We start from the raw sequence: 55,577 nt of genomic DNA on the forward strand, positions 1-55,577 counted from the left end.
GCCGGGGCGCCGATGGGCCTGCGCCTGATCGATCTGGTGCGGGCCGCTGCGCCGGGGCTGGGCTGCGCGATCCTGATGGCGGGCGTCGTGCTGGCGGTCGATCGCATCCTGCCGCCGCTGGCTGCGCCGGTGCGGCTTGCCGTGCTGGTGCCGACCGGGGGCATAGCCTTCCTCGCCGCGCTGATGCTGTGCGCGCGGGGCACGCTGATGGAACTGGTCGCGCTGGTGATTCGCCGCGCGTCGCCGGTTCAGGCGCCCGCCTGAGAATGTGGCCCGACAGGCGCGCAAAAGCGCGTGTCGAGCCCGTCTTTCAGGCGGTCTGGATATAGTCGCGCAGAGCGGCCGCTTCCGCCTCGATCCGGTCGATGCGGAACTTGACGAGATCGCCGATCGAAATCAGCCCGATCAATTCGCCGCCGACGACGACCGGCAGGTGGCGGATGCGCCGCTTGGTCATCAGCGACAGGCCCGCCATGACCGGCGTGTCGTCGTCAATGGTGATGGCAGGGGCGGTCATCACTTCCGCAACGGGACGCTCCAGCGCCGCCGCGCCTTCGGTCGCGACGCGATAGACCAGGTCGCGCTCGGAAAATATCCCGACTACCTGCCCGTCATCCACCACCGGCACGCAACCGATCCGCTGTTCCGCCAGCAGCGTCACGACGGACAGCACGCTGTCGGTCGATCGCACCTGGATGACGTCACGCCCCTTGCCCTCCAATATCGCCGCGATGGTCATGACCGCTCTCCTTTCCTGGACATTATGTCTCAATGCTTGATGATCACATTTTCGTAAGCCAAAGAAAAGAGATGACACGCAAACAAGCCCTCGACGATCCACAAATTGCCGCAGCCGCATGGACGCGGTTTCGCCGCATCATGCTGTGGATGGCCGCGGGGGGCGCGGCCTGCGTGGCGGCTTCGCTCATCTTCCTGCGGCTATGGGCCGGGCCGATGCCGATCCACATGGTCATCGCCACGATTTTGGGCGTATGGTTGACCTTCATGCTGGGAACCGGCCTGATGGCGCTGGTTTTCCTGTCCAGCGGCACCGGGCATGATGAACAGGTAATCGACCGGATCAAGGATGAGGTGCCAGAGCATGACCAAGACGCGCGGTGATGTCGTGTTGCGCGTGATGCCGCGGCTGGCGGACATCAACGCCAATGGCCATATTTTCGGCGGCTGGGTACTCAGCCAGATGGACATTGCGGGCGGCATCATCGCCCATCGGATCGCGCAGGGCGCGGTTGCGACCGTCGCGATCGAAAGCATGAAGTTCATCACCCCCATATTGCTGGGGGATGTCGTGTCGGTCTACGCCCATGAAGAGCGGCGGGGCCGCACGTCGGTCGCCATCCGCATCGACGTGGTGGCGGTTCGCGGACCGCAGGAGGAGCAGGTGGACCTGACCAGCGGGCTGTTCACCTTCGTCGCGCTGGACGAAAATCACCGGCCCCGGCCCCTGCCCGACGCCTGAAAGCTCAGCGCGGCAAACGCCGCGTATAGGTAAGGTCGGCCTTGCCATTGGCGGGGACTGTGACTCGCCAGATCCATGCATTGCCGCGCCGCTCCATGTCCTTCGGGCGGGGCTCTATGTCGTGCGGGATGGTGACTTCGGCGATCACGTCGAATGGCCGGGCGTTGCTGAGCGCGATCGTCCAGTCCGGGCGCTCGCGCGTCGACCCCATTGGCCGCACCGCAATGCGGACGTCCGCGCTTTCAGCGAGGTCATAGTCGATCCGTTCACCTTCCGCCTTGTCGCCAATGTCCGCCTCCCCGGCCAGCAGGCGCATATCGCCCACCTGCTCGAAAACCGCGACGCGCCCTGACGGCATGGGCAGGCCAAGACCATCATCCTTGCGATTCTGTAGCCGCAACCGCAGCGTCATCGGCCGGGATTCGCCCGCGCCCGATGCCCCGCTGACCGTCGCGGCGTAAAGGCGCTCGACCTTGACGCCGGGCTGGCGCAGCAGCGCGACCTGCTTCTGGCTGCTGGCGGCGACCGTCACGGACACGGGCACGCGGTAGAATTTCAGATCGCCCAGATCCTCCTGTTCCGCCACGACCGGCGCGGGCGGCGGCGGAGCGGCAACAGCCATCGGCGAAAGGACCGCTCCGGTCGCGCGCTGCGCCGTCACCATGATCTCCTGCGCGCCGTCCGCCATCATTGCCGGGGGCATCTCGACAGGAAACAGGTTCCAGCGCGGATGGGTGCTGGTAATGTCCATCGGCCAGCAGGTCAGGCGCAGCGGGCCGCCGGTGGGCCGTGGCTGATCCCCGCGTGGCTGGCGATGGGGCTGTCCGGCGATGACGTTGAGCTGGGCGTCGGCAAAGCCGGTGACGCCGCCATTGGCGACCGTCAACCAAGCCATCAGGTCCAGCCTGCTGCCATCCCCCTGCATGTCGGCGACATAGGAAGCGGACCAGTCGAACCCCTCGGCCAGATAGGTGAGTTGCAACGTCGCGCGGGTCGCCCGATCACTGGTCGCAATCACCGACAGCGTCGGACGCGGCGACAGATCCTTGGGTGCCTGTGGGTAGAGCATCCTTTCGGGCAGGCCGCTGCACCCCAGCGCTTCATAGCCCTGCTCTGTGTGGACGATCACACCGCCGGTCGGCCCGGCGCTCAGTATCGCGTCCTGCTCGGTCACCTTGCCGGTGGCGCGGTCGGTGCGGCGCAGCGTGACGCGGCGCTTGAGATAGGCGTCGACCAACCCTGCGGGCGACAGCAGCCGCGCATCGCGATTCTTCTCCCGCACGCCGCGCGGCATGCCGGTCAGGATGGCGGTTTCGGGCATCAGCCCTTCGGCCACCCCTTCGAACCGGACGACCGATTCGCCCTGCGGCAGATCGACCGTGCGGGTTTCGGTGACCAGTGCATAGCCGCCCGGCCAGTCACGATCGATCGCGCCAGCCGCGCGGTCCGGCGCGCGATAGACGGTGACCGACACGGCATCGATCCGGGTGGAAATGACGGTATCGGCCTGCACCGATGGAGCAATGGCACAAAGAGACAGCGTCAAAAGCCAACCCGCGAAGGCGGGAACAGGCGCCCAATATCGCAAAAGCCGCACTACGACCCGCTTCAGTAGCGCGATTCGAACGTGACGGTCAGGTCGATCGACCCGTTGGCTGGGACAGGCACGCTCCATTCCATCCGGTCGGCCGACACGCGCCGCCCTTCCACGCTCTGCGCGGTGACGCGGGTGTCGCCCCACAGCCCGTCCTGCGCCAGATCGATCGTGATTGCTTCGGGCCGGGCGTTGGTCAGCGTATAGCGCATCCGTGTTTCCCAGCGCGATCCGCCCTTTTTCATGCGCTGTTCGACCGTTGGCCGGACCTTGACGTCGAACGCCTCGCCCGTGCGCAGCGCCATCGACGATCCCATCGGCGTATGGTCGATGCTGTTTTCGCCGATGAATTGCGGATCGCCGCGCGCGTCGCGCATATAGACGCGGATCGTGCCCGCGGGCAGTTGATCGCCAAGCCCGCCCTGTTTGGATGTCGAGAATTTCAGCACGCTCGACGCACTCCGCGGTTCGGCTGAACTGCCGAGCCAGGGGTTGAGATATTCATAGGTCGCCCGCGCCGGTGCGCCCTTCACGTCCAGAAAACTCACCTGTTTCTGCTGCGCATTGGCGATCGTCGTGCGGCGCTCCAGCGGATAGAGATAATAGTCGCCCAGCCGCTCGCGCGGGCCGCTTTCCGTTCCCGCCTGGTCGATCGCGCCGCTGCCCGATTGCCACCAGTTGCGGCGACCGCCTCCATTGGCGGGATTGCCCGCGACCAGGATGGTCCGCGCATTGTTGAAGGTCGTGCCGGTATTGTTGGTCAGCGTGACCCAGCCCTGCATGTCCATCGCGCCCTTGGCGGCGTCGAACAGCGCGACATAGTCGGCGGTCCAGCCCATATTGGGGGTCAGGTAGGACAAGCGGGTCGGCACCGTGCCACCGCGCGCCGCATCGACCGTGACCGACAGGGTCGGCTTGGCGCGCAAATTGGGCGGCACCCGATCGAATATCACCCGCACCGGCAGGCCATCGTCACGCAGCACCTCGATCCGCGCGCCGATCTGCAGGACGATGCCGCCATTAGCCGCGAGTATCTTGGCCCGCTCGCGCGTTTCCGCGCCGGTCGCCGGATTGGTGCGCACCAGCGTCACCTCCTGCCCGACGGCCTTGTCCATCAGCTTGTCGGGCGACAGCAGATCATAGTCGAAATTCTGTTCGACGATCGCGATGCCCGGCCCAGACAGGGTGACGGTCTCAGGCCGGATGCGCGCGGACACATCGGGAAATTCGATGCGGTTGCGCCCCTGCGTCATCGCCAGTTGCCGGTCATCCTGCACCAGCGACTGGCCGCCATTATAGATGGTGACCGCAACATCACCCTGGGCCGAAGCCCCGGTCGGATCGGCGGCGTCCTGCGCCAGCGCAGCAATGGGGAGGGCACATAAAAGCGGCACGAACAGGCGAAGGGCGGTCATGGGGCCAGGTCTCTCCCAACAATGTCGTTGCCTTGTGCCGCAAGCGGCCCGACTTGGGAAGCGGGCATGAAAAAGGGGACGGCGCGCTTGGCGTCGTCCCCTTTTTCATGCCGGATGCGGCGATGCGGCTTATTCGGCCGCCTGCGTCGTCGTGGCGCGGGGGCGGCGGGTGCGCTTCTTGGGCGCCTCCTCGCTGGCTTCGCTGTCATTGTCGGCCCGCGCGATCGAGGGCGGCAGGATCGCCATGTCCAGACCCTCGGTCGCTTCGGCGGCTGCCGGTTCGACGACCTTGCGCGGACGGCCACGGCGCGGACGGGGCGCTTCTTCGCTCTGCGGCGCGGGTGCCTGCTGGACGGGTGCAGCCTCTACGACCGGCGCTGCGACAGGAGCAGGCGCGGGCTGTTCGACCTGCGGCTGCGCTTCGGCAAAGACGGGACGGTCGCGACGCGGACGGTCACGGCGCGGGCCGCGATCTTCACGGCCACGATCGTCGCGACCACGATCCTCGCGACTATCGCGTGATTCGTCCTGACGGCGATTCTGGTCGCGCTGCGGACGATCGCCCTGATCGCGCGCGGCGCGGTCATTGTCGCGCGGGGCACGGTCCTGATCGCGCGACGCGCGGTCATTATAGTCCCGCTGGCCCCGGTCGGGCTGTTCGCGCGGGGTGCGATCATAGGAGGCAGAATCGGTGCGGAATTCGTCGACACCGTCAGCGACGCCGTCGAAATCGTCGCCATCCTCGTCGAAATTCTCGTCCGGGCGGCGGTGACGCTGCGGCTGATTGGCCTGCTGCTCTTCCTGCCGGGCGCGATTGTCGGCCAGGACGCGGAAATAATGGTCGGCAAATTGCAGATAATATTCCGCATTCACCCGGTCGCCCGCCATCTGGGCATCGCGCGCCATATTCTTGTATTTCTCAAGAAGCTGGGCCGCATTGCCCCGCGCGCGGTTGTCGATGCGGTTACCGCTATCGCCCCCGCCGCGATTGCCACCATTATTGGGACGTCCATTGTTATTATTGTTCCGGCCGCGATTGCGGCGACCGGCCTGCCGGTTGTTGATCAAGACATGATCCTTGCGTTCGCTGTCATCATATTGGCTGAAAACTCTGTTCCGTCGCCATCCCCAAGCACGGCCCGCACATCAGGCCGGATACGGCTCCGCAGGGCATGGCCGGTTCAAAGGGCCAGTGCCTCAAGATGCCAGCGGCGCCGGGCAGCAGCGCCGTCATGACTGTCAGGAGCGTAGAAAATGGCTTTTTCTATCAATGGCCTAAACTAACCATATCACGATATAGTGCCATCCCTGCTGTCGATGTAGAGACTTTCGCTGAAGAAACCAAGCAATTTCCGCTTGTCACGGCGTTAATTGCATTGCGCCTGTCCCTTTGGACATGGTTGCGACCAGACAACGATCATGCCCGGCAAGGTCTTGCAGCGCCCGGACGGCCAGCCCCGCATCGCCCAGCAGCGCGGAAACCGCATCCTTCTGATCATAGCCGATCTCGATCGCGGCCATGCCGTCCGGCGCGATCAGGCGGGGCAGGTCGGGCACGATCCGGCGATAGTCGTCCAGCCCCTCAACCCCCGCGAACAGCGCGCTGTCCGGCTCATGCAGCACATCGCCCGCCAGCGCGACGCTGCGCGCGATATAGGGCGGGTTGATCAGGATCAGGTCGAAGCGCCCGTCAATGCCCTGCGCCCAGTCGCCGGGGCGGAAGGTCGCGCGGCCCGCCAGCCCCAGCCGTTCCGCATTGCCTTGCGCCACCGCCAGCGCGCCGGGCGAAGCGTCGACGCCCAGCCCGTGAGCATCGGGCCATTCGCTTAGCGCCGCCAGCAGCAACGCGCCGGAGCCTGTGCCAAGGTCGAGGATGGATCGCGGCGCGCGCGCCGTGAAATGGGCGACCGCCGCCTCGATCAGCGTTTCGCTGTCCGGGCGCGGGATAAGGACGTCGGGGGTGACGGCCAGGCTGATCGTCCAGAAATCGCGAAAGCCCGTAATATAGGCGACCGGCTCCCCCGCGACGCGGCGATCCGTCAGCGCCGCAAAGCCGGGCGGGACGCGCAGGTCGCGCTGGCGCAGCAGCAACGCGTTGCGGGAAAGCCCCAGCGCATGGGCCATCAGCAATTCCGCGTCCAGGCGCGGGGTATCGCTGGCGGCGCTGATCCGGGCAGTGGCGGCGCGCAGGGCGTCGGCCATGCCCCCGTCCCCTGCGATGCCGCTCAACCGATCCCATCCAGTTGCGCCAGCCGGGCGGCTTCATCCTCCGCAATCAGCGCGTCGATCACTTCGGCCAGCCCCGGCCCTTCCAATATCTCCGGCAGGCGATGCAGCGTCAGGTTGATGCGATGGTCGGTGACGCGCCCTTGCGGGAAATTATAGGTGCGGATGCGTTCGGAACGGTCGCCCGATCCCACCATCGCCTTGCGCGCCCCGGCCTGCTCGCTCTGGGTGCGTTCGCGTTCGGCTTCGTAGAGGCGCGCGCGCAGCACCTGCATCGCCTTGGCCTTATTCTTGTGCTGGGACCGTTCGTCCTGCTGGATCACGACCAGACCGCTGGGCAAATGGGTGATGCGGACCGCCGAATCGGTGGTGTTGACGTGCTGGCCGCCAGCGCCCGACGCGCGATATATGTCGATCTTCAGGTCGCTGTCGGCGATCTGGACGTCGACCTCCTCCGGCTCCGGCAGCACCGCAACGGTCGCCGCCGATGTGTGGATGCGCCCGCCGCTTTCGGTGACGGGCACGCGCTGGACGCGGTGGACGCCGCTTTCAAACTTCAGTTTCGCAAACACGCCGGTGCCGGTGACGGACGCGACGACTTCCTTATACCCGCCCGCTTCGGAGGGGTTGGCGGACATCAGCTCCATCTTCCAGCCGACCGAATCGGCATAGCGCTGATACATGCGGAACAGGTCGCCCGCGAACAACGCCGCCTCGTCCCCGCCAGTCCCGGCGCGGATTTCCAGCATGGCCGGGCGCGCATCGGCCGAATCGCGGGGCAGCAATTGCAGCGCCAGCGCCCGTTCGGCGGCGGGCAGCTGGCTCTTGAGGATCTGCATCTCCTCCTGCGCCATTTCGCGCATCAGCGGGTCCGCGTCCGCATCCGCGCCCCCCGTCATATAATCGAGCGCAGCCAGTTCCTGCCGCAAACGCCGCACTTCATGCGCGGCGCGGGCCACCGGCTCGATCTCGGCATATTCCTTGGACAGGCGCACAAACGCGTCGGCGGGCAGATCGGCCCGCGTCATCGACGCCTGCACCTCATCCCGGCGCGCCTCGATCTGCGCAATGCGTTCGGCGGAGATGTGCATTAGGCACCCACCCCCAAACCGTTCGGGCTGAGCCTGTCGAAGCCCTGCCCTGCCCTGCGCGCGGCAGAACGACGGCCCTTCGACAGGCTCAGGGCGAACGGGAATGGAGTGGCGCGATGGGCGTGGGTCGGCATCAGTCGACCATTGCCTTTGCGCCTTCCAGCAGCGCTGGATTTCGAGCCATGCCTTCGCCAACCACCAGCATCTTCAACAAGTCATAAGGAGAAGCCAGTGGCACTTCCTGCTGTTCACCCGACCGCAGATTTTTGAGCGCCATGACCCCTTTGGCGATTTCATCATCGCCCAAAATAGCAGCAAACAGCGCGCCTGAAGCATTGGCACGCTGCATCCGCTTTTTCATATTGCCGCGAAAGCCCATGTCGCAGGCGATACCGGCGCGACGCAGATCGGCAATGATGCCGGTGGCCCTCGCTTCGGCGGCTTCGCCCATCGGGATGATGGCGACGGTCGGCTTCTCCACCTCCGGCGCATCCACCAGCATCGCCAGCCGCTCGATCCCCGCTGCCCAGCCGACCGCAGGCGTCGCCGGGCCGCCCAGATTCTCGATCAGCCCGTCATAGCGTCCGCCACCCATCACCGTGCCTTGCGCGCCCAGCCGGTCGGTGACGAACTCGAACGCGGTGTGGCGATAATAATCGAGGCCGCGGACCAGCCGGGCATTGCGTTCCCATGCGACGCCCGCCGCATCCAGGCCGCTCGTCACCTTCTCGAAAAAGCTACGCGCCTCGTCGGTCAGATAGGCGTCGATGTCGGGCGCGCTGTCGGCGACGGGGCGGTCGCGCGGGTCTTTGCTGTCGAGGATGCGCAGCGGATTCTTCGCCAGCCGATCGACGCTATCCTCCGACAAGTCCCCGCGATGCGCCTCGAAATGCGCGATCAGCGCGGCGCGCCAGGCTTCGCGGCTGGCCGCGTCGCCCAGCGTGTTGAGCGTCAGCGTCACGCCGTCGTCAATGCCCAGTTCCTTGAGCAACTGGTCCGCGAACACCAGCAATTCGACGTCCGCGCCCGGCTCGGCCGCGCCGATGATTTCAGCGTCGAGCTGGTGAAACTGGCGGAAGCGGCCCTTTTGCGGCCGTTCGTAGCGGAACAGCGGGCCATGCGTCGCCACCTTGAGCGGCGCATATTGCTGCCAGCCCTCGGTAATATAGGCGCGGCTGATCCCGGCGGTAAATTCCGGGCGCAGCGTGATGGAATCGCCGCCGCGATCCTCGAACGTGTACATTTCCTTCGACACGACATCGGTGGATTCGCCCAGCGACCGGGCGAATACGGCGGTGGATTCGAATACCGGCACCTCTACCCGCTGAAAGCCGTAAAGTTTGCGCACCCGGTCAAAGGTTGCGACCACATGCGCAAAGCGTTCCGCAAACGCTTCTGCTGTGCCGCCCAACATGTCTTGCGTGCCGCGAACCGGGCGCGGGGTTTCGATTTTCGCCATATGCCGGGCCTTTAGCTTCATTTCAGGCCGGGTGAAATGAATATTTGGGTCAGCGCAAGGGGTGGACGAGGCCAAGAGACAAGGCCATTGTGACGGCATGAGGGCCGTCCGGCCCAGCCTGTATTTTCGGAGACGTTCATGATCCGCAGCCTTGCTGCCGCCCTTTGCCTGACAACGGGCATTTCCCTGGCGATCGCCAGCCCGCTAGCCGCCCAGGAAGCGATCCGGTCCAAACCCACCGCCCTGCCGGTCAACGACGCAACCCCCGCGCCAAAGGACATTCCCTATCCCGGCGGCACCATCAAGCTGGAGGTTGACGCCAGCGACACGACCCAGCGCATCTTCCGCGTGAGGGAGACGATCCCGGTCGCGACCAGCGGGCCGATGACGCTGCTGATGCCCGAATGGTTGCCGGGCAATCACGCCCCGCGCGGCCAGCTGGAAAAGCTGAACGGCCTGACCTTCACCGCCGATGGCAAGCCGCTCAGCTGGAAGCGCGATCCGCTGAACGTCTACGGCTTCGTCATCGACGTACCGCAGGGGACGAAACAGGTCGTCGCCCAGTTCCAGTTCCTGTCCGCGACCGCGGGCAATCAGGGCCGCGTCGTCGTGACGCCCAAGATGCAGAATATCCAGTGGGAAGCGGTCTCGCTCTATCCGGCGGGCTATTATACCCGCCAGATCCCGGTGCAGGCGACCGTCACCTATCCCGCCGGCTGGCAGGCCGCGACCGCGCTGCGGGGCAAGCGGACCGGCGATACCGTCGCCTATGACGTGATCGACTATGAAGCGTTGCAGGATTCGCCCGTCTTTGCCGGCGAGCATTTCAAGGCGGTGGATCTGGGAAACAATGTCACGCTCAACATCGTGGCCGATGATGCCGACGAACTGGTCTATACCCCGGAACAGATCGCCAAGCACAAAAGGCTAGTGGACGAAGCGGGCGCGCTGTTCGGCAGCTATCATTTCGACCATTATGATTTCCTGCTCGCCATCACCGACGAAATGGGCGGCATTGGCCTGGAGCATCATCGCAGCTCGGAAAATCAGGTCGAACCGGGCTATTTCAAGAAATGGAGCGATGGCGAGGCGTTGCTGGACCGCAACCTGCTGCCCCATGAATTCACCCATAGCTGGGACGGCAAGTTCCGCCGCCCCGACCTGCTATGGACCCCCGATTTCCGCACGCCGATGCAGGACAATCTGCTGTGGGTCTATGAAGGGCAGACGCAATTCTGGGGCTATGTGCTGGGCGCGCGGTCGGGCCTGTTCACCAAGCAGGAAACGCTCGACGCCTATGCCCAGATCGCGGCCAGGCTGGACACCACGGTCGGTCGGCAATGGCGGCCGATGGAGGATACGACGCATGATCCCATCATTTCCGCCCGCCGGCCCAAGGGCTGGGTCAGCTGGCAGCGGTCGGAGGACTATTATAATGAAGGGCTGATGATCTGGCTGGAGGCCGACGCGATCATCCGCAAGCAGACCAGGGGCGCCAAGGGGCTGGACGATTTCGCCAAGGCCTTTTTCGGCGTGAAGCCGGGCGACTGGGGCGAACTTGTCTATAACCGGCAGGATGTCATCAACACGCTGAACGGCATCGCGCCCTATGACTGGGCCGGTTTCTTCCAGACCTATGTGGACAGTCCGACGCGCGAAACGCCCAAGGGCGGCTTCACCATGGGCGGGTACAAGCTGGTCTATGGCGACACCCCCAATGCCATTACCAAAGCGGCCGAAGGCGCGAACAAGATTGTCGACCAAAGCTATGGCATCGGCCTGATCGTCAAGAATGACGGCGAAATCAGCAGCGTCATCTGGGACAGCCCGGCATTCAAGGCGGGCCTGCTGGTCGGCGCCAAGATCGTGGCAGTCAATGGCGATGAATATTCGGGCGACGTGTTCAAGGCGGCGATCAAGGCCAAGGCGCCGTTCCAGATCATCCTAAAGAAGGACAAATATTACCGCACTTTGTCACTCGATTATTCGGGCGGGCTGCGCTATCCGCGCCTCGAAAAGACAGGAGAGGGTGAGGGCAGCCTCGACAAGCTGCTCAAACCGAAAACATAAACACCCCGAAGCCAAGTGCAACAAAAGGCGTATCCATGAATATCGAACTGATTCCGGTTGGCGATGATCCGCCCAACAGCCTGAATGTCATCATCGAAGTTCCGGTCGGCGGCGAACCGGTGAAATATGAGTTCGACAAGGCGTCGGGCGCGCTGTTCGTGGATCGCATCCTGCACACGCCGATGCGCTATCCGGCCAATTACGGCTTCGTGCCGCACACGCTGTCGCCCGATGGCGATCCTCTGGACGCACTCGTCATCGCGCGCTCGCCCTTCGTCCCCGGTTCGGTCGTCCGCGCACGCCCGATCGCGGTGCTGAACCTGGAAGATGAAGCGGGCGGCGACGAAAAGCTGGTCTGCGTGCCGGACAACAAGACCTTCCCTTATTATGCCGACGTGGGCGAAAAGGATGACCTGCCCGGCATCGTGATGGAACAGATCGAACATTTCTTCACCCATTACAAGGACTTGGAAAAGACCAAATGGGTGCGGATCGGCACCTGGGGCGGCGCTGAGGACGCCCGGCAGATCACGCTGGAAGCCATTGCCCGCTATCAGGCGACCAAGAAGGACTGAAACGTCCGCTTGTCCGATCGAATCGAAAAGGCCGCGCGGTGCAAACTGCGCGGCCTTTTTTGTGGCAATGCAGTCCCGCAAAATCCTCCCCTGCAAGGGGGTAGGGACCGTTCGCGAAGCGAATGGTGGAGGGGTGTCGCCTCCCGTGCAAAGGCAGGATTGTCATAAAGCGCAGTCCGCCTGCCCGCTATTGGCATCGTCAAAGGGTTGCGGCAGGCAACGCAATGCGTAGGGTAGCGGGCATGAAATTCCGCCCGCTCGGCCTGCTGGCCCCCATCGCCCTTATCGCCACCCTGCCGTTGCCCGCCATGGCGCGCGAGCCGGTATCGACCAACGCCACCGTCTCCGCCGCCGATCCGCGCGCCGCTGCCGCCGGGCAGGAGATATTGCGCAAGGGCGGCAGCGCGACGGACGCGGCCATCGCGATGATGCTGACGCTCAATGTCGTCGAACCGCATAATAGCGGCATCGGCGGCGGCGGTTTCCTGATGCATCATGACGGGCAGAGCGGCGTGCTGGAATCGATCGACGGTCGCGAAACCGCGCCCGCCGCCGCCCGGCCCGACCGCTTCATGGGCGCCGATGGCAAGCCGTTGTCCTTCCGCAACGCCTGGCCCGGCGGCTATTCCGTCGGCGTGCCGGGCAATCTGCGTCTGGCGTGGGACGCCCACAGGAAATGGGGCAAGCTGCCCTGGGCCGACCTGTTCCAGCCCGCGATCCGCGCGGCGGAGGAGGGATTTGAGGTACGCCAGCGGCTCGACACGGCGATGAAGGCGGTGGCGGGGGTCTGGGCCGACTTCCCCGAAATCCAGAAATATTTCTGGATCGACGGCAAGCCCGCGCCGATGGGCACGATCCTCAAAAATCCGCCGCTCGCCGCGCTGTTCAAACGGATCGCGGCGGAGGGGCCGGACGCCTTCTACACCGGCGACAATGCCCGGCTGATGGCGCAGGCGGTCACCAACGCCCCCAAAAACCCGGTGCCGATGACCGAAGCGGACATCGCCGCCTATCAGGCCAAGCCGCGCAAGCCGGTCTGCGGGACATATCGCGTCTATACCGTGTGCGGCATGGGACCGGCATCGGGCGGCGGCATTACCGTGCTCCAGATATTGGGCATGGTGGAGCGCTTTCCGCTTAGCGCTTGGGGCAAGGATGATCCGCGCTCCTGGCACGTCATCGGCGAAGCGATGCAACTGGCCTATGCCGATCGCGGCACCTGGCTTGGCGATCCCGATTTCGTCGCCGTGCCGATCAGCGGCCTGATCGACCCGACCTATCTCAAGCAACGCTCCGCCCGCATCCGCCTCAACAAGGCGCTCAATGACTATCAGCCTGGCACCCCGCCCGGCGCGCAGCCGCGCACCGCGTCGCTGCCCCAGCCCGAAAGCGGCACCAGCCATTTCGTCGCGGTCGACCGCAATGGCGACATCGCCGCCTGGACATCCACCATCGAAAGCTTTTTCGGCAGCCAGCTGGTCGCCAACGGCGTCATCCTCAACAATGAACTGACCGATTTCAGCTTCACGCCGGAAAAGGATGGCGCGCCGGTCGCCAACGCCGTGGGGCCGGGCAAGCGGCCCCTTTCCTCCATGTCGCCCACCATCGTCTATGATGCCAAGGGGACGCCCATCTTCACCGTCGGCGCGGCGGGCGGCAAGACCATCATCATGCAGGTGGCCAAGGCGCTGATCGCCCATTTCGACTGGGGCATGTCGGCGCAGGATTCGATCGCGATGGGCCTCATCTTCTTCAACGGCGACGGGCTGGTGCTGGAACAGGGCACCGGGCTGGAAACGATGCAGGCGCCGCTGGAGAAGCTGGGCCACCGCGTCACCGTCTCGCGCCTTGGCCTGAAAGCCAACGCCGCCGAACGCGCGCCCGATGGCCACTGGATCGGCGCAGCCGACCCGCGCAGCCCCGGCGTGTCATTGCAGGAGTGAATGGGCAACCGTCGTTGCATCACCCCTTCAAATCCAGCCCGGCGACGTTGAAGGCAAAGGGCGCGCTCTGATCCTTCGGCCCGGTCACCAGATTGACCGATACCGTCTGCGCCTTGGCGATCGCCTCATAGGCGTTTTGCGACGGCAATATCTCGATCCCGTCCTTGGCGTCGGTCATCCGCCCCTTCCAGCGCAGCGGCCGGCCGCCATCGGCCGTCGCGGTTACGGCGCAATCGGACAGGTCGCACTGGAACGGCGCGCCGACCAGCTTCACCGTCACCGACTTTTCGCCATTGTCCATCGGCTGGACCAGCATGACCGCGAACGTGTCCGCCGCCGTCATCGTCGGCACCGCATTGGCGCTGCCGATATAGGCCAGCTTGGGCTTGCCGCCCGACCCGGCCTCATATTTCCACGTCTGGCCGATCGTGTCCCGCTGGGTCGGCCCCTTGTCGCCCGACGAACAGGCCGCGAGCAGCCCAATGGCTGTAATGGCGATGAAATGGCGCATGACTGAATCTCCTTGTCGGGACATTCAACGCCGCAACTTGATGCAGGTTTCCCTTTAAGCGCTGTACCGCGCCGCTGTGTCGCGGATCAGGGCGATCATGTTGGGGATGCCCTGGGTCCGGTTGGAACTCAGCTGATTTTTGAGGTCGAACGGGGCCAGCGCCCCCTCTATGTCCGCAGCGCCGATCGTGGCGGGACTTTTGTCCTGCACGGTCAGCAGCACCAGCGCGATGATCCCCTTGGTGATCGCGGCGTTGCTGTCGGCCAGGAAATGCAGCCTCCCATCGTCCAGCACGGTGGGATAGACCCACACTGCCGCCGAACAGCCACGCACCAGCGTCGCATCGGTCTTGAGCGCGTCGGGCATGGGTTCGAGCGCCCGGCCCAGATCGATCAGCAGACGATAGCGGTCGTCCGCGTCCAGAAATTCATATTCTTCGTAAATATCGGCCAGGGCGCTTGGATCGGTCATGGCCGCCCATATAGGGGGATTTGCGCGGCGGGGAACCTGCCTTTTGGACTTTTACAAATCCACGCCCGCCGCGATCGCTTCCAGCTTGCGGATGCGTTCCTTAAGGTCGGCGACCTCGATCCGCGCGGCGGCCGACGGGGGCGCGCTCGCTTCGCCGCGATGCCCCAGTTCCGCGCGCTTCAATTCCAGCCAGCCGTTCCAGCCGCGCAAAGTGGCCATGGTCACGATGGAAAGGCCGGCCAGTCCGGCCAATGCAATCGTCAGATAGAGAGCGGGGTCCTGCATGATAGCCTCCCTGGGCTTTGGGCCGCGTTCAATCGCGGTCCCGCAATTTCTCGAATTCGCGTTCCAGTGCGCTGGTGCCATCGGTCGCCAGACGCTCCAGCACCGCGACGCGGTCTTTCAGCGCCTTCACCTCGGCACGCAGCCGTTCGGCTTCCGGGTCCGGCCCGCGGGCGATGAATTCTTCGCCCTTGTGCCGGCGCACGACGCCATATTTGGCGCGCAGGACGCTGGCGATGGCGGTGATCGCAATGATGGCGACGACCATTTCAAACGGGTTCATGATGATTTCTCCCTTTGACCGCGCGCTCAGTTGGCCGGGCTGCGCAGCCGTTCGATTTCGCGATTGAGCTGGTGGCTTTCGTCGGTGACGATCCGCTCGACCACGGCCAGCCGATCCTTCATCGATCCGATTTCGGCGCGCAGCTGGGCATTTTCCTGGCTGAGCAGCTTCACCCGCTCGACCATTTCCTCATTCTTCTGCGGATAGACCGCCTGCCCCCATGCGCCGTCGAGCGGATAGCCGTTCTTGACGCGCAGCCAGGTCGTGAACACCCAGCCGACGATCGCCAGCGATCCGACGGCAAAGACGACCGGCGCGAAATCTGCAAATGGAAACATGATCTCTACTCCCTTGCACCGCGCTCAGCGCAGCCCCTCGATTTCGCGCGCGGTGCGGATGGCCGGATCGGTGGCGATCCGTTCCAGCACGGCAATGCGTTCCTCCAGGCGGCTGATGCGGCCCATCAGCTTTTCGTTTTCACCCGACAACAGGGCGATTTTTCGACCAGCGTCGCCGTCCGTTCGATCAACGGTGCCGGTCCATTCATTTTCCACCGGATAACCGTGGCGGGCACGGACCCAGGTGGTGAACATCCAGCCCAGGGTCGACATGGCGATGATCGCCAGGACAAAGAAAGGTCCACCGAAATTCATGGGTTTAACTCCCTGTTATTCTGCCCCGGATCTGCTCAGCGCAGGCTGTCGATCTCGTCCGCCAGGCGCGTGTTGCGGCTGGTATAGTAGATTTCGATGTCAGCCAGGCGGCGGTCGATGTCGCGGAACTTGGACCGGACATCGCGGGTGGAGCGGGTCGGATTGGTCCGCACGCCCTGCCAGAATTTCTCGTCATCCCGGTCCGAATAGAGGCCCTTGGGCTTGTCATCGGCGAAATAGACGGCGGCGAAATAGGCGATCAGCGTCCAGGGGAAAGCCCCCATCAGGGTGATCAGCACCGCGCCGACACGGACCCAGACGACGTCGATCCCGCTATAGTCGGCGATGCCAGCGCACACGCCCGACCATTTGCCATTGGCCTTGTTGAGGTAGAATTTGGTGCGGCGGGCGGTCATCTCAGTTCCTCCGGTCGAAGCTGTAATCGTCGTCGCCCAGGTCGGCATCGGGTGCCGGGCGGCGCGGACGGAAATCGGGGTTGTCGGCGGCGACGATCCGTTCGACCGTCATCAGCCTTTCTTCCAGGCGGCGGGCGAGAAGGTGGAGTTCATCCAGCAGCTTCTCATCCTCGTCGGTGATCTTGGGCGCCTGCTTCCATTTGGTGACATAGTGGAAGATCAGCCACGGCATGCCGATGAACAACATGCCGCAGATCATGATGGGCAGGAATATGTCCTCCATGATATCAGGCTCCCTTGTTCATGGACGCCTTGAGCGCAGCCAGATCGGCATCCACCTTGTCGGCGGACTTCAGCTCGGCAATCTCTTCCTCCAGCGTCTTGGGCGTGCCGCCCAGCGCCATCGCATCGGCGCGGCCTTCGGCCAGATCGACCCGGCTTTCGAGCATGTCGAAGCGTGCAAACGCCTCGTTCACCTTCTCGCCGGCATAGGCTTCGCGCACCCGCAGGCGGTTTTCCGCGCTCTGCATCCGGGTGACCAGGCTGTTCTGGCGGGCGCGGGCTTCGCGCAGCTTGCCCTGCAGCTTGGAAATATCCTCTTCGGCCGCTTTCAGCGCCTCGTCCAGGGTTTCGATCTCATGGGCCAGATGCTCGGCCATGTCGGTCGCCTTCTGGCGTTCGACCAGGGCCGCCTTGGCCAGATCCTCGCGATCCTTGGACAAGGCCAGCTGCGCCTTCTCGGTCCAGCTGTCCTGCAGGGCAGTCAGCTTGGCGATGTGGCGGCGCATTTCCTTCTGGTCGGCGATCGTGCGGGCGGCGGACGCGCGCACCTCGACCAGGGTTTCCTCCATTTCGAGGATGATCATGCGGATCATCTTCGCCGGGTCTTCGGCCTTGTCGAGCAGGTCGGTGACGTTGGCGGCGATGATGTCGCGGGTGCGGGAAAAAATACCCATCTGAACTTCACTCCTTATCTTATGCTTTGGGGGCGGCGACCTTAGGCCAGATAGCACAGGGCCATGGGGGCCGCCTGACTGGCGGACGCCGGCGCTTCGCTGGCGCGGGCCGGGCCGACCGCTGACAGGATCAGGGTCGATCCGAACAGCAGCGCAGCGACGGCGACCGACATCAGCTGGCCGATTTCGCGAATGCTGTTGTTGTTCTTTTCCATGATATAACTCCCTGAACCTTGGCCTTCGTGACGTTCCGCTTGTGTCTGTGCGGATTGCCTGTAGCTTTGCAGGGGGCGTGCCAATTTCGGAAAAGCGCGGATTTGCGCCATTTTTCTGCCCTTTCCCAGGCCCGTGCCAGAATATTCCTTGCCAAAAGGTGGGAAATTTCACCATAAGTTGGGACATGGAGAAAAACACCCAATTTGTCGGCCAGTCCTTCGCCTTTCTCGACGCGGTCGAACTGGCGGGCCGCGCAGCCGAACTCAACCGCCCGGTGCTGGTGATCGGCGAGCGCGGGACCGGCAAGGAACTGATTGCCGAGCGGCTCCATCACCTCTCCCCGCGCTGGGGCGAGCCGCTGATCGTCATGAACTGCGCCGCCCTGCCCGAAACCCTTATAGAAGCCGAACTGTTCGGCCATGAACAGGGCGCGTTCACCGGCGCGAACCGCGCCCGGCCCGGCCGGTTCGAGGAAGCCGATGGCGGCACGCTGTTTCTGGACGAATTGGGTACGCTTTCAATGGCGGCGCAGGAAAGACTGCTGCGCGTGATCGAATATGGCGAAGTGACCCGGATCGGCGCGTCGAAACCGCTGCGGGTGGACGTGCGGATCGTGGCGGCGACCAATGATGATCTGCCCGCCGCCGCCGATGCCGGGCGCTTCCGCCCCGACCTGCTCGATCGGCTGAGTTTCGAAGTCATCACCCTGCCACCGCTGCGCGCACGGGAAGGCGATATTCCGGTGCTGGCCGACCATTTCGGGCGGCGCATGGCCGCCGAACTCAACTGGCCGCAATGGCCCGGCTTTTCCCCCGTCTGTGCCGCGCAACTCGAAGCCTATGGCTGGCCTGGCAATGTCCGCGAACTGCGCAATGTGGTGGAACGGGCCGTCTATCGCTGGGACGAACCGGGCAAGCCGATCGACCGCCTGACCTTCGACCCCTTCGCCTCCCCCTGGAAGCCCAAGCCACTGATGCCCGGCGCGTCCGCGCCATCGGGCGACAGCACCCCCGCGCCAGCGCCAGCCCCCGCCATCGAAACCATCAGCGACCTGAAAGCTGCCGTCGACGCGCACGAAGCCGCCATCATCCGCGCCGCGCTAGACCGCCACCGCTACAACCAGCGCGCCACTGCCAAGGGGCTGGGCCTGACCTACGACCAGCTACGCCACTGCATGAAAAAACATGGACTGGGCGCGGGATAACCTCCCCGCCCCCTCCACCGTCGTCATCCCAGCGAAAGCTGGAATCCATTCGACGCTAGGCCGGATCGTCACGCAACAGGAGCGCCGAATGGATCCTGACTTTCGTCAGGATGACGGAGAAATGGAAGACGATGCCCTGAGGAAGGCAGCCCGACTATAGCACTGCCTTCCTCACGCCCCTCACCGCGTCGGCACAGGCTCCGCGCCCGAATAGTCGTAAAATCCCCGCCCGGTCTTGCGGCCATACCAGCCCGCTTCGACATATTTGACCAGCAGCGGCGCCGGGCGATATTTGGGATCGCCCGTCGTGCTCAGGAACACGTTGAGGATTTCCAGCGCCGTATCCAGCCCGACGAAATCCAATAGCGTCAGCGGACCCATGGGATGATTGAGGCCCAGCTTGCACCCCATGTCGATGTCGACCACGCTGCCCACGCCCTCGCCCAACACGAACACCGCCTCGTTCAGCATCGGCAGCAATATGCGGTTGACGACGAAGCCCGGCGCATCGAACGCCTGCACCACCGTCTTGCCGATCCGGCCCGCAAAGCCCTCGACCGCCGCGACCGTTTCGGGCGTGGTGGCCAGGCCGCGAATGACCTCTACCAGCACCATCACCGGCACGGGGTTGAAGAAATGCACGCCGACAAAGCGCCCCGCATCCGGCGCGGCCTGCGCCAGGCGGGTGATGGGAATGGACGATGTGTTGGTCGCCAGGATCGCGTCAGCGGCCAGCAGCGGCCCGACATTGGTGAAGATCGCGCGCTTGATCTCCTCACGCTCGGTCGCCGCCTCGATCACCAGCTGCGCGTCCGCCAGCGGCGCGATTTCGCCCACCGGGGTGATCCGCGCGATCGCCTCATCCGCGTCGCTCTGGGCGATCTTGCCCTTCTCCACGCCTTTGGCGAGCAGGCGAATGATGCCGTCGCGGCCCTTTTGCGCGCGCGGCAGGTCGACGTCCGACAGGATCACCTCATACCCCGCCTGCGCCGCAACCTGCGCGATCCCCGCGCCCATCTGCCCTGCGCCGATCACACCTACCGTTTGAATATCCGTCATCCTGGCCTTCTCCCACATTCTGACTCGCGCCCACTCCCTAGCCTTCGTGCCGTCCGGGGACCAGAGGCGTGCGCGCGCCAAAAAGCACAGGCGACAAAATGCGCTACCAGCGCGAGAAACAGACGTTTCCGCCTTTGCCTGAACGGTGCGCCACGGTTAAAAGCCGCCCATGCCCGTTTCAGACCAGATGCCCATGCCGGCGACCGGACGCTTTGTCGCTGCCGTGCATCACTTCCCGCTGCGCATCTATTTTGAGGATACCGACCTGTCGGGCCTGGTCTATCACGCCAATTATCTGCGCTATATGGAGCGCGCCCGGTCCGACATGCTGCGTGCCGCCGGCATCGACCAGCGCGCCGCGCATGACAGTGGCACGGGCGTCTATGCCGTCACCGACCTCACGATCCGCTACCGCCGCCCCGCGCGCCTGGACGATGACCTGATGGTCGTCAGCCGGGTGGTGCAGGTGGGCGCGGCGACCTGCGCCATTCATCAATCAGTCATGCGCGCCGAAGAACAGTTGACCGACGCTACCATATCGGTCGCCTGGTTGACGCCGCAGGGTCGCCCGCAACGGCAACCCAAAGCCTGGACCGATATTTTCAGCCGCCTTTGCCAAGGGGAAGATTTCCACCCATGACCCTCAACCTGCCAGACGTCGCCGCGGTGGCCGACGCCGCGACCATTTCCCCGCTAGCCCTGTTTCTTCAGGCCGACATCGTCGTGAAGGGCGTGATGCTGGGCCTGTTGCTGGCCAGCATCTGGACCTGGGCGATCATCATCGGCTTTTCCGTGACGCTCCGCCGCGCCAGCAAGCATAGCAAGAGTTTCGAGCAGGATTTCTGGAAGGCGGAGGATATTGACCGCTTCTACGAAGCGCGCGGCAAGGCGGACTATCCCGCGGCCAAGGTGATGGCCGCCGGCGTCACCGAATGGCGTCGATCGACCGCGCAGAAGGTGATCGACCGCGACGGCACGCGCGACCGGCTGGCGACGACCATGTCCAGCACGATCGCGGCGGAGGTTGACCGGCTGTCCGACCGGCTCAACATATTGGCGACGGTCGGATCGGTCGCGCCCTTCGTCGGCCTGTTCGGCACCGTCTGGGGCATCATGCGCGCCTTCACCGCGATCGCGGCGGAACAGAATAGCTCGCTCGCGGTGGTCGCGCCGGGCATTGCCGAAGCGCTGTTCGCCACCGCGATCGGCCTGTTCGCGGCGATCCCGGCGGTCATCGCCTATAACCGCTTCAGCCATGGCATCAACCGCATGGAATCGCGCCTGACCCGCTTTGCCGACGGCTTCTACGCCACCCTCAGCCGCGAACTGGAGGCGCAGCGGTGATGCACCCCACACACACCGTCACCCCAGCGAAGGCTGGGGTCTCGTGCGTTTGCGCGCCAACGCCTGAGATGGCTGGCATGATGGTGAAGGGGAGCACCCGCTAATGGCCATGTCCGGCCCTCCCTCCAGCCGCCGTGGCCGTGGCCGCGCACCGATGGCGGACATCAACGTCACGCCGCTGGTCGACGTCATGCTGGTGCTGCTGATCATCTTCATGGTCACAGCGCCGCTGCTCGTGACCGGCGTGCCGGTCAACCTGCCCGAAACCCGTGCCAAGGGGCTGGATCAGGACGCCAAGCCCACCGTCGTGTCGATCGATCGCGACGGCGCGACCTATGTCGATGAAGATGCGGTAAGCGACGCTGATCTGCCCGATCGCCTGGCGGAGATCGTCGCGGCCAATGCGGGCAAGGCGGACGCGCCGCAAATCTTCCTGCGCGCCGACAAGGGGCTGGACTATGGCCGGGTCATGCGGGTGATGGCTGAACTCAACCGGGCTGGCCTGAACAAGGTGTCGCTGGTTTCCTCGCCCGATGACACGGCCAGCGACGGGACGGAATAGACAGCGATGGAGCGCACGGAGAAAATCGGCCTTGGCGTCGCGACAGCGGGGCATGTCCTGCTGTTCGGGCTGCTGTCGGTCGGCTTCCTGGCCACCCCCAACCCGTTGAAGCTCAAGACCCCGCCGATGGAAGTCTCCATGGTGGATGAGGTCGCGCTGCAATCGACCGCGCCCAAATTGTCGGCCGAACCGCCCCCGCCCAGCGTCGCGCCCGAACAGGGACCGACGCAGGACGCCGCCCCCGCGCCGGAACCAGAACCCGCGCCCGAACCGGTGCCGGTCCCGCCGAAACCCCAGCCGAAACCCACGCCTGCGCCCCCCAAGCCGCAGCCCAAAGCCGCGCCGGCAAAGCCCAAGCCCGCCCCGCCCAAGAAGGAAGTGGCCAAGGCCGCGCCCAAACCCAAGCCAGCGCCGGAAAAGCCCGCGCCCCCAAAAAAACCAGCGCCCGAAAAGCCCAAGGCCACAGCGCCATCCAAGCCCGCCGCCAAGGCATCGACCAAGCCTGCGGCCAAGACGCCCGCTCGCGCATCGGGCCAGGGCAAGGCGGACAAGCCCAAGGGATCGCTGCTGGGCGATGATTTCCTCAAGGGCATAGACACCAGCGCCGACGCGCCGCGCAAACCACCCGCGCCAGCCCCCGCCACCGCGATGGGCCCGGCGCAGAAGGCCGCGCTCGACGCCGAACTGCGCCGTCAGTTGAAACCGCACTGGCGCCCGCCGTCGGGCGCGGACGCGGACCGGCTCGTCACCCTGCTTGAGGTGCGGCTCGACAAGAGCGGCGCGGTGATCGGCACGCCGGAGGTGATCGACCAGCTTGGCGTCACCGCCAGCAACCGGCCCCAGGCCAAACTCCATGCCGAACGGGCGATTCAGGCGGTCAAGCTTGCCTCCCCCTTCCGCAACATGCCGCCCGAATTTTACGACCAATGGAAATGGCTCCGGCCACTCCGCTTTGACGCGAGGCTGAACCGATGAAACCCTCCCTTTTGCGCCGCCTGAGCGTGGCGACCGCCGCGTTACTCGCCCTCACCGCCCTGCCTGCCATGGCCCAGCTCTCGGTCGATGTGACCGGCGAGATTGACAGCAATGTGAAGGTCGCCGTCCCCCCCATGCCAGCCCAGCAGGAGGTCGACACGCCAGCCGGGTCGGCCACCGAACTTGGCCGCAAGATCGCCGAAGTCATCGCCTCGGACCTGAAAGGCTCGGGCCTGTTCGATCCGTCCGGCCCCGCTGGCCTGCCGCAAATCCCCTTTGCCGAAGTCACCTTTCCGCAATTCGACAAATGGGGCGCCTATCAGGCGCTGGTACAGGGGTTCGTCCGCACCAGCGGCGGGGAAGCCGACATCACCGTGGGCTGCTACCTCTATGACGTGGCGCTCAAGCAGGAACTGACCCGTCAGGGCTATGTCGTCGCCCCGCGCGACTGGCGCCGCGCCGCGCATAAATGCGCCGACGCCATCTATGCGCGCCTGTCGGGCGAAAGCCCCTTCTTCGACAGCCGCATCGCCTATATCGCCGAAAGCGGGCCGAAGGGCGCGCGGGTCAAGCGGCTCGCCATCATGGACAGCGACGGCGCGAACCATCGCTTCATCACCAATGGGCAGTCGATGGCGCTCACCCCGCGCTTCTCGCCCGATTATAAATCCATCCTCTATGTCAGCTATCTGGGCAGCCGGGTGCGCCTCTATATCTACGACATTGGCGCGGGCCAGCAGCGGCTGGTGACCGAAAGCAACAACCCGACCTTCGCCCCGCGCTGGTCGCCGGACGGGCGCAACATCCTCTTTTCGATGGCGATTGCCGGCAATACCGACATTTATCGCGTACCCGCCAGCGGCGGCACCCCCGTCCGCCTGACCACTTCGCCGGGCATCGACGTGGGCGGCAGCTATTCGCCCGACGGCAGCCAGATCGTGTTCGAAAGCGACCGGTCGGGCGGCCAGCAAATCTATGTCATGAACGCCGATGGCTCCAACCAGCGCCGGATCAGCCATGGCGGCGGCCGCTATGCGACGCCCGAATGGTCGCCACGCGGCGACCTTATCGCCTTCACCAAGATGGCTGGCGATTTCAAGATCGCGGTGATGACGCCCAATGGCGACAATGAGCGGATCTTGACCAATGGCTGGCAGGACGAACAGCCGACCTGGTCGCCCAATGGCCGGGTGCTGCAATTCTTCCGCACGTCGCCCGGCAAGCAGGGGACGAGCCAGGTGTGGCAGGTCGACCTGACCGGCGTGAACGAACGCCGCATCCCCACGCCTCTCAGTGGTTCCGACCCTGCCTGGGGACCATTGCTGCCCTGAAAATAGCGCGGTCCTGGCGGTCGGGATGGAACCCAATCGTCTTGACAGCGTAACGAACATCACGGACCCTGACACCGTCCCGGCGGGCGGTGCCCGGATCAACCAAAGGAGACCCCCGATGAAATTGTCTAGAACGCTGGTCATGGCTACCGCCATCATCGCGCTGGCCGCCTGCTCGAAAAAGCCGCCTGCCGAATTGCCGCCCGCGCCCGGCCCGGCCACGACCGAACCGGTCGGATCGACCGGACCCACCGGCCCGGTGAAGGGCAGCCAGGAAGATTTCGTCGCGTCGGTCTCGTCCGACCGGATTTTCTTCGGCCTCGATCAATATGATATCGATGCGGAAGATCAGGCGACGCTGCAAAGCCAGGCCGCCTGGCTGCAACAAAATCCTGCCGTGCGCGTCACGGTCGAAGGACATGCCGACGAACGCGGCACCCGCGACTATAATATCGCGCTGGGCGAACGCCGCGCTAATGCGGCGAAAAACTATCTCGCCTCGCTCGGCATCGACCCCAGCCGCATCACCACGGTCAGCTATGGCAAGGAACGCCCCGCCGCGCTCGGCTCGGACGAAGCCTCCTGGGCGCAGAACCGCCGCGCCGTGACGGTGACGATCCAATATTGATCGCCCGTCGCCCAATATGATCGAAAGGCCCGCCAGTCCCCGACCGGCGGGCCTTTTCTATTGGGCGCACGCCATCAGGACATGACAGGATAGTCGCGCCCTTCCGGCGTCACGGCCGGGCGTCGACGCCGGGATCGTCGCGGCCATCGGCCAATAGCTGCGCCAGCTTTTCTTCGGCGATGCGCAACCGCATCAACCCCAGCAGTTCAGCCCCGATCTCGATCGCCCCGTCCGGCAGGCCGCTCAGCAATTCGCCGCCCAGCCTGTCCAGCCGCGCCTGTATCTCGCCTGCCAGGGCCTTGCCCGCCGGGGTCAGCGCCACCCGGTTGGACCGTCCGTCATCGGCATCGGCCACGCGCTCGATCCAGCCCGCTTTCTGCAATTGATCCAGCGTCCGCACCAGCGACGGCGCGCTGACGTCCAGCCATTGCGCCAGTTCCGCCTGTCGCGGCGGCGCGCCTTCCATGGCCAGATGCACCAGGCACCAGCCTGCGCTGCCGGACACGCCCAGCCCCGCCAGCGCCCCGTCGGCAGCCTGCCGCCACCCCCGCGCCACCGGCCCCAGCAAATGCAACAAAGCCCGTCCGGCATCCCGCTTCTTCATGTCGATTAGTTAGCTAACTAAACACAATCGGGCAAGGTCGCTACAGGTGTTCAGCTTAGTGTCGGCTTCATGGGGTCCGGCCAGGCCGGACCCCACAGGGTCAGGCCCGCCGCGTCCCGGTAAAGGCTGAAGCCCCGAACGCGCCCAACTGCATTGTTCCGGTGATGGCGTCGCCGCTGACTTCCGCCTCGCACTCCAGCGTCATCGGCATCGGCATCGTCATTTCCATCTTCCAGGTCAGGCTGTTGCCCGCGACCTTGCCATCGACCACGTCGAGCGATCCCATCATGCCCGCAAAGGTGCCGTTAAACCGGTCACCGCTGCTGACCACGGTGAACACACCCTTCTGGTCGCCCATCGGCGTCTTGGCTACGCAGTCATAGGCGCCATCGACACTTGCCATCATCATCACTCCATCAAAGCATCATTCAACGATGCATACCCTCAAATCCCGATTGATCGCCAATCAGTCCAGACGGAACGCTTTTGCAGGCCCGTCCGCACTGAATGCCGGTCAATCGGCCAATGTTCCCACCTCGACCGGCAGGCCCACCGCGTCAAGCTGCGGCCGAACCAGTTTCGCGTCGCCGACCACGACCCAGATCAGCCCGTCGGCATTGATCGCCTCCCGCGCCGCCTTGTCGAAATCGGCGGCGGTCATCGCGCGATAGATATTGGGCAGCGTTTCGTAGAAATCGTCGGCCCGCCCGATCAGGCTGTTGCGCATCATCGCGCCCAGCAGGTCGGACGATGTCTCGAAGCTGCCGGGCAGCGACAATATCTGCCCGTTGATCGTCTGGTTGCGCTCCGCCTCGGTCGTGCCCTTGGTCGTCAGGAAATCCTTGATGTCCTGCCGCGCGGCAATGATCGATTCGCCCGTCTTGTCGGTCTGGACCGGGGCATAGACCAGCAGCGGGATTGTGTCCTTGACGCCGGGCAGCGACGTGCCCGCGCCATAGGCCCAGCCCTTCGTTTCCCGCAGGTCCATCGTCAGGCGCGACGTCGTGCTGCCGCCCAGCACTTCGTTGGCCGACTGGAGCGTGACCGGATTGTCGGTCCCCTTCTTGGCTGTCAGCACGCCCGCCAGGATCATCGACTGGGGGCTTTGCGGCTTGTCGATCAGGATGATCCGCGGCGGACGCGCCATCCGGTCCATGCGGAACAGCTTACTGCCCTTGGGCGTCGCTGGCGCCTTCCAGTCGCCAAAGCGCTTTTCCAACAGCGGCAGCAATTCAGCCAGGCTCGTGTCGCCCGTGACGAAGATCGTCGCATTGTCCGGCCGCAGCCAGCGATCGTGGAAGGCGGTCAGGTCCGCCCGCGTCACCGCCTTGACCCCGCTTTCGGTGCCCGACCCGGTGAAGGGGATGCCATAGGGATGCAGCTTGCCATAGAGCAGCGGCGGCAACATGCGCTGGGCGATCGCCGTCGGCTCGGTCTTTTCCGCCGCGATCCGGGTCAGCATCTGCCCGCGCAGCCGCTCCACCTCGCCCGGCGCAAACGCCGGATTGCGCACGACATCGGCCAGCAGCCCCAGCGATGCGTCCAGATTGGGCTTGAGCGCAAACAGGCCCACCGTCGTCCGGTCCATGCTGTTGCCCGCACTCACCGACGCGCCCAGCCGCTCCTGCTCTTCCGCGATCTCCAGGGCGCTACGCGTTGTCGTGCCTTCGTCCAGCAGCGCCGTCGTCAGCGCCGCGGTCCCCAGCTTGGCCCGGTCATCCGCCGCATTGCCCGCGTCGAACGCCACGGACACACGCACGACCGGCACCGTCGCCCGGCGCGCAAACTGCACCGCAATCCCGTTCTTCAACTTGGCATGTTCGACCGCAGGGAAATCCAGATCAGCGACCGGCTCGATCGGCGGTTCGGCAATCTTCGTGGGCGCAGGCGGCGTCGCCGCGGCCGGCGCGGGCGCAGCGGGATCGCGGAAATGGGCCGGCTTGTGGGTCGCCCCTTCCCCATGAACATTCCCCGCCAGCGCATTGTCGGCGGCCGATCGCTCGCCCGGCGCCACCGTCAGGCGGAACACTGGCCGCCCCAGCCATTTGCGCGCGGCCTCGCCCACCTGCGCTGGCGTCGCGGCGGCATAAGCGGCCAGATCCTTGCGATATTTGTCCGGGTCGTTGGAATAGACCGCCCCTTCGGCCAGCGTCACCGCCTTGCCCGAAAAGCCGCCCACCTGTTCCAGCCCCGATATCGTCCCCGCCAGCTGCCGGGTCGCGGCCCGCTGTACCTCGTCGGCGGTCGGTCCCTTGGCCAGATAGTCCGCCAGCAGCGCATCGAGCCGCTTGCCCACCGCAATCGCATCCGTCCCCGGCTTCACATCGACCGTGATCTCGGCAATGCTCAGCTTCTCAAACGGCTGGACATTGGCCTTGACGCCTACCGCCACCTTCTCGTCGCGGACCAGCGTGTTGTAGAGGCGAGAGGATGCCAGCCCGCCAAAGACCGACAGCGCCAGATCGATCGCGGGCAGGTCCGCGCCATTGACGCCCGGCACCACCCAGTTGCGATAGAGACGGGTCGCCGCGACATTGTCATGCATCACCTTCTCGACATCCTTGTCGAGCGTCGGCACGGTCGCTTCCACATCCTGCGGCGGGGGACCGGCGACGATATTGCCGAACCAGCGTTCGACCTTCTTCTTCGCGGTCGCCACGTCAATATCCCCCGCCAGCACCAGCACGGCATTGTTCGGACCATAATGCGTCTTGAACCAGGTCTGCACATCGCCCAGGCTGGCGTTGTTGAGGTCCGCCATCGACCCGATGGTCGAATGGCGATAGGGATGCCCTTCGGGCAACAGCGCGGCCAGTTGCGCATATTCGACCAGCCCATAGGGTTCATTTTCCCCCATGCGCTTTTCATTCTGAACGACCCCGCGCTGGGTATCCAGCTTCAGCTGCGTCACCGCGCCCAGCAGATGGCCCATCCGGTCGGACTCCAGGAACAGCGCCCGGTCGAGCGCCCCGGTGGGCACCGTCTCGAAATAATTGGTGCGATCGAACCAGGTCGTCCCGTTCCAGTCGGTCGCGCCAATATCTTCCAGCCGGCCGAAAAACGGCCCGTCGGCATTTTCGGAGCCATAGAACATCAGATGTTCGAACAGATGGGCAAAGCCGGTCTTGCCCGCCGGTTCGAACCGCGACCCGACATGATACCAGACGGAAACCGCGACGACCGGCGCCTTGCGATCGGTATGGACGATGACCCGCAGGCCGTTTTTCAGCGTGAACTGTTCATAGGGAATATCGACCGCAGCCACCAGGCTGGACAGCGGCGCAGGCGCGGCGCTGGTCGCACTGGTCTGCGCCACCGCCTGCGTCATCGGGGTCAGCGCCATGGCCGACAGGCCGATCAGCAGGGACAGGCGACGCGACAGGGGGGAAAGGGTCATGGACAACCTCAGAGAAAATGCAGCAGGACGAAGCGCCCGCGAAGGGCGCTAGAATAGCGGGGCGTTTTAGCAGCGCAATACGCATGACGCTGGACAGCGCGGCTGGTCGCGATAGGTTCCCGACGATCAATCGACTATAAGGGCTGTACCGACTCCGCCGCCCGCCCCTGCTCGCTTCGGTGCCTGGCCCGCGTGCATTCATTACGCCCTCGCCCGCGCGCCAGACTGATAAGGATTTGGGTGGAAATTGCGTAGTGCCTCTTGTGTGGCCTTTTGGCAACACCACATGAGCCGCAGTTTGATAAAGAGCCCAGGGCTTCAAGAAGGTAAGTCATGAACCTCGAAAAATTCACCGACCGCGCCAAAGGCTTCCTCCAGTCGGCGCAAACCGTCGCGATCCGCATGAGCCATCAGCGGATCAGCCCGGACCATCTGCTCAAGGCATTGCTGGAAGATGAGCAGGGCATGGCGTCGGGCCTGATCAAGGCCGCAGGCGGCGCGCCCGACATCGCGCTGCGTGATACCGATGCCGCATTGGCCAAGGTGCCATCGGTCTCCGGCAGCGGCGCGCAGCAAACGCCGGGCCTCGACAATGATGCCGTTCGCGTGCTGGATTTGGCCGAACAGGTCGCGACCAAGGCCGGGGACAGCTTCGTCACCGTCGAGCGACTCCTGCTCGCGCTGACGCTGGCCAGCACGACGGCTGCGGGCAAGGCGCTCGCCGCCGCCGGGGTCAAGCCCGAAGCGCTCAACGCCGCGATCAACCAGCTGCGTCAGGGCCGCAGCGCCGACACTGCCGGCGCTGAGGATCGCTATGATGCGCTCAAGAAATTCGCCCGCGACCTCACCGAAGCGGCGCGCAGCGGCAAGCTTGATCCGGTCATCGGCCGGGACGAGGAAATCCGCCGCACCATCCAGATCCTTGCCCGCCGCACCAAGAACAACCCGGTGCTGATCGGCGACCCCGGCGTCGGCAAGACCGCGATTGCCGAAGGCCTCGCGCTGCGCATCGCCAATGGCGACGTGCCCGATACGCTGAAAGATCGCACGCTGATGGCGCTCGACATGGGCAGCCTGATCGCGGGCGCCAAATATCGCGGTGAATTTGAGGAACGGTTGAAGGGCGTGCTGGACGAAGTCAAAGCCGCCGAAGGACAGATCGTCCTCTTCATCGATGAAATGCATACGCTGATCGGCGCGGGTAAATCCGAAGGCGCGATGGATGCGGGCAATCTGCTCAAGCCCGCTTTGGCGCGTGGCGAACTCCATTGCATCGGCGCGACGACGCTCGACGAATATCGCAAGCATGTCGAAAAGGACCCTGCGCTCCAGCGTCGTTTCCAGCCCGTGTTCGTCGGCGAACCCACGGTCGAGGATACCATCTCGATCCTGCGCGGCCTGAAGGAAAAATATGAACTGCACCATGGCGTGCGGATCACCGACAGCGCGCTGGTGTCTGCCGCAACGCTTTCCAACCGTTACATCACCGACCGCTTCCTGCCCGACAAGGCGATCGACCTGATGGACGAGGCCGCGTCGCGCCTGCGGATGGAAGTGGAATCCAAGCCCGAAGAGATTGAAAATCTCGACCGCCGCATCATCCAGCTCAAGATCGAGCGCGAGGCGCTCAAGAAGGAAACCGACAAGGCCTCGGCCGACCGGCTGGCGACGCTGGAAACCGATCTTGCCAATCTGGAGGAGCAATCCGCTGCGCTCACCACCCGTTGGCAGGCGGAAAAGGACAAGATCGCCGGCGAAGCGAAGATCAAGGAACAGCTAGACGCCGCCCGGCTCGAACTGGAACAGGCACAGCGCGCCGGCGACCTCGCGAAGATGAGCGAACTGTCCTACGGCACGATCCCCAGCCTCGAAAAGCGCCTGGCGGAAGCGGCGACCGCGTCCGAAGGCGCGATGCTGCGCGAGGAAGTGACCGCAGAGGATATTGCCGGGGTCGTCGCCCGCTGGACCGGGATTCCGGTCGAGCGGATGATGACCGGCGAGCGCGAGAAGCTGCTGGCGATGGAAGAAACGCTGGGCAAGCGCGTCATTGGCCAGGCCCACGCGGTCAGGGCCGTATCCACCGCCGTGCGCCGCGCCCGTGCGGGGCTACAGGACCCCAATCGCCCGCTTGGCTCCTTCCTCTTCCTTGGCCCCACGGGCGTCGGCAAGACGGAGCTGACCAAGGCGCTGGCCGGTTTCCTGTTCGACGATGAAAACGCCATGGTTCGCATCGACATGAGCGAATTCATGGAGAAACATTCGGTCGCCCGCCTGATCGGCGCGCCTCCGGGCTATGTCGGCTATGAGGAAGGCGGCGTGCTGACCGAAGCCGTCCGCCGCCGCCCCTATCAGGTCGTGCTGTTCGACGAGGTGGAAAAGGCCCATGGCGACGTGTTCAACATCCTGCTCCAGGTGCTGGACGATGGCCGGCTGACCGACGGGCAGGGTCGCACGGTCGATTTCACCAACACGATCATCGTCCTGACATCGAACCTGGGCAGCCAGTATATCGCGGCGCTGGGCGATGATGATCCGGTCGAAAAGGTCGAGGAACAGGTGATGGAGGTCGTTCGCGGCCATTTCCGCCCCGAATTCCTCAACCGCCTGGACGAGATCATCCTGTTCCATCGCCTCGGCGTCGCCCATATGGCGCCGATCGTCGATATTCAGGTCGCCCGCGTGCAGAAGCTGCTCAAGGATCGCAAGATCATGCTCGACCTGACCGACGGTGCGCGGGCATGGCTGGGACGGGTCGGCTATGACCCTGTCTATGGCGCGCGGCCCTTGAAGCGCGCAGTCCAGCGTTACCTGCAAGACCCGCTGGCCGACCTGATCCTGCGCGGCGAGGTGCCGGATGGCTCCACCGTCCGAGTGGAAGATGGCGACGGCGCGCTGGTTTTGAGCGTCGCTTGAGGCGATAGCACGGGAGGGGCAATCCCCCTCCCGTGCTTCAACCGTTGGGGTTCATCCCGGCGCGGCTGCGGGTGATGATGTCATCGGCATCCCGGTTCTGCTGCTCGGAAATCGCCCGCCATTCGGCGTTGGTCTTGCAGATGCGTTCCTTCTTCACCAGCGAACCAGTGACCTGAAACCGCTTGCACCGCACTGCATTGGGATCATTCTTGTCCAGCGGAGCCTTGTCCTGCGCCACTGCGGGCATCGCCAGAACGATCAGGCTGGACGCAATCACTGCCTTCAACATATGCACTCTAATTCTCCCAGAATGACGACAGTGCGAATCCCCTCTCTCCGAATGGGCCAGCCTCCATGTCGTCGATCAGATGCGCGACGGGACGTTATTCGTCTTGCTCGCATCAGCCGTGGCATAGAATTGCTTCAATAGTTGCTGCTCCGCAAGCGACAAATGCGGGTTCCATACGTCGAAAATCAGCACGACCCGCAAATGATCGCTGTCATTCCAGGCTTCATGATCGATCGTATCGTCAAAGCCGAAGGCGACCCCTTCTTGCCATGCCCGCGTTTCACCCCCAACGCGAAAGAAGCAGCCCTGCGGCACGATCAGTGGAAGATGAATGATCGCGCGCGTATTGGTGACGCCGGTATGCGCCGGAATCCGGCTGCGCGGCTTGAGCAGGGAAAAGAAGGCCGACGGCGCCCGCCCCGGAATGTCGGCGCGCGGCAAAGCCTCCAGCGCCGCGACGGTCTGCGGGCAGACGGCGCACACCGCTTCGTTTCGTACGCCATATTCCCACAGGAACGCCGCCCCCCAGTCCAGCGACCCGTCAAGCGCGGTCCATTTATTCTGCGGCGTCCCTGCATCCTGCCGCACATAGGGACGGATGGCGTCGCCACGCTTGTCCACCATGGCGAGAAATTCGGCGCGGATCACGTCGGTCTTTGCCTCCAGCGCGTCCATCCAGGGGAAATGCTGCCGGTCGAAATATTCGTCGGCGGGCAGGAAGGGGTAATGCAAACCCGAACAGTGATTCTGGTAGATGGTCCGGCGGCCAAACTCCCGGTCCAGGCAAGCCTGAAAGCGCCGCTGCGTCACCCCGTCCGATGCCTTCAACTGGGCCGCGACCCCCGCCTCGACAAAAGCGGCGAATTGCGCCTGATGGGCTGTAACGAAGTCCCGTGCCTGCGCCAATATGTCTGCCAATGCAGGCGGCAGGTCGGTCAGTCCCGCTGACAGCGCCAGCGCCTTGCCCCAGCTGTCTGCTGCCGCTTGCGTTTCTTCCAGCCGTTGCTGGAGTTGCGCCATGCGGATTTGCGCCATCAAATTGCGCTGGTCGATGTCGATCGCCGCCTGCAGCGCCGCCCGCTCCGCCTCCGCCACGCCAAGGCCGCGCTCTGCCGACGCCACGTTCATCCACAGCGCCGCCTCCTTGGGATCAGCCGCGGCCGCGCCACGAAAATGCACGCTGGCCGCTGCAAAATCGCGCCGGTCGAGCGCAATCATCCCCAGCAGGTTGAGCGCCTGCGGCTCCCCTGCCTGTCGCTTCAATGCGTCGCCCAGCAACTGCTCGGCCGTCGCGATGCGCCCCTGTCGCCGAGCCTCCGCCGCTTGCTGCACTAACCGACCAACAGCCCCGTCCATAAAGCCCCCAGCTTCCTGTCCATCATCGCTACCACAAGTGCGCGCAGGGGCAAGTAAGGGAAAGTCCTGCGGCTTGAATGACCCGAAAAGCCATGCGAAGGCTGGTCGTCATGAGCTCCCCCGATCCTGCGATCCGCGACATCGTGCGCGACGCCCAATGGCTGGCCCATCGCTACGATCCGGGGCATGACGCAGTCCATATGCGCTTTGTGCCACGCGCGCGGCATGGCGACATCCCCTTCCTGACCGACGAGTATCTGGGCGCGACCGACGCACCGCTCGTGCTGCGGCTGGGCGACGCCATGGAGCAGGCACCGCCTCGTGCGCCGATCCATTTCCTGTTTCATTCGGCCTATTGCTGTTCGACCTTGCTGGCCGCCGCGATGGATATTCCGGGCATCGCGATGGGTCTGAAGGAACCGGTGCTGCTCAATGACCTGATCGGCTGGCGACATCGCGGCGCAAAGGGGCCGGAGGTTGCCCGCGTGCTGGACGCAAGCCTGCACCTGCTGGCCCGCCCCTTCGGGCCAGGCGAGGCCGTGGTCGTCAAGCCCTCCAACGTCATCAATCCGCTGATCCCCGCGATCATGAGCTTGCGCCCCGATGCGCGCGCCCTCCTGCTCCATGCCCCGCTCGAACCCTATCTCGCCTCGATCGCGCGCAAAGGGATGTGGGGGCGGCTGTGGGTGCGCGATCTGTTCCAGAAGCTGGCGCGCGAAGGGATGATCGCCCCTCTGGGCATCGCCCCGTCAGACTATCTGGGACTGACCGATATTCAGGTCGCCGCCGTCGGCTGGCTGGCGCAGCAGCATCAGTTCCACACTCTGTGCGATCAACTGGGAGCGCGGGTCGCCACGCTGGACAGCGAAACGCTGGTCGCAAGGCCGACCGAGAGCCTCGCTGCATTGGCGCGGCTGTTCGGGCTGCAACTGGACGATGCGAGGGTTCGCGCAATCGCCAATGGCCCGGTCTTTGCCCGCGACGCCAAAAATGGCGCGGCCTTCACGCCCGGCCAGCGCGCCGAGGCTGCCCAGCGCGGTCTGGAGGCGCATGCCGACGAGATTGCCAAGGTGATCCATTGGGCAACGGTGATGGCCGACAATGCGGGCATTGCGCTGCACCTGCCCCGATCATTGATCGACTAACTCGCCCGCCTTGCTTTCGCCCACGAAAAAGGGGGCCGGTGTCGCCACCGGCCCCCTTTCCTTATCTTGACTGATCGAAAGATCAGAAGCGCAGCTTGGCAGCGACCGTGTAGCGGCGGCCCAGCGCGTCGTAGGTCGACGGATAGACGTTACCGCTGTTGTAGCTGGTCGAACCGATCGAGTTGCCAACCACTTTGGGCTGGTTGTCCAGCAGGTTCTGCACGGTCATGGTCAGCGTGACTTCGTCAGAGACGTGGAAGCGGCTGGTCAGGTCGAAATAATGTTCAGCCGGGATACGGTTGAAATCGACTTCCTTGCCGTTCAGCGTACCGACGAAGGCATCGCCATCCTCATATTTCACGCCGTCGATATAGCGCCACAGCAGCGACAGGTCGACCGAGTCAAACGAGAGGGTGTTGCGCACCGACCAGGAGAATTCCGGCTGGATCGAGGCGCAGTTGACGCTGTACAGACCAACGCATTCGCGGTTGAGCGACGTCGGGGTCGCCTGGAAGGTCGAGCTGTTGGTCCAGTTGCCGTTGGCGCTCAGCGCCCACTTCGCGAAACCGACATCCTTCTGATAGTTCAGCTGAACGTCGATGCCGTCCGTGGCCAGCTTGCCCAGGTTCGACAGCGTCTGCGGCAGACCGCCGACGACGGCTGCTTCACCAAACAGAGCGCCGGTGCCCGGATCGCGGCGGATGCCGGTGCAGGCCGGGTCCGAAGCGCTGGCGGCGGTGATGTTGTCGAAGCAAGCCGAAATCACGTCATCAGGCGTCGGGTTGGTGATCGCACCCGTGATCTTGATGTTGTAATAATCGACCGTCAGGCTGAAGCCCGGCAGGGCTGCTGGCTGGAGCGACACGCCCAGACCCCAGCTGTTCGACTTTTCCGGGCCGAGGGCGAGGTTACCGCCACCGGTGGAGTTCACCTGGCCAGCCGGATCGTTGATGATCGAGCCGAGCTGGGCTGCCGTTGCGCCCTGGGCGATACAGACAGCCGCCAGGTTGGCATTCTGGGTCGGCGCAGCGCCAGCGCAGGGATCGCTGTCCAGGTTGGTCAGCGTGGTGTTCACCGGAGCAAACAGTTCGGCGATGTTAGGCGCACGAACGGCACGCGAATAGTTGCCGCGGAACTTGATGCCGTCAACCGGCGTCCAGTTGCCGGCCACCTTCCAGGTGGTCGTGTTGTAACCCGAACCGCCATCGACCGAATAGTCGGAGTAGCGGATGCCCGCTTCCACAGTCAGATCCTGGAAGAAGGGCTTGTCCTGCACCAGCGGCAGAATGACTTCGCCATAGGCTTCATAGACGTCATAGCCGCCGTCGATGTTCGGTGCCGCACCACCGGCGCCGCCCAGATCGCCCGACTGCGACAGCAGATCGGATTCCTGGCTGGCGCCATATTTGCGATATTCGCCACCCAGAGCGAACGCCAGGCTGTCGGTGCCGAAGGGCGAAGCGACGCCAAAGTCACCGCTGATCGTGCCCTTGACCTGCGCCAGCGAGGTCTTGGTGGTGACCTGGCTGTTGGCCGTCAGATAGGCATTCTGCGCAGCCGTGATCGAACCATCGGGACCGAACACGTTGAGCGGGACGCAGCCATTGGTGTCGGTCAGGCAGGTCGCGGTGTTGGTCGCGAGAAGCGCCTGACGGACGCGCGAGTTCAGCCAGTAGCCCTGCTGGGTCTGGACGTTCTCCGATTCACCATAGCCACCCGACAGATCCCAGTCGATCGAGTCGGTGATGCCACCGCGCGCGCCGATGCGATAATCGAAGAAGGTGGTGGTGAAGTCGGAAATACGCGGACCCAGTTCGGTCGCACGACGCGACAAGGTCGTCGTGACGGTGCGATAGTTCGGGTCGGTCGGGCTGGTCGCGGTCGCCGCGGCGGCGCATTCAGCCGCCGAGAAGCGGGCGGTGTAGCCAACGCCAGGCGTGGTGTCGAAGGCGCAGAAGGCATTACGCTGGGCAGCCGACAGATAGGGGTTGCTGAGCGGAACCACGACCGAAATGCCGAAGGCACCCGACGGCGCGATGATCGTGCTGACGGTGTTCTTCGAGAAGATGCCCCGCGAATAGACTTCTACCGCGTCGCTGACTTCGTAGCGGCCCGCGCCGTACATGTTGAAGCGTTCAAACGGCGTCTGGAAGATGTTGAACGGGTTGAAGTTATAAGCATCGAACGCAGAGGTGCCGCGGAAAGCGCCACCAGCGGCCGTCACCTGACGGTTGCCCTGCACGGCGTTACAGGCTGGCTGTCCCGCAAGGCCGCAACCGGTCGTGATCGAATCGGCGCCGGTCGTGTTGACGTTGGTGAAACGCGACGGGGTCGACGTGCCCGAACCGCCGCCAAGGCCGGTGAAGGAATCGATCGAGACATTCGAGAACGGACGATCGCCCTGATAGACCGGGTCGGACTGCTGATAGCCAACCGAGAAAACCACATTACCGCGGCCATCATCGAAATTGGCGCCCAGCGTCACGTCGGCGCGGACATAATGACCATCGGCTTCTTCGGTCAGCTGGTTGGCGATATTCGCTTCCAGACCGGCAAAGTCGGACTTGGTCACGAAGTTGACGACACCCGAAATGGCGTCCGCACCATAAGTGGTGGAAGCGCCGCCGGTCAGCACGTCGACGCGGTCGATCAGTGCCAGCGGGATGTTGTTAAGGTCGAAACGGCCGTTCAGTTCGGCAGGCACCAGACGGTTGCCGTCGATCAGGACGATATTGCGGTTGGAACCCAGGCCGCGCAGGTTGACGAACGAAGCGCCGCCATTGCCGTTGTTGACGGCCGAACCGATGCTGGGAACGATGCCCGGAATTTCACGCAGAATTTCTTCGGCGGTGTTGTTCTGCTTCAGTTCGATCTGGTCGGCGGTGGTTGCCGTAACCGGGGTCGAACGCGCCAGATTGGGGTTCTTGATCAGCGACCCGGTAACGATGATGGTGTCGCCCATTTCGGCATCGGCAGCCTGCGGCGCGTCCTGCGCGATGGCGGCGGTCGCGATCAGCGACGCGCCCAGAATCGCGGGTGCGACGCTGGCACGCAAAAGTGCCCTTTTGGAAAATGTCTTCACGGTCCAGTCCCTTGCTCTGGAGGTTGGCAGATGGCCTGCCACTCTAATGCACCTACAGGGGGACATGGTGCCCGACAGCGATCCCCCCATATGGATAGGGGGAAACTGCGCGGGGCGAACGGCGCTGTAAAGCCGGGGAAAAGGGCATTCACCGCTTTTGAACGCCCCTGTATCATAAATGCAACATGAACGTGGCATGACTGTTTTACATGTGGTTAGCAATATAGTTGCACGGCGGTCCTGCGCCATGCAGCAATCATGCCGCGCGACCAAACAAGGCAGCCCTATTGTGGCGTTGCTCATGTTTGGATGGCGTTTGCAGGCGCGTATTGACCTTGCCTCTGGCGGGTGCATTGTAGAGGAACAATGTGTCCGACGTGATGGAGAGACGATTTATGGCGGGCTTGCGCGCACTGTTTTTGCTGGTCCCGCTCTGTATCGCGGCCCAATCTTCCGCTGCGCCGCAACGGCAACAGCCCCGACCCGAAATTTTCAATGACCTTCTGAAATGCCGGACGATCACAATCGATTCGGAACGGCTTGCCTGTTTCGACCGACAGGTCGGCGCAATGGATGCTGCGGCGCAACGCGATGAAGTGGTGGTGCTGGACAAGGGCGAACTGAACAAGACGCGCAAGACCCTGTTCGGCTTCTCCTTCCCCAAATTGCCCTTCCTTGGGGGTGGCGACGACAAGGAAGATGCGCCAGCCGAGGAAGGCGTCACCCATATCCAGGCGGTGATCGCATCGGTTCGCAGCCTGGGCTATGGCAAATGGCAGATCGGGCTGGACGACGGCGCGCAATGGATCACGACCGAAGCGATGACCGCGCGTGATCCCAAGGTCGGGCAGTCGATCGAACTGAAACGCGCCGCCATGGGCAGTTTCATGGGCAAGGTCGATGGCGGTCGCGCCGTAAGGATGAAGCGGATAAGCTGACGAGGCTATTGCCCGCTGGGCATCGGCCCGGCGAGCAAGAGCGGATCGATCCGCGCGTCATTCCACTTCATCCCCCAATGAAGGTGCGGGCCGGTAGCCCGCCCGGTCGCGCCGATCGCACCGATACGCTGTCCCTGCGATACATGATCGCCTAGCTTCACATCAATGCGCGACAGATGCAGGAACGCGCTGTTCAGGCCATGGCCGTGGTCGATCATCAGCAAATTGCCTTCCAGCGTGAAAGGCTTGTCGGCGGCCAGTATCACCACGCCGTCGGCCGGGGCCACGACCGGCGCACCGGTCGCCCCGGCCACGTCGACCCCGCCATGATAGGCGCCAGCCGTCCCCTGATAGATGCGCTGCGACCCGAACAGGCCCGATATCCGCCCCACTCGCGGCCAGACGAACCGTTGCCGCCACCCCGTGGCGTCTGTCACCACCGCCCGCGCTGCGGCGATCTGTTCCAGTTCCGGCTTGCGCAGCGCCAGAAACGCCTCGCTGCTTTTGGTGGGCCGCATCGGCGCATTGATCCGTTCGATCCGCCATGCACGCGGAGCGATGGCAATCGGGTGATCAAGCGTGCGGCCGTCGGCCAAGCGGGCGGTCAGTTGCCCGGTCGGCCCGGCGTCGCGATCAAAGGCGATCAGGAAACGGCCATCGCCATCGACCGGGACCAGCTTGCCATCCAACGTCAACGCCACCGTGCCCGCAGGGGCAGTGCCCAGCAGCACGCCACCCTGCGTCGCCGCCCCCTTGACCGTGAAGTCGGCGCGGTCGGGCAAGGGTGCGGCAGATGCGGAAACGCCCGCCAGCGCAATCAGCAGTACCGCCGCCCAGAGCCTCATCGGCCGCCATTCGCCCTGATTTCGGCCCGCGCAGAGGCTTCCGCATCGGCATAGGGTTCCTGCCGCGCGATGCTCCAATAGCGCAAATCCTCAAGCGCAATCTTCTGGCCGGTCACCGCGCACAGCACATGATCGCCCGCCTGCAGCACGCGGAAACTATAGGCCATATAATGGAGCCGGGCGACACGATCGCTGTTGGACATCAACATGGGTCAGACCTTCTGGCGCTTCACGAAAACAGATCCTTCTGCGGCTCTTCCGCCCCGCGCAGTTTGCGCGTCGGGCGTGGTGGAGCAGATATAGCGGTTGGGGCGGGCTTCTCAAGCGATGCCCCGCTATCCCCGACCGTCGCATCGACCGTCCCGTCCCGGAAATGCAGCGTCACCGCGCCTGCGGCCTGCGCCGCTGCGACCGACTGAACCAGCCGCCCGTCGGCCATCACCCGCGCATAGCCCCGCGCCAGCGGCAGGTCGGGATCAAGCGAGGCGAAATGGCGCGACACCCGGTCAAGCGCCGTCGCCCGGTCGCGATAGACGCGCGCCAGATAGTCAGGACGTGGCCGCAAACGGTCCAGCCGTTCGCTCGCCCGCTGGAGATATTGCTGAAGTAGCGCCGGTCGCAGCGCCCCGCCTGCTTGCCCCAGTTGCGCGCGCGCATCCGCAATCCGGTGCCGCAATCCGCTGCCCAGCGCGTCGGACAGCTGGTCCAGCCGTTGCCGCTGCGGCGCCAGCAACATATCGGGCGTCGGCATCAGCCGTGCCTGCATTTCCAGCCTTTCCCTGGCCTGCCCCGCCCCGCGTCGCACCGCGCGCCCGGCACGCAAGCCCATCTCGCCCAGCATCGCCAGCAGGTCCGCCCGTACCGGCACCGCCAGTTCCGCCGCCGCCGTCGGCGTGGGCGCGCGCATGTCGGCGGCATAGTCACACAACGTGGTGTCGGTTTCATGCCCGACCGCGGAAATGATCGGAATCGAACAGTCGGCGACCGCGCGCACGACGATTTCCTCGTTGAAGCTCCACAGATCCTCGATCGATCCGCCGCCCCGCGCCACAATCACGAGATCGGGCCGCGGCAGCCGCCCGCCCGCTTCCATCGCACTGAATCCGCGCACCGCACGCGCAATCTGTTCGGCAGCCCCCTGCCCTTGCACCAGCACCGGCCAGACCAGCACATCGGTCGGGCAGCGATCCGCCAGCCGGTGCAAAATATCGCGAATGACGGCGCCCGTGGGCGATGTCACGACGCCAATCGTGCGCGGCAGAAAGGGCAGCCGCCGCTTGCGCTCCGCCGCAAACAGCCCTTCGCCCGCCAGTTTCGCTTTCAGCTTCTCCAGCAGCGCCATCAGCGCGCCTTCGCCCGCCAACTCCATCCGATCGATCACGATCTGATATTTCGACCGGCCGGGATAGGTGGTCAGCTTGCCGGTGGCGATCACCTCCACCCCATCCTGTGGCGCAAAGGCCAGCCGCTGCGCCCCGCCCTTCCACATCACCCCGTCCAGCACCGCATTATCGTCTTTCAACGCCAGATACAGATGCCCGGACGCCGCCCGCTTGAACCCGGAAATCTCGCCGCGCAGCCGCACATGGCCGAAACGATCCTCCACCGTGCGCTTGAGCATCCCCGACAATTCGCTGACGGACAGCGGCGGCGCGTTGTCGCCCGCCCGTTCCTCCGCTAACAGGCGGCCCGAACTGTCATAGGCATCATATTCCGGGGACATGGGCGACATGAACATCCTTTTGCTTGGCGGCGGCGGCCGCGAACATGCGCTGGCGTGGAAGCTGGCGCAATCGCCCCGGCTCGATACGCTCTATGCCGCGCCGGGCAACCCCGGCATAGCCCAGCACGCGACATTGGTCGACCTTGCCGCGACCGATCATCGCGCCGTGCTGGATTTCTGCACCCGCCATTCGATCGGGCTGGTGGTGATCGGCCCGGAAGCGCCGCTGGTCGATGGCCTCGCCGACAATCTGCGCACCATGGGCGTGCCGGTATTCGGCCCCGGCAAGAAGGCTGCGCAACTCGAAGGGTCAAAGGGCTTTACCAAGGATCTGTGCAAACGCGCGAACATTCCGACCGCTGCCTATGTCCGCGTCACGTCCAAGGATGGCGCGATTGCCGCGCTGGACGATTTCGCGCTGCCGGTGGTGATCAAGGCCGATGGCCTCGCCGCGGGCAAGGGCGTGATCATCGCCGAAACGCGCGATGAAGCGCTGGACGCGCTCGACACCATGTTCTCCGGCGCGTTCGGCGCGGCGGGCGAGGAAGTGGTGCTGGAAGAGTTCATGAGCGGCGAGGAAGCCAGCTTCTTCGCGCTGACCGACGGCACCGCCATCCTGCCCTTTGGCTCTGCGCAGGATCATAAGCGGGTGGGCGATGGCGACACCGGACCGAACACCGGCGGCATGGGCGCCTACAGCCCGGCCCGCGTCCTGACCCCGGAACTCGAAGCCCAGGTGATCGAAACGATCATCAGGCCGACCGTCGCCACCTTGGCCGCAGAAGGCATGCCCTACTCAGGCGTGCTCTATGCCGGGCTGATGCTGACCGATCAGGGGCCGAAACTGATCGAATATAATGCCCGCTTCGGCGATCCCGAATGTCAGGTGCTGATGATGCGCTTCGACGGCGATCTGGTCGACCTGCTGCTCAGCGTCGCCCAGGGTACGCTGGCCAGCCAGGGACCAGTCGCGCTGGCCGATCGCACCGCTCTCACCATCGTCATGGCTGCCAAGGGCTATCCCGGCACCCCGGAAAAGGGCGGCGCGATCAGCGGCGTCGACGCGGCGCAGGCTGGCGGCGCACTGGTGTTCCACGCTGGAACCGCCGATCAGAACGGCACGCTGGTCGTCAATGGCGGCCGCGTCCTCAATGTGACTGCCACCGGCGATACGGTCGGCGCGGCGCAGGCGGCAGCTTACGCCGCAGTCGACGCCATCGACTTTCCCACCGGCTTTTGCCGCCGCGACATCGGCTGGCGCGAAGTCGCCCGCGAACAGGCATGAAGCCTTGCCGTCCGGGGCGACACCTATTTACATAGGCACGGCATAATCACGAAAGGCAGCGCGCGATGCAGGAATTTTTCATGGACTATGGCCTGTGGCTGTTGATCGGGCTGCTGGTGATCATCGGCCTCGTCTTTCTGCTGTCCGGCAAGGACAAGGCGCAGGACGCCCCGCAAGACATCGCACCCACGCCGCCCGCCCAGACCCCGCCTGCCGCTCTGGTGGAGCCGACACCCGCGCCCCCCATCGCCGCGCCGGTCGAACCCGTGGCCGCGCCGACAGCACCGATAGCCCCGATCGCGACTGCCCCCGAACCAGCGCCGGAACCCATGCCGGTCTCACCCGCCGCCACGGCCGCACCGGAAGGCGACGACGACCTGCTCCGCCTCAAGGGCGTGGGACCAAAGCTCAAGACATTGCTGATCGAACTCGGCGTCACCCGCTTCGCCCAGATCGCCGCCTGGACCGACACGGACCTCGCCGCGATCGACGCCAAATTGGGCAATTTCAAGGGCCGCCCGGTCCGCGACCAGTGGATCGACCAGGCCAAATATCTCGCCGCAGGCGACATCGCCGGCTTCGAAGCCAAATATGGCAAGCTGTAAGAATCGTTCTAGTGATGCGCGACTGATCGCAGTCTAAGCAGCGCGGGCCGGAACAGTGTCCGGCCCGATTGGCGCTGACGCAGAACGCATCGCCGCCCTACTGCCGACGAACCGCTGGACCAGCGCATGGCGTGCCGTCAACTTGCTGGCAACCGCCAGCAGCAGAAGCGACAGGACAAACATGGGGAGAGTATCTGCTCCCGCCATCATCAACACCGCCATCACAAGGGGATGCCACAGATAGAAGAACAAACTGTCCCGCCCGAGCGCATTGAGGGGCGCAAACGACAGTCGCAAGGCTGACAAGCGCGGCAACAGTGCGATCAACCCCAGGCACATCAGCAACCGCGCAGGCACGAAGGCCAGGTCGTTGTCGCTACCTTGGAGGGTGCTCCACCATATCATGCCCAACGCACCGGTCAGCAATACCACCCCCAGATAACGGCTCGGCAACCCTCGCTCCGCCACCAGCATTCCGAAGAAGAAATAGACAGGAAAGCGCAGGAAGCGATTGTCGGGCGACAACAGACTGTCGCCGATCGCGCCATGCCCCAGTCCAAAACTATACATGATCGCCAGACTGATCGGCGTCCCGACGGCAAGCAACTGGAGCGGCGAGAAAGGCACCAGTCGCGTCACCAGGATCAGGAAGAACAGGACCGGTATGTACCAAAGGTGAAATGGCGGACGCAGCAGTAACTCGATCGGCAGGGTCCAACTCACTGTCCAGCCGCTAACCAGTATATATATGAGTAGCGCGACCATCCATGGCAGCAGAATGCGATTGGCATAGCGACCAAAAATTCGCTCTGGCGGATCATGTCGCGTGCGGATGACATTGAGCAGATAGCCCGAAATGCCTATCATCAACGGCATGCGAAAACCCGCACCGACCCACATCGCCAGATGCGCCTGATGGGTCAGTTCCATGGCATGCCCTGCCATGACGAATAGAATCAGCACCCCTTTAATCAGGTCCACAGACGGATTTTTCGTCACCTGATAGCCCTATGTCCCCGATAATCTGGATAGAAACTGGCTACCGCCCTTGTCTTAAACATCCCGTTAAACGACACGCACAGACCAATTCTTTCGATGGCTTTTGCCCAACTGCAAATGCGTTCAAGACTGCCAGGATGGCCCTGAAGCGTCCCCTGAATTGGACGTTGGATGCGCGTCACACGCCCTCTGGTTCGTGGGGAGCAGTTCCGTCCACCGCGCGATCATCCTCTCTGCGGGGGAAAATGACATCGCCAACGGTCAGCGCCTGCAATTAGCCGCCCAATATCTCCCGCGCGCGCGGCGCAAGCCGTTCTGTTGCGGCTGCGTGGATGCCGGGCGCGGCGCATAGCAGGCCAAAGGCGGTTGGCCGGGGCCGGTTGAACAGCAATGGATCGCCCAGCGCATCGGTCACCATCGCGCCCGCCTCCTGACAGATGATCGCGGCGGCCGCTATGTCCCATTCATTGCCCCAGCGCACCGTGGCGACCAGATCAGCCTCATCGGCGGCAACCATCGCCATGCGCAACGCGATGCTGTTGGGCTTTTCGACCATCACCAGATCATTGTCGTTACGCGGCAATTGTTCGGCTGGCACCCGCGCGCCGGTGAGAAGCGTGCGCGATCCCGCGCGCAACGTCCGCCCATTGCGGGTCGCCCCATGCCCGGCCTGCGCGATCCAATATTCGTTGCGGGCAGGCGCGGCCAATATCCCCAGCCGCACCGCGCCATCCTCGACCAGCGCGACCGACACCGCCCAGCCGCGTCGTCCGCGCAGATAGTCGCGCGTGCCGTCGATCGGATCGACCACCCACACCCGCGACACGCCCAGCCGATGCACGGTATCGGCCGTCTCCTCCGACAGCCATCCCGCCCCCGGATCGATCGCGCCGAGCGAGGCGCGCAGCAGGCCGTCGACTTCCAGATCGGCATCGCATACCGGGTGGCCCGGCACTTTTTCCCACTGGCGCACGCGCGTTTCGCCACCCGCCCATAGCGCCAGCGCATGATCGGCCGCATCAGACACGGCCCCCACGATCGCGCGCAGGTCGATATCAGCCCCCGGCAACGGTCATCCCGTCAACGCGTAGCGTCGGCACATTCATGGCATAGCGGAAATGCAGGTCATTGGCGGGTATCAGGGAACGGAACATCGCCTTCAAATTGCTGGCGATGGTGATTTCGGACACCGCGTTGGTCACCGCGCCATTTTCGATCAGGAAGCCAGCCGCCCCCCGGCTATAATCGCCAGTGACGCCGTTGACGCCCATGCCGATCAGTTCGGTGACATAGATGCCGCGCTTCACGTCCGCCATCAGGTCGCCGGGGGATATGCTGCCCGGCTCCATATGGACGTTGGTGATGCTGACCCCCGGCGCGCCGCTGCCGCCACGGCTGGCATGGCCGGTCGGTTCCTGTCCCAACTGGCGTGCCGACGCACTGTCCATCAGCCAGCCGGTCAGCACCCCCTTGTCGATCAGCGCGCGCCGTTCGACCGGCAGCCCTTCGCCATCGAACGGGCGCGATCGCAGCCCGCGCGCCAGCAACGGATCGTCGATGATGGTGACGTTCGCGTCAAACAGCGCCTCGCCCAGCGATTCGAGCAGGAAACTCGATCGCCGCGCAATCGCCGGGCCGACCATGCCGCCAATCAGGTGCCCCACCAGGCTGGAACCAATGCGCGGATCGAAAATCACCGGCATCACGCCGCTATCGACCTTGACCGGATTCAGCCGCGCCACCGCCCGCTGGCCCGCCCGCACGCCGACCGCCTCGGCCTGGTCCAGATCTTCCAGATGACGCGCGCTGTGGCTGGCATAGTCGCGCTGCATGTCCGATCCGCTGCCCGCCAGGACGCTGGCCCAGGTCGAATGGCTGGTTGCGCCATAGGCGCCCGCAAAACCATGGCTGGTCGCCAGCGCAATCTGGCTACGCCCGCTCGACGCGCCCCCGCCCTCGCTATTGGTGATGCCCGGCACGGCGCGCGCCGCGTCCTCCGCCATCATCGCGCGTTCGCGCAGCGCAGCGGGTTCCGGCTCCTCGCTATCGGTCAGGTCCAGCGCGGGCGGGCGCTTCTTCATCAGCCGGTCTTGCGGGGCAAGGCCCGCATAAGGATCTTCGGGCGCCTCGCGCGCCATTGCCACCGCCCGGTCGACCAGCGTGCCGAGCGTTGCGGGGTTCATGTCAGACGCGGAAATGCTGGCCGACCGGTTGCCGATGAACACGCGCAGGCCGATCTCCTCGCCCTCCGACCGCTCGATATCCTCCAGCGCGCCAAGCCGCACCGATATGTTGGTGGAGGCATTGCAGGCATAGATGGCGTCGGCTGCGTCCGCCCCCGCCTTGCGCGCGGCGCTCACCAGATCCTGCGCGCGCGACTGGGCTTCTTCTAGGCTGAGCATGGAGGCAAGCTATTCCCGAAACGAAAAAACAATGGGTCGGCCTTACGCGCTTGGCTCGCGCGGGGCAACGCCCGCCAGCCAATGGTCGAGCAAGTGCCACGCCACCGCCATGCGCGGCGGCGCGATGAAGGGTGCGTCCGGCTCCCCGGCCATCGCCGCACGCACGCCATCGGCATCGCACCAGAAGGCGTCCTCAATCTCGGTCGAGTCCAGCGTCAGCGCGTCGCCCGCTGCCTGCGCGACGCAGGCGATCATCAACGACGACGGGAAGGGCCAGGGCTGGCTCATCACATAGCGCACGCCATGGACGCGGATACCCGCTTCCTCGAACAATTCGCGCGCCACCGCTTCCTCGATCGTCTCGCCCGGCTCGATAAAGCCCGCGAGCGCCGAATAGCGTCCTGGTGGCCAGGCATGCTGGCGGCCCAGCAGCACCTTGCCCTCATATTCCGCCAGCATGATCGACACCGGGTCCACGCGTGGAAAATGCTCCGCCTGACACGCCCCGCACTGGCGCGCCCAGCCTGCCTTGACCGGCGCAGTCCGCCCGCCGCAGACCGCGCAGAAGCGGTGGCGCACGTGCCAATGCAGCAAACTGCGCGCTGTCCCGTAAAGCGCCAGTTCCTGCGCTGACACTTGCCCTGCCAATGCCCGGCTACGGGGCGTCGCTCCCGAACCGCTCGTCAATTCGACCAGCAATTCAGCGAAGATCGGTCGTCCCGCCGGATCGACGCCCAGCAGCACATGATCCTCGACCATCGCGCCGCCATCGATCGGCTCCAGCACCAGCGCGCCATCGACCTCGACCGGCTCCAGCCCGTCCAACACCAGCACGCGCGCTGCCGGATCGGCAAATGTCTCCGCCAGCAACGCAGGGTTCGAGCGGATATGGTCGACACGATCGAGCGTGCCGCCGACAAAGCCGGGCGGGTCATCGAGCCGGGGGTCAGTGCCGTGCATCCGCATCCTTCTCCTTCAACACCGCCTGCGCCGCGCGGGCGAATAAAGTGGGCAGGCCCGCATCGGCAATGCGTTCGACCGGCCACCATTCGCCTGCGCCGGACGGGACATGATCCTGCTCCACATGGGTGGTATGAACGGTCAGCGCCAGTGAGAAATGAGTAAAGACATGGGCAACCGGATCGGCCAGCGTCCGCCAGTCCCCGGCAAAAGGTGGCGCGGCGTCGGGTTCAGCGCTCCAGTCGGAACTGGGCAATGCCCGCATCCCGCCCAGCAGCCCCTTGTCCGGACGGCGCACCAGCCAGACATGACCGTCCGCCCGCTCGATCCACCAGCCATGACCGTTACGATGCGGCCGCGTCTTCTTGGCCGCCTTGACCGGATAGGCGGCGGGGTCAGCCGTGCGCACTGCCGCACAATCGTCCCGCAACGGGCAGATGCCGCACGCCGGATTACGCGACGTGCAGATGGTCGCGCCCAGGTCCATCATCGCCTGCGCAAAATCCCCCGCCCGCGCATCGGGCGTGATCGCATCCGCTGCCGCGCGGATCGCCGGGCGGGCCGCTGGCAATGGCGTATCGATGGCAAACAGCCGCGCCACCACCCGCTCGACATTGGCGTCCACCACCACCGCGCGCCGCCCAAAGGCGATCGCCGCGACCGCAGCGGCGGTATAGGCGCCCACCCCCGGCAGGGCGCGCAACCCCTCCTCCGTATCGGGGAAATGCCCGCCATGATCGCGCACCACCGCACGCGCGCAGGCCAGCAGGTTGCGGGCGCGGGCATAATAGCCAAGCCCCGCCCAGGCCGCCATCAGATCGGCATCGTCTGCCGCCGCCAGTGCCTCTATGCTGGGCCAGCGCGCCGTGAATTTCGCGAAATAGGGGCCGACCGCCGCCACCGTCGTCTGTTGCAGCATGACTTCGGACAGCCAGACCCGATAGGCGTCGGTCGCATTGGCGCCGGGCAGCGCGCGCCAAGGCAGGCGCCGGGCATGGACATCATAATGGGCCAGCAGGTCGGCTGCTATTTTTACCCCGTCTTTTACCATGTCACCCTCGACGCGCATGGCGGCGCTATGCCATGGTGCGGCCCATGACGGAACGCCCCCCGACACCCAAAGTGAAAAGTCGCGCCATTCCTGCGGCGGAGCGGCCGCGCGTCGGCGGATCGCGGCGAATCGCCGATCTGATGCCCGACATTGGCCGCGCCGCCTTCCGCAAGTTCGGCTTCGTCCAGTCGAGCATCGTCACCCGCTGGTCGGAAATCGTCGGCAGCCATTATGCCAGCATTTCCGCACCCGAATCGATCCGCTTCCCGGTCGGGCAAAAGGCTGGCGGCACGCTGCAACTCACGGTCATGAGCGGCCATGCGCCGATGGTCCAGCACATGGTGCCGGACATCATCGAACGGGTGAACCGCTTTTTCGGCTATGCCGCCGTGGCGAAAGTGGCGATGCGGCAGGGCGAAATCATGCCCAGTCCCGCCGAGCGCCGCCCGCCGCCCCGCAATCTCAAGCCCATTCCGGTCGAACTGGGCGATTCGCTGCGCGACATTGGCGACCCGGAATTGCGCACGGTGCTGGAATCGCTGGCGCAGGGACTTGCCAACAGCAGCGGCCTGCCCAAAATCGGATAATCGTTCGGCTGGCGTTCAGCACCAGTCATTAACTGGACTTGGCTCATGAAAAAGCTGCTTTCCCTCGCCCTTCTCGCCCTCCCCGTCGCCGTCCTGGCCGCGCCCGCCGCCAACTGGGTCGACCGCGTCACCGTCTCGGCGATCGGCGGCCATGCCATGGGCAATCCCGCCGCGCCTACAAAGCTGGTAGAATATGTCAGTTACACCTGTAGCCATTGCGCCCATTTCGTCGGCGAAGCGAGCGCCCCGCTCAAGGCCGATTATGTCAAAAGCGGCAAGGTCAGCGTCGAAGTGCGCAACGCCGTGCGCGACAAATATGACCTGACCGCCGCGCTGCTTGCCCGCTGCGGCGGCCCGGCGCGCTTCATGGGCAATCATGAAGCGCTGTTCGCCAATCAGGATGCGTGGATGGAACAGCTGCTTGCCTATGATCGGGACGCGGTGAAGCCGACCGAACAGATTGCGGCGCTACGCGACATCGGCCAGAAAACAGGCCTCTACACGCTGATGGCCAAGCGCGGCTACACGCCCGCCCAGTTGAATGCCTGCATCGCCAGCCCCATGGCGATGAAGCAGGTCATGGCGATGACCGACGAGGCATGGAACAAGGTGAAGATCAACGGCACGCCCGGCTTCACCATCAACGGCGCGCTGGTCGCCGGATCGGACTGGGGCAAGCTCCAGGCTGCATTGCCCCCCGTCGCCCGCTGATCTAATAAAGCCGTCAACCCGCCCATAATCGGAGTCTTGCCCGTCGTGAAAGCCTTGTCCGGTGTCGTCCTTATCGCCCTGTCCCTCACCCTTGCCGCCTGCGGCAAGAGCGAAGAGGGCGCCGCGCCCAAGGGCGAAGCCATTGCCGCCGTCGCGCCGCCAGCGGGCACCAGCTGGTCGGAAACCATCGCGGCGACGCCAGAGGGCTATTTCGTCATGGGCAATCCGGCGGCCAAGCTGAAGCTGGTCGAATATGGCTCCTACACTTGCAGCCATTGCCGCGACTTTTCCGTCGAAGCGTCGGAGGAGATCAAGAAGCTAGTCGACACCGGCAAGATGAGCTTTGAATTCCGCACCTATGTCCGCGACCCGATCGACATTTCGACCGCGCTGCTTGCCCGTTGCGGCGGCAAGGACATCTTCTATCCCCTGTCCGAACAGTTTTTCGCGAACCAGAACGCGATGTTCGAAAAGGCGCAGGCTCTGGGCGACCAGCCCTATCAGGCGTTGATGAGCGCCCCGCCGGCACAGCGTTTCGGCCGGCTGGCCGGTGCGCTGGGCCTGATCGATTTCGCCAAGCAGCGCGGCATTGCCGAAGATCAGGCGAAACAATGTCTGGCCGATACCGGGGCAGCCGAAAAGCTGGCCAAGGGCGTCGAAACAGCCAACAGCCAGTATCAGATCACGGGCACGCCCAGCTTCCTGATCAACGGCGTGCTGGTCGACAATGTCGCCAACTGGGCGACGCTTCAGCCCAAGCTCAAGGAAGCAGGCATCTGATTGCGCGTCGGGGGGCGGACATCAGCGCCTGAGCGCATGAAGGCGGGGGCGGCCGCACGCCTCCCCTGCGCGGCCTTGTTCTGCGCCGCATTGCGGCCTTGGCGCAGACAACAGCAATGCAGATAAAGCGGCTCAAGCTTTCCGGCTTCAAAAGCTTCGTCGATGCGACCGAATTGCGCATTGAACCCGGCCTGACCGGCATTGTCGGCCCCAATGGCTGCGGCAAGTCCAACCTGCTGGAAGCCATACGCTGGGTCATGGGCGAATCCAGCGCCAAATCCATGCGCGGCGGCGGCATGGAGGATGTGATCTTCGCAGGCACCGCCACCCGGCCCCAGCGCGATTTTGCCGAAGTCTCGCTGCTGACGGTGCAGGAACAGGGTGAGCTTTTTTCCGCCGTCGATATAGGCCCGGACGGCGAACTGGAGGTCACCCGGCGGATCGAGCGCGGCGCAGGCAGCGCCTATCGCGCCAATGGCCGCGACGTGCGCGCCAAGGATGTGTCGCTGATCTTTGCCGACGCCGCCACCGGCCCGCACAGCCCGGCGCTGGTCAGCCAGGGCCGAATCGCCGCCGTCATCGCCGCCCGGCCCCAGGAGCGGCGCGCCATGCTGGAGGAAGCGGCCGGGATTGCGGGCCTGCATGTCCGACGCAAGGACGCCGAGCAGAAACTGCGCGCGGCCGAAACCAATCTTGCCCGGCTCGCCGAAATATTGCTCGACATGGACGCGCGCGCCAATGCCCTGCGTCGTCAGGCCCGCGCCGCCGAACGCTATATCCGCCTGTCCGATCAGATCAGGGTCGCCGAAGCGCGCGCCCTTTTCGCTCGCTGGCGTGAGGCCCATGCCAGCGCCGAAACCGCCCGCGCGCAGGCGAAAGAGGCTGAGGCCGCCGTCGCCGCCGCGCAGGACGCGCAACTCGCTGCCGCCGCGCATGCCCAAGCCGCGCTGGCCGCGCTGGCCGAGCGTCGCGCCGCCGCCCAACGCGCGCGCGATGACGCCAGTGAGGCTGGCCATCGCCTCGCCACGCTGCGCACCGAGCGCGACGGCGTGGTCCGGCGGCTGCATGATCTGGCCCAGCAGGCCGCCCGGCTGGACGAGGATCGCGCGCGCGAAGGCACGCTCGCCAATGACGCCGCTGACGCCATCGCGCGCCTTACCGCCGAAATCGCGAGGTTGAAGGCGCGCATCGCCGAAACCGAAAAGCTGCGCCCCGATTTCGCCAGCCGCATCGCCAGCGCCGAGGACAGCGCCCGCGACGCCGAACTGGATCTGGCCAAGGCGATGGCAAAGCAGGCAGGCGAGCAGGCCGAACTGCGCGTCGCCGAAGCGGCGCTGGTGGCCGCGCGCAACCGGCTGGAGCGCGCGGAACGCGAGGTTCAGCGCTTGAGCGGCGAAGCCGCCGCCCTGCCCGACCCCGCACCGCTGGAAGCGCAGCGCGCCGCCGCCATCGCTGCGCAGGAACAGGCCAACGTCGCCCGCGATGCCGCAGAAGCCGCGATCCATGCCGCCGAAGCCGCGCGCCAGTCGGCAAGCGAGCAACGTGCCTCTGCCGAAGGCGCGCTCTCCGCCGCGCGCGCCGCACTCGCCGCGCTCGACAGCGAAGCGGCTGCGCTCAAACGCGCGGTAGATAGCGGTCCCGGCGGTCGTACCCGTGCGCTCGATCAACTCAAGGCCGCGCCAGGCTATGAACGCGCTTTGGCTGCTGCGCTGGGCGACGATCTGGAAGCGCCGATCGCCCCCGACGGCAAGCGCCGCTGGGCCGGCGCGCCGTCGCTGATAAGCGACCCCAAACTGCCCGACGGCTGCGCGCCACTCGCCGCCCATGTCACCGCCCCGCCCGAACTCGCCCGCCGTCTGGCCCAGATTGCGGTCTCCGACAGGGATGAGGGCCAGCCCCTTGCCGTGGGCCAGCGCCTTGTCACCCGTGATGGCCAGTTGCGCCGCTGGGACGGCTATGTGGCGATGGAAGGCGGGGCTGCGGCGGCGGAACGACTGATCCGGCTCAACCGGCTGGAGGCGATCGCCGCGAACCGCCCCGCCGTCCAGGCGCAGGTCGATGCCGCCAGCACCGACCAGCAGCAGGCCAAGGCGCGCGAACAAAGTGCCAGCGAATCGCTCGCCAGCGGCCGCACCCAGCTTGCCCAGGCCGATCAGGGCTTGCGGATCGCGCTGCGCAGCGCTGACGAGGCGACCACTGCGCTGGAACGGCTGGCCGGGCGGCGCGAAGGGATTGAGGAGCGATTGGCCGAGGCGCGGCGCGACGCCGATGCCGCCCGCGCCGATCATGACAGCGCGCAATCGGCCCGCGCCGCCATGCCCGACGGCGCGCACACGCGCACTCTGGTCGCCACGCTGGCGCAGGCGAGCGAAAAGGCGCGCGCCATCGTCAGCCAGCTACAGGCCGATCAGGCCCTGGCCGACCGTGCCCTGTCGAGCGACCGCGAACGGCAAGCCGCCGCCGATGCGGAGATCAAGGGCTGGCGCGCCCGCGCGGGCGAAGCGGCCAAACGCATCGCCGCCATGGTCGCACGTGGCGACGAGATAGCCACCGAACGCGCCACCATCGCGGGCCAGCCCGACGCGCTGGCGCAGGCCATCGCCGCGCTGGACGATCAGGGCGCGACGCTGACCGCTGCCGCCGATGCTGCCCGCCATGCCGAGCAGGACGCCGAAGCTGCCTTGCGCCAGGCCGAGCAGCGATCCGCACAGGCTGGCGAATTATTCGCCGCTGCCCGCGAAGCGCGCGCCACCGCCACGGCCCGCGCCGAATCCGCGGATGAACGGCGGATCGAAACCAACCGGCTGTCGGGCGAACGTTTCGAATGCCCACCCCCGCTCTTGCCCGAAAAGCTGGGCTTTGCCAGCGCCGACATCCGCCTCGCCCAGACCGAACAGGCCGACCATGACCGCTTCACGGCCGATCGCGAGCGGATTGGCCCGGTCAATCTCGTCGCGGCGCTGGAACTGGAGGAACTGGAGCAGGTGCAGGCCAGCAGCCGCGCCGAAAGCGAGGAACTGACCCAGGCGATCCATCGCCTGCGCGGCTCGATCGGCAGCCTCAACCGCGAAGGCCGCCAGCGCCTGCTCGCCGCGTTCGAGGCGGTCGACGCCCACTTCCGGCGCCTCTTCACCACCCTGTTCAATGGCGGTCAGGCGCATCTGGAACTGATCGACAGTGACGATCCGCTGGAATCGGGGCTTGAGATCATGGCCCAGCCACCGGGCAAGAAGCTGGCTGCGCTCACCCTGCTGTCGGGCGGGGAACAGGCGTTGACCGCCGTGGCGCTGATCTTCGGCCTGTTCCTTACCAATCCCGCGCCGATCTGCGTGCTCGACGAAGTCGACGCACCGCTGGACGACGCCAATGTCGAGCGCTTCTGCGACCTGCTCGACGCCATGGTCGCCCAGACCCAGACCCGCTACCTCATCGTCACCCACAATGCCGTCAGCATGGCGCGGATGCACCGCCTGTTCGGCGTCACCATGGTCGAACGCGGCGTCAGCCGCCTCGTTTCGGTCAACCTCCAGAGCGCCGAAGCCTTGCTGGCGGCCGAGTGATTTTTGTAGTTACAAAAATTCTTGACGAATTTCTGTAGTTATGCAAAATGGCAAAGCGTTTTTGTCCACCCTGGAGCGCGTCGCGTAACTACGTTCTAGGGGCATGAAAATGGAATTGAGCTTCGATCCGGCAAAGCGATTGAAAACCCTACAGGAACGGGGATTGGATTTCGCTGATGCCGCGCAGGTTTTTGACGGTCCGTCCTACACGGTGGAGGACGATAGATATGACTATGTTGAGCCGCGTTTTCAGACTTATGGCCTGATGAACGACAGGCTCATTACGGTGGTCTGGACGCCGGTTGATGGTGGAATCCGGGTCATCTCCATGAGGAAATGCAATGACCGAGAGCAGAAAGCCTTTGCCCGCAGATTGGGATGATGATGACATTCCCGAATGGACGGAGGAGATATTTGACCGGGCGGAATTTCGCATCGGCGATAGGGTTATCCGCCCCGCCACTGGCACGCTGACCCGTCCCGGCCGCCCCAAATCGGACGCCCCCAAACAACAGGTAACCCTTCGCCTCGACGCTGCCGTACTGGACGGTTTCCGCGCCACCGGGCCGGGCTGGCAAAGCCGGATCAACGCCGAACTCCGCAAGGCGCTCGGCCTTTAATCCTTAGCCCGCCCTAACCAGCCCTTCATTCGCCGGAAGAGGCCACGTTCGCTGATCGGCTCGAACATTTCGTCCGGCCCTTCGGGGTCCAGCACCTCATGGTCGGCCAGCCAGGCCTGTACGTCATTCAAATCTGGCGTCTCATAGGGACGCAGCGTCCGGCCAGGCTTCTGGCGCATTTCCTCTATCCCCGCGACCAGCCCGCGCTGCGCGACGACGCGCGCCACCCGCTCCACCGGCAGGTCGAGATGCTCGGCGATCAGATCGTCGCGGATCGCCCTGATCCTGTCCTGCCAGCCAGCATTGGCGGGCAGCGCGGTATCGATCGTCACGTCGCATTCGGTGTCCAGCCGCATCGAGCGGTTGTTCATGTTGGATGAACCGACCCGGATCAGCCGGTCATCGACGATCAGGATCTTGGCATGGACATAGATGGGAACGCCGCGCGTCGTGAAGGGATGATAGATGCGCAGCCGCCCATGGACGTCGCGCGCCTTCAAAGCCTCGAACAGACGCGCCCGCGCCGAATCCATCGCCTGCTGCTCCAGCCAGCCATCGGCCTGGGTCGGATTGATGATGACGATGTCCGGCCCGTCCGCTTCGTCCAGACGTTTGGCGATCGCTTCGGCAATGCGGCGCGACGCGAAATATTGGCTTTCGGCATAGATGCAACGCTGCGCCGCAGCGATCTGGTGGCAATAGAGCCGCTCGATCTCGATCAGTTCCTCCTGATCGTCCATTTTGGGCGCGGAGCGGGAAATGGCGACATCGACATCGGTGAATTGCACCGGCAGATGGTCGGGCCAGCAATCTTCCACCCCCTCGACCGGAGCCAGCGCATCGCCGCCCGCCCCGACCCAGCGATTGCGGGCATGTTCCCCGAGCGCCGCGGCGACAGGTCCGGTCAGCGCCGTGGTCGCATCGTGCCAGGGGCCATAGGGCGACCCATCGGGATGCAGCCGACCCGGTTCTTCATCGCGA

At 64.9% G+C, this 55,577-nt stretch carries 57 protein-coding genes (2 of these 57 only partly in view); 24 read left to right on the forward strand and 33 right to left on the reverse strand.

What is annotated here, in order from left to right; genetic code table 11:
- Window positions 1-264 carry the 3' end of a lipopolysaccharide biosynthesis protein gene (locus tag CJD35_RS04590; RefSeq protein ID WP_017182996.1) on the forward strand. 1,224 nt of this gene lie to the left of the window's left edge, so only the last 264 of its 1,488 coding nucleotides appear in the window; its start codon lies off the left edge, out of view; the stop codon is at window positions 262-264.
- A 46-nt stretch (window positions 265-310) separates the two neighbouring features.
- On the opposite strand, the gene CJD35_RS04595 is transcribed toward CJD35_RS04590, so the two are convergent.
- The gene (locus CJD35_RS04595; protein WP_017182995.1) at window positions 311-739 is read right to left on the reverse strand and encodes a CBS domain-containing protein; all 429 of its coding nucleotides are present in this window, start codon (window positions 737-739) and stop codon (window positions 311-313) included.
- A 71-nt stretch (window positions 740-810) separates the two neighbouring features.
- Here CJD35_RS04595 and CJD35_RS04600 point away from each other — a divergent pair, with 71 nt between their 5' ends.
- Window positions 811-1,122 carry a hypothetical protein gene (locus CJD35_RS04600; protein WP_017182994.1) on the forward strand — a complete coding sequence of 104 codons (312 nt, stop codon included), beginning with the start codon at window positions 811-813 and terminating at the stop codon, window positions 1,120-1,122.
- Window positions 1,103-1,480 carry an acyl-CoA thioesterase gene (locus CJD35_RS04605; RefSeq protein WP_017182993.1) on the forward strand — a complete coding sequence of 126 codons (378 nt, stop codon included), beginning with the start codon at window positions 1,103-1,105 and terminating at the stop codon, window positions 1,478-1,480. Before CJD35_RS04600 ends, CJD35_RS04605 begins: the two co-directional genes overlap by 20 nt.
- Window positions 1,481-1,484: 4 nt before the next feature.
- Here the strand turns inward: CJD35_RS04605 and CJD35_RS04610 are convergent, their stop codons facing one another.
- The 6 genes from CJD35_RS04610 to hisS form a co-directional block, all read right to left on the reverse strand.
- Window positions 1,485-2,993: a DUF4139 domain-containing protein gene (locus tag CJD35_RS04610; protein ID WP_017182992.1), complete on the reverse strand. Its 1,509-nt coding sequence runs from the start codon at window positions 2,991-2,993 to the stop codon at window positions 1,485-1,487.
- 95 nt (window positions 2,994-3,088) lie between these two features.
- Complete coding sequence (locus CJD35_RS04615; protein ID WP_017182991.1) at window positions 3,089-4,489, reverse strand: DUF4139 domain-containing protein; 1,401 nt, start codon at window positions 4,487-4,489, stop codon at window positions 3,089-3,091.
- A 129-nt stretch (window positions 4,490-4,618) separates the two neighbouring features.
- The gene (locus tag CJD35_RS04620; RefSeq protein ID WP_017182990.1) at window positions 4,619-5,557 is read right to left on the reverse strand and encodes a DUF4167 domain-containing protein; all 939 of its coding nucleotides are present in this window, start codon (window positions 5,555-5,557) and stop codon (window positions 4,619-4,621) included.
- Between the two features lie 291 nt (window positions 5,558-5,848).
- Complete coding sequence (prmC, locus tag CJD35_RS04625) at window positions 5,849-6,691, reverse strand: peptide chain release factor N(5)-glutamine methyltransferase (RefSeq protein ID WP_017182989.1); 843 nt, start codon at window positions 6,689-6,691, stop codon at window positions 5,849-5,851.
- Between the two features lie 23 nt (window positions 6,692-6,714).
- Entirely contained in the window at window positions 6,715-7,806 is a 1,092-nt protein-coding gene (prfA, locus tag CJD35_RS04630; protein ID WP_017182988.1) for a peptide chain release factor 1, read from the reverse strand.
- Between the two features lie 133 nt (window positions 7,807-7,939).
- A complete protein-coding gene (hisS, locus tag CJD35_RS04635; protein ID WP_095687181.1) occupies window positions 7,940-9,265 on the reverse strand; it encodes a histidine--tRNA ligase in 1,326 nt (441 codons plus the stop codon).
- A 138-nt stretch (window positions 9,266-9,403) separates the two neighbouring features.
- Between hisS and CJD35_RS04640 the strand changes: the two genes are divergently transcribed.
- The 3 genes from CJD35_RS04640 to ggt all read left to right on the forward strand — a co-directional run bounded on the left by CJD35_RS04640 (window position 9,404) and on the right by ggt (window position 13,853).
- On the forward strand, window positions 9,404-11,335 hold the full coding sequence (locus CJD35_RS04640; RefSeq protein WP_017182986.1) for a M61 family metallopeptidase: 1,932 nt from the start codon (window positions 9,404-9,406) through the stop codon (window positions 11,333-11,335).
- Window positions 11,336-11,370: 35 nt separating this feature from the next.
- Window positions 11,371-11,910 carry an inorganic diphosphatase gene (gene ppa / locus CJD35_RS04645; protein ID WP_017182985.1) on the forward strand — a complete coding sequence of 180 codons (540 nt, stop codon included), beginning with the start codon at window positions 11,371-11,373 and terminating at the stop codon, window positions 11,908-11,910.
- Between the two features lie 242 nt (window positions 11,911-12,152).
- The gene (gene ggt, locus CJD35_RS04650) at window positions 12,153-13,853 is read left to right on the forward strand and encodes a gamma-glutamyltransferase (RefSeq protein ID WP_017182984.1); all 1,701 of its coding nucleotides are present in this window, start codon (window positions 12,153-12,155) and stop codon (window positions 13,851-13,853) included.
- 19 nt (window positions 13,854-13,872) lie between these two features.
- On the opposite strand, the gene CJD35_RS04655 is transcribed toward ggt, so the two are convergent.
- Genes CJD35_RS04655 through CJD35_RS22675 form a run of 10 tightly spaced genes read right to left on the reverse strand, consistent with a single transcriptional unit; the run spans window position 13,873 to window position 17,640 of the window.
- Complete coding sequence (locus CJD35_RS04655) at window positions 13,873-14,364, reverse strand: hypothetical protein (RefSeq protein WP_017182983.1); 492 nt, start codon at window positions 14,362-14,364, stop codon at window positions 13,873-13,875.
- Window positions 14,365-14,418: 54 nt separating this feature from the next.
- Entirely contained in the window at window positions 14,419-14,835 is a 417-nt protein-coding gene (locus CJD35_RS04660; RefSeq protein WP_017182982.1) for a SufE family protein, read from the reverse strand.
- A gap of 51 nt (window positions 14,836-14,886) precedes the next feature.
- Window positions 14,887-15,120: a hypothetical protein gene (locus tag CJD35_RS04665; protein ID WP_017182981.1), complete on the reverse strand. Its 234-nt coding sequence runs from the start codon at window positions 15,118-15,120 to the stop codon at window positions 14,887-14,889.
- Between the two features lie 28 nt (window positions 15,121-15,148).
- Window positions 15,149-15,400: a hypothetical protein gene (locus CJD35_RS04670; RefSeq protein WP_017182980.1), complete on the reverse strand. Its 252-nt coding sequence runs from the start codon at window positions 15,398-15,400 to the stop codon at window positions 15,149-15,151.
- 26 nt (window positions 15,401-15,426) lie between these two features.
- Window positions 15,427-15,738 carry a hypothetical protein gene (locus CJD35_RS04675; protein WP_017182979.1) on the reverse strand — a complete coding sequence of 104 codons (312 nt, stop codon included), beginning with the start codon at window positions 15,736-15,738 and terminating at the stop codon, window positions 15,427-15,429.
- A gap of 24 nt (window positions 15,739-15,762) precedes the next feature.
- Window positions 15,763-16,053, reverse strand: a complete 291-nt coding sequence (locus CJD35_RS04680) for a hypothetical protein (protein WP_017182978.1) — start codon at window positions 16,051-16,053, stop codon at window positions 15,763-15,765.
- Between the two features lie 35 nt (window positions 16,054-16,088).
- Complete coding sequence (pspC, locus tag CJD35_RS04685; RefSeq protein ID WP_006953513.1) at window positions 16,089-16,469, reverse strand: envelope stress response membrane protein PspC; 381 nt, start codon at window positions 16,467-16,469, stop codon at window positions 16,089-16,091.
- A gap of 1 nt (window position 16,470) precedes the next feature.
- Window positions 16,471-16,752 (reverse strand): envelope stress response membrane protein PspB, encoded by a 282-nt coding sequence (pspB, locus tag CJD35_RS04690; RefSeq protein WP_017182976.1) that lies wholly within the window; start codon window positions 16,750-16,752, stop codon window positions 16,471-16,473.
- 4 nt (window positions 16,753-16,756) lie between these two features.
- Window positions 16,757-17,425 (reverse strand): phage shock protein PspA, encoded by a 669-nt coding sequence (pspA, locus tag CJD35_RS04695; RefSeq protein WP_017182975.1) that lies wholly within the window; start codon window positions 17,423-17,425, stop codon window positions 16,757-16,759.
- A 41-nt stretch (window positions 17,426-17,466) separates the two neighbouring features.
- Entirely contained in the window at window positions 17,467-17,640 is a 174-nt protein-coding gene (locus CJD35_RS22675; RefSeq protein WP_017182974.1) for a hypothetical protein, read from the reverse strand.
- 185 nt (window positions 17,641-17,825) lie between these two features.
- On the opposite strand from CJD35_RS22675, the gene pspF reads away from it, so the two are divergent.
- On the forward strand, window positions 17,826-18,845 hold the full coding sequence (gene pspF / locus CJD35_RS04700) for a phage shock protein operon transcriptional activator (protein ID WP_017182973.1): 1,020 nt from the start codon (window positions 17,826-17,828) through the stop codon (window positions 18,843-18,845).
- A gap of 180 nt (window positions 18,846-19,025) precedes the next feature.
- Here pspF and CJD35_RS04705 read toward each other — a convergent pair whose 3' ends face one another.
- On the reverse strand, window positions 19,026-19,904 hold the full coding sequence (locus CJD35_RS04705; RefSeq protein WP_026002363.1) for a 3-hydroxyacyl-CoA dehydrogenase NAD-binding domain-containing protein: 879 nt from the start codon (window positions 19,902-19,904) through the stop codon (window positions 19,026-19,028).
- A gap of 169 nt (window positions 19,905-20,073) precedes the next feature.
- Between CJD35_RS04705 and CJD35_RS04710 the strand changes: the two genes are divergently transcribed.
- The 6 genes from CJD35_RS04710 to pal all read left to right on the forward strand — a co-directional run bounded on the left by CJD35_RS04710 (window position 20,074) and on the right by pal (window position 24,744).
- Window positions 20,074-20,544, forward strand: a complete 471-nt coding sequence (locus tag CJD35_RS04710; protein WP_019053468.1) for a YbgC/FadM family acyl-CoA thioesterase — start codon at window positions 20,074-20,076, stop codon at window positions 20,542-20,544.
- A complete protein-coding gene (gene tolQ / locus CJD35_RS04715) occupies window positions 20,541-21,248 on the forward strand; it encodes a protein TolQ (protein ID WP_017182969.1) in 708 nt (235 codons plus the stop codon). The genes CJD35_RS04710 and tolQ overlap by 4 nt, the downstream gene beginning before the upstream one ends.
- 103 nt (window positions 21,249-21,351) lie before the next feature.
- Window positions 21,352-21,810, forward strand: a complete 459-nt coding sequence (tolR, locus tag CJD35_RS04720) for a protein TolR (RefSeq protein ID WP_017182968.1) — start codon at window positions 21,352-21,354, stop codon at window positions 21,808-21,810.
- A gap of 6 nt (window positions 21,811-21,816) precedes the next feature.
- Window positions 21,817-22,785 carry a cell envelope integrity/translocation protein TolA gene (locus CJD35_RS04725; protein WP_017182967.1) on the forward strand — a complete coding sequence of 323 codons (969 nt, stop codon included), beginning with the start codon at window positions 21,817-21,819 and terminating at the stop codon, window positions 22,783-22,785.
- Window positions 22,782-24,116: a Tol-Pal system beta propeller repeat protein TolB gene (tolB, locus tag CJD35_RS04730; protein WP_026002362.1), complete on the forward strand. Its 1,335-nt coding sequence runs from the start codon at window positions 22,782-22,784 to the stop codon at window positions 24,114-24,116. Before CJD35_RS04725 ends, tolB begins: the two co-directional genes overlap by 4 nt.
- 118 nt (window positions 24,117-24,234) lie before the next feature.
- Window positions 24,235-24,744, forward strand: a complete 510-nt coding sequence (pal, locus tag CJD35_RS04735; protein ID WP_026002361.1) for a peptidoglycan-associated lipoprotein Pal — start codon at window positions 24,235-24,237, stop codon at window positions 24,742-24,744.
- 109 nt (window positions 24,745-24,853) lie between these two features.
- Here the strand turns inward: pal and CJD35_RS04740 are convergent, their stop codons facing one another.
- The 3 genes from CJD35_RS04740 to CJD35_RS04750 form a co-directional block, all read right to left on the reverse strand.
- Complete coding sequence (locus tag CJD35_RS04740; protein WP_017182964.1) at window positions 24,854-25,348, reverse strand: MarR family winged helix-turn-helix transcriptional regulator; 495 nt, start codon at window positions 25,346-25,348, stop codon at window positions 24,854-24,856.
- Window positions 25,349-25,448: 100 nt separating this feature from the next.
- Window positions 25,449-25,751: a hypothetical protein gene (locus tag CJD35_RS04745; protein ID WP_026002359.1), complete on the reverse strand. Its 303-nt coding sequence runs from the start codon at window positions 25,749-25,751 to the stop codon at window positions 25,449-25,451.
- 111 nt (window positions 25,752-25,862) lie between these two features.
- A complete protein-coding gene (locus tag CJD35_RS04750; protein WP_086485774.1) occupies window positions 25,863-28,745 on the reverse strand; it encodes a M16 family metallopeptidase in 2,883 nt (960 codons plus the stop codon).
- Between the two features lie 333 nt (window positions 28,746-29,078).
- Here CJD35_RS04750 and clpB point away from each other — a divergent pair, with 333 nt between their 5' ends.
- Window positions 29,079-31,658, forward strand: coding sequence for an ATP-dependent chaperone ClpB (clpB, locus tag CJD35_RS04755; protein ID WP_095686802.1), 2,580 nt, complete (start codon window positions 29,079-29,081; stop codon window positions 31,656-31,658).
- Between the two features lie 37 nt (window positions 31,659-31,695).
- Here the strand turns inward: clpB and CJD35_RS04760 are convergent, their stop codons facing one another.
- Window positions 31,696-31,947 carry a hypothetical protein gene (locus CJD35_RS04760; protein ID WP_017182960.1) on the reverse strand — a complete coding sequence of 84 codons (252 nt, stop codon included), beginning with the start codon at window positions 31,945-31,947 and terminating at the stop codon, window positions 31,696-31,698.
- A 75-nt stretch (window positions 31,948-32,022) separates the two neighbouring features.
- Window positions 32,023-33,303, reverse strand: a complete 1,281-nt coding sequence (locus CJD35_RS04765) for an aspartyl/asparaginyl beta-hydroxylase domain-containing protein (RefSeq protein ID WP_244917213.1) — start codon at window positions 33,301-33,303, stop codon at window positions 32,023-32,025.
- Window positions 33,304-33,413: 110 nt separating this feature from the next.
- On the opposite strand from CJD35_RS04765, the gene CJD35_RS04770 reads away from it, so the two are divergent.
- Window positions 33,414-34,448 (forward strand): hypothetical protein, encoded by a 1,035-nt coding sequence (locus CJD35_RS04770; RefSeq protein WP_037514486.1) that lies wholly within the window; start codon window positions 33,414-33,416, stop codon window positions 34,446-34,448.
- Between the two features lie 82 nt (window positions 34,449-34,530).
- On the opposite strand, the gene CJD35_RS04775 is transcribed toward CJD35_RS04770, so the two are convergent.
- A complete protein-coding gene (locus CJD35_RS04775) occupies window positions 34,531-37,530 on the reverse strand; it encodes a TonB-dependent receptor domain-containing protein (protein ID WP_086485775.1) in 3,000 nt (999 codons plus the stop codon).
- Between the two features lie 395 nt (window positions 37,531-37,925).
- Here CJD35_RS04775 and CJD35_RS04780 point away from each other — a divergent pair, with 395 nt between their 5' ends.
- Window positions 37,926-38,468, forward strand: coding sequence for a hypothetical protein (locus tag CJD35_RS04780; RefSeq protein WP_017182956.1), 543 nt, complete (start codon window positions 37,926-37,928; stop codon window positions 38,466-38,468).
- A 5-nt stretch (window positions 38,469-38,473) separates the two neighbouring features.
- On the opposite strand, the gene CJD35_RS04785 is transcribed toward CJD35_RS04780, so the two are convergent.
- Genes CJD35_RS04785 through xseA form a run of 3 tightly spaced genes read right to left on the reverse strand, consistent with a single transcriptional unit; the run spans window position 38,474 to window position 41,036 of the window.
- Window positions 38,474-39,313 carry a M23 family metallopeptidase gene (locus CJD35_RS04785; protein ID WP_095686804.1) on the reverse strand — a complete coding sequence of 280 codons (840 nt, stop codon included), beginning with the start codon at window positions 39,311-39,313 and terminating at the stop codon, window positions 38,474-38,476.
- Window positions 39,310-39,522, reverse strand: a complete 213-nt coding sequence (locus CJD35_RS04790; RefSeq protein WP_017182954.1) for a DUF2093 domain-containing protein — start codon at window positions 39,520-39,522, stop codon at window positions 39,310-39,312. Before CJD35_RS04790 ends, CJD35_RS04785 begins: the two co-directional genes overlap by 4 nt.
- A gap of 20 nt (window positions 39,523-39,542) precedes the next feature.
- A complete protein-coding gene (gene xseA / locus CJD35_RS04795; protein ID WP_026002356.1) occupies window positions 39,543-41,036 on the reverse strand; it encodes an exodeoxyribonuclease VII large subunit in 1,494 nt (497 codons plus the stop codon).
- A 7-nt stretch (window positions 41,037-41,043) separates the two neighbouring features.
- Here xseA and purD point away from each other — a divergent pair, with 7 nt between their 5' ends.
- On the forward strand, window positions 41,044-42,321 hold the full coding sequence (gene purD / locus CJD35_RS04800; protein ID WP_095687182.1) for a phosphoribosylamine--glycine ligase: 1,278 nt from the start codon (window positions 41,044-41,046) through the stop codon (window positions 42,319-42,321).
- Between the two features lie 65 nt (window positions 42,322-42,386).
- A complete protein-coding gene (locus CJD35_RS04805; protein WP_017182951.1) occupies window positions 42,387-42,926 on the forward strand; it encodes a hypothetical protein in 540 nt (179 codons plus the stop codon).
- A gap of 33 nt (window positions 42,927-42,959) precedes the next feature.
- Here CJD35_RS04805 and CJD35_RS04810 read toward each other — a convergent pair whose 3' ends face one another.
- From CJD35_RS04810 to CJD35_RS04830, 5 genes are all read right to left on the reverse strand, one after another.
- Complete coding sequence (locus tag CJD35_RS04810; protein WP_241763633.1) at window positions 42,960-43,925, reverse strand: acyltransferase family protein; 966 nt, start codon at window positions 43,923-43,925, stop codon at window positions 42,960-42,962.
- A gap of 274 nt (window positions 43,926-44,199) precedes the next feature.
- Window positions 44,200-44,994: a 3'(2'),5'-bisphosphate nucleotidase CysQ gene (locus tag CJD35_RS04815; protein WP_017182949.1), complete on the reverse strand. Its 795-nt coding sequence runs from the start codon at window positions 44,992-44,994 to the stop codon at window positions 44,200-44,202.
- Window positions 44,981-46,327, reverse strand: coding sequence for a TldD/PmbA family protein (locus tag CJD35_RS04820; protein WP_017182948.1), 1,347 nt, complete (start codon window positions 46,325-46,327; stop codon window positions 44,981-44,983). Before CJD35_RS04820 ends, CJD35_RS04815 begins: the two co-directional genes overlap by 14 nt.
- Before the next feature lie 42 nt (window positions 46,328-46,369).
- Window positions 46,370-47,287, reverse strand: coding sequence for an NAD(+) diphosphatase (gene nudC, locus CJD35_RS04825; protein ID WP_026002355.1), 918 nt, complete (start codon window positions 47,285-47,287; stop codon window positions 46,370-46,372).
- On the reverse strand, window positions 47,274-48,356 hold the full coding sequence (locus CJD35_RS04830) for an A/G-specific adenine glycosylase (RefSeq protein WP_017182946.1): 1,083 nt from the start codon (window positions 48,354-48,356) through the stop codon (window positions 47,274-47,276). The genes nudC and CJD35_RS04830 overlap by 14 nt, the downstream gene beginning before the upstream one ends.
- Window positions 48,357-48,382: 26 nt before the next feature.
- Here CJD35_RS04830 and CJD35_RS04835 point away from each other — a divergent pair, with 26 nt between their 5' ends.
- The 6 genes from CJD35_RS04835 (at window position 48,383) to CJD35_RS04860 (ending at window position 54,596) form a co-directional block, all read left to right on the forward strand.
- Complete coding sequence (locus CJD35_RS04835) at window positions 48,383-48,925, forward strand: DUF721 domain-containing protein (RefSeq protein ID WP_026002354.1); 543 nt, start codon at window positions 48,383-48,385, stop codon at window positions 48,923-48,925.
- A 45-nt stretch (window positions 48,926-48,970) separates the two neighbouring features.
- Complete coding sequence (locus CJD35_RS04840; RefSeq protein WP_017182944.1) at window positions 48,971-49,636, forward strand: thioredoxin domain-containing protein; 666 nt, start codon at window positions 48,971-48,973, stop codon at window positions 49,634-49,636.
- 45 nt (window positions 49,637-49,681) lie between these two features.
- Window positions 49,682-50,416, forward strand: a complete 735-nt coding sequence (locus CJD35_RS04845) for a thioredoxin domain-containing protein (RefSeq protein WP_026002353.1) — start codon at window positions 49,682-49,684, stop codon at window positions 50,414-50,416.
- Window positions 50,417-50,532: 116 nt separating this feature from the next.
- Window positions 50,533-53,976 (forward strand): chromosome segregation SMC family protein, encoded by a 3,444-nt coding sequence (locus CJD35_RS04850; RefSeq protein WP_017182942.1) that lies wholly within the window; start codon window positions 50,533-50,535, stop codon window positions 53,974-53,976.
- A gap of 109 nt (window positions 53,977-54,085) precedes the next feature.
- Window positions 54,086-54,358 carry a BrnT family toxin gene (locus CJD35_RS04855; protein ID WP_017182941.1) on the forward strand — a complete coding sequence of 91 codons (273 nt, stop codon included), beginning with the start codon at window positions 54,086-54,088 and terminating at the stop codon, window positions 54,356-54,358.
- Complete coding sequence (locus CJD35_RS04860) at window positions 54,339-54,596, forward strand: BrnA antitoxin family protein (RefSeq protein ID WP_017182940.1); 258 nt, start codon at window positions 54,339-54,341, stop codon at window positions 54,594-54,596. Before CJD35_RS04855 ends, CJD35_RS04860 begins: the two co-directional genes overlap by 20 nt.
- Here the strand turns inward: CJD35_RS04860 and CJD35_RS04865 are convergent.
- A protein-coding gene (locus CJD35_RS04865) for a phospholipase D-like domain-containing protein (RefSeq protein ID WP_017182939.1) crosses the window boundary here: on the reverse strand, window positions 54,593-55,577 show its 3' portion. 491 nt of this gene lie beyond the right edge of the window; the window shows 985 of its 1,476 coding nt (coding positions 492-1,476); its start codon lies beyond the right edge, outside the window; it ends in the stop codon at window positions 54,593-54,595. The genes CJD35_RS04860 and CJD35_RS04865 overlap by 4 nt on opposite strands.

It is taken from the genome of Sphingobium xenophagum (assembly GCF_002288285.1).
GTDB lineage: Bacteria > Pseudomonadota > Alphaproteobacteria > Sphingomonadales > Sphingomonadaceae > Sphingobium > Sphingobium xenophagum.

What these genes read in the sequence shown, in the direction of transcription:
- pspF (WP_017182973.1), top strand. Translation starts at nt 17,826, where the DNA reads ATGGAGAAAAACACCCAATTTGTCGGCCAGTCCTTCGCCTTTCTCGAC.
- CJD35_RS04820 (WP_017182948.1), bottom strand. Translation starts at nt 46,327, where the DNA reads ATGCTCAGCCTAGAAGAAGCCCAGTCGCGCGCGCAGGATCTGGTGAGC.
- CJD35_RS04595 (WP_017182995.1), bottom strand. Translation starts at nt 739, where the DNA reads ATGACCATCGCGGCGATATTGGAGGGCAAGGGGCGTGACGTCATCCAG.
- nudC (WP_026002355.1), bottom strand. Translation starts at nt 47,287, where the DNA reads ATGCACGGCACTGACCCCCGGCTCGATGACCCGCCCGGCTTTGTCGGC.
- ppa (WP_017182985.1), top strand. Translation starts at nt 11,371, where the DNA reads ATGAATATCGAACTGATTCCGGTTGGCGATGATCCGCCCAACAGCCTG.
- CJD35_RS04805 (WP_017182951.1), top strand. Translation starts at nt 42,387, where the DNA reads ATGCAGGAATTTTTCATGGACTATGGCCTGTGGCTGTTGATCGGGCTG.
- CJD35_RS04790 (WP_017182954.1), bottom strand. Translation starts at nt 39,522, where the DNA reads ATGTTGATGTCCAACAGCGATCGTGTCGCCCGGCTCCATTATATGGCC.
- tolR (WP_017182968.1), top strand. Translation starts at nt 21,352, where the DNA reads ATGGCCATGTCCGGCCCTCCCTCCAGCCGCCGTGGCCGTGGCCGCGCA.
- CJD35_RS04615 (WP_017182991.1), bottom strand. Translation starts at nt 4,489, where the DNA reads ATGACCGCCCTTCGCCTGTTCGTGCCGCTTTTATGTGCCCTCCCCATT.
- CJD35_RS04725 (WP_017182967.1), top strand. Translation starts at nt 21,817, where the DNA reads ATGGAGCGCACGGAGAAAATCGGCCTTGGCGTCGCGACAGCGGGGCAT.
- CJD35_RS04670 (WP_017182980.1), bottom strand. Translation starts at nt 15,400, where the DNA reads ATGAACCCGTTTGAAATGGTCGTCGCCATCATTGCGATCACCGCCATC.
- prfA (WP_017182988.1), bottom strand. Translation starts at nt 7,806, where the DNA reads ATGCACATCTCCGCCGAACGCATTGCGCAGATCGAGGCGCGCCGGGAT.
- CJD35_RS04710 (WP_019053468.1), top strand. Translation starts at nt 20,074, where the DNA reads ATGCCCGTTTCAGACCAGATGCCCATGCCGGCGACCGGACGCTTTGTC.
- pal (WP_026002361.1), top strand. Translation starts at nt 24,235, where the DNA reads ATGAAATTGTCTAGAACGCTGGTCATGGCTACCGCCATCATCGCGCTG.
- CJD35_RS22675 (WP_017182974.1), bottom strand. Translation starts at nt 17,640, where the DNA reads ATGGAAAAGAACAACAACAGCATTCGCGAAATCGGCCAGCTGATGTCG.
- CJD35_RS04835 (WP_026002354.1), top strand. Translation starts at nt 48,383, where the DNA reads ATGACGGAACGCCCCCCGACACCCAAAGTGAAAAGTCGCGCCATTCCT.
- hisS (WP_095687181.1), bottom strand. Translation starts at nt 9,265, where the DNA reads ATGGCGAAAATCGAAACCCCGCGCCCGGTTCGCGGCACGCAAGACATG.
- pspA (WP_017182975.1), bottom strand. Translation starts at nt 17,425, where the DNA reads ATGGGTATTTTTTCCCGCACCCGCGACATCATCGCCGCCAACGTCACC.
- CJD35_RS04855 (WP_017182941.1), top strand. Translation starts at nt 54,086, where the DNA reads ATGGAATTGAGCTTCGATCCGGCAAAGCGATTGAAAACCCTACAGGAA.
- CJD35_RS04680 (WP_017182978.1), bottom strand. Translation starts at nt 16,053, where the DNA reads ATGAATTTCGGTGGACCTTTCTTTGTCCTGGCGATCATCGCCATGTCG.
- CJD35_RS04750 (WP_086485774.1), bottom strand. Translation starts at nt 28,745, where the DNA reads ATGACCCTTTCCCCCCTGTCGCGTCGCCTGTCCCTGCTGATCGGCCTG.
- pspB (WP_017182976.1), bottom strand. Translation starts at nt 16,752, where the DNA reads ATGGAGGACATATTCCTGCCCATCATGATCTGCGGCATGTTGTTCATC.
- CJD35_RS04740 (WP_017182964.1), bottom strand. Translation starts at nt 25,348, where the DNA reads ATGAAGAAGCGGGATGCCGGACGGGCTTTGTTGCATTTGCTGGGGCCG.
- CJD35_RS04655 (WP_017182983.1), bottom strand. Translation starts at nt 14,364, where the DNA reads ATGCGCCATTTCATCGCCATTACAGCCATTGGGCTGCTCGCGGCCTGT.
- CJD35_RS04830 (WP_017182946.1), bottom strand. Translation starts at nt 48,356, where the DNA reads ATGCGCGTCGAGGGTGACATGGTAAAAGACGGGGTAAAAATAGCAGCC.
- CJD35_RS04640 (WP_017182986.1), top strand. Translation starts at nt 9,404, where the DNA reads ATGATCCGCAGCCTTGCTGCCGCCCTTTGCCTGACAACGGGCATTTCC.
- CJD35_RS04850 (WP_017182942.1), top strand. Translation starts at nt 50,533, where the DNA reads ATGCAGATAAAGCGGCTCAAGCTTTCCGGCTTCAAAAGCTTCGTCGAT.
- CJD35_RS04675 (WP_017182979.1), bottom strand. Translation starts at nt 15,738, where the DNA reads ATGTTTCCATTTGCAGATTTCGCGCCGGTCGTCTTTGCCGTCGGATCG.
- xseA (WP_026002356.1), bottom strand. Translation starts at nt 41,036, where the DNA reads ATGTCCCCGGAATATGATGCCTATGACAGTTCGGGCCGCCTGTTAGCG.
- pspC (WP_006953513.1), bottom strand. Translation starts at nt 16,469, where the DNA reads ATGACCGCCCGCCGCACCAAATTCTACCTCAACAAGGCCAATGGCAAA.
- CJD35_RS04665 (WP_017182981.1), bottom strand. Translation starts at nt 15,120, where the DNA reads ATGCAGGACCCCGCTCTCTATCTGACGATTGCATTGGCCGGACTGGCC.
- CJD35_RS04605 (WP_017182993.1), top strand. Translation starts at nt 1,103, where the DNA reads ATGACCAAGACGCGCGGTGATGTCGTGTTGCGCGTGATGCCGCGGCTG.
- clpB (WP_095686802.1), top strand. Translation starts at nt 29,079, where the DNA reads ATGAACCTCGAAAAATTCACCGACCGCGCCAAAGGCTTCCTCCAGTCG.
- CJD35_RS04770 (WP_037514486.1), top strand. Translation starts at nt 33,414, where the DNA reads ATGAGCTCCCCCGATCCTGCGATCCGCGACATCGTGCGCGACGCCCAA.
- CJD35_RS04760 (WP_017182960.1), bottom strand. Translation starts at nt 31,947, where the DNA reads ATGTTGAAGGCAGTGATTGCGTCCAGCCTGATCGTTCTGGCGATGCCC.
- CJD35_RS04765 (WP_244917213.1), bottom strand. Translation starts at nt 33,303, where the DNA reads ATGGACGGGGCTGTTGGTCGGTTAGTGCAGCAAGCGGCGGAGGCTCGG.
- tolB (WP_026002362.1), top strand. Translation starts at nt 22,782, where the DNA reads ATGAAACCCTCCCTTTTGCGCCGCCTGAGCGTGGCGACCGCCGCGTTA.
- prmC (WP_017182989.1), bottom strand. Translation starts at nt 6,691, where the DNA reads ATGGCCGACGCCCTGCGCGCCGCCACTGCCCGGATCAGCGCCGCCAGC.
- CJD35_RS04745 (WP_026002359.1), bottom strand. Translation starts at nt 25,751, where the DNA reads ATGGCAAGTGTCGATGGCGCCTATGACTGCGTAGCCAAGACGCCGATG.
- tolQ (WP_017182969.1), top strand. Translation starts at nt 20,541, where the DNA reads ATGACCCTCAACCTGCCAGACGTCGCCGCGGTGGCCGACGCCGCGACC.
- purD (WP_095687182.1), top strand. Translation starts at nt 41,044, where the DNA reads ATGAACATCCTTTTGCTTGGCGGCGGCGGCCGCGAACATGCGCTGGCG.
- CJD35_RS04780 (WP_017182956.1), top strand. Translation starts at nt 37,926, where the DNA reads ATGGCGGGCTTGCGCGCACTGTTTTTGCTGGTCCCGCTCTGTATCGCG.
- CJD35_RS04600 (WP_017182994.1), top strand. Translation starts at nt 811, where the DNA reads ATGACACGCAAACAAGCCCTCGACGATCCACAAATTGCCGCAGCCGCA.
- CJD35_RS04840 (WP_017182944.1), top strand. Translation starts at nt 48,971, where the DNA reads ATGAAAAAGCTGCTTTCCCTCGCCCTTCTCGCCCTCCCCGTCGCCGTC.
- CJD35_RS04705 (WP_026002363.1), bottom strand. Translation starts at nt 19,904, where the DNA reads ATGACGGATATTCAAACGGTAGGTGTGATCGGCGCAGGGCAGATGGGC.
- ggt (WP_017182984.1), top strand. Translation starts at nt 12,153, where the DNA reads ATGAAATTCCGCCCGCTCGGCCTGCTGGCCCCCATCGCCCTTATCGCC.
- CJD35_RS04785 (WP_095686804.1), bottom strand. Translation starts at nt 39,313, where the DNA reads ATGAGGCTCTGGGCGGCGGTACTGCTGATTGCGCTGGCGGGCGTTTCC.
- CJD35_RS04660 (WP_017182982.1), bottom strand. Translation starts at nt 14,835, where the DNA reads ATGACCGATCCAAGCGCCCTGGCCGATATTTACGAAGAATATGAATTT.